General features: G+C 61.3%; 36 protein-coding genes and 2 pseudogenes. 23 read left to right on the top strand and 15 right to left on the bottom strand.

Going from position 1 to position 47,607, the window contains the following annotated elements; translation table 11 throughout:
• Window positions 1–114: 114 nt before the first annotated feature.
• On the bottom strand, window positions 115–1,077 hold the full coding sequence (locus VFE81_RS08135; protein WP_325044110.1) for a GlxA family transcriptional regulator: 963 nt from the start codon (window positions 1,075–1,077) through the stop codon (window positions 115–117).
• Window positions 1,078–1,329: 252 nt separating this feature from the next.
• Between VFE81_RS08135 and VFE81_RS08140 the strand changes: the two genes are divergently transcribed.
• Together VFE81_RS08140 and VFE81_RS08145 are read left to right on the top strand one after the other, a co-directional pair.
• Window positions 1,330–1,968, top strand: a complete 639-nt coding sequence (locus VFE81_RS08140; RefSeq protein ID WP_325044111.1) for an HD domain-containing protein — start codon at window positions 1,330–1,332, stop codon at window positions 1,966–1,968.
• 265 nt (window positions 1,969–2,233) lie between these two features.
• Window positions 2,234–2,527, top strand: a complete 294-nt coding sequence (locus tag VFE81_RS08145; RefSeq protein ID WP_325044112.1) for a hypothetical protein — start codon at window positions 2,234–2,236, stop codon at window positions 2,525–2,527.
• A 54-nt stretch (window positions 2,528–2,581) separates the two neighbouring features.
• On the opposite strand, the gene VFE81_RS08150 is transcribed toward VFE81_RS08145, so the two are convergent.
• Window positions 2,582–4,168: a Na+/H+ antiporter gene (locus VFE81_RS08150; RefSeq protein ID WP_325044113.1), complete on the bottom strand. Its 1,587-nt coding sequence runs from the start codon at window positions 4,166–4,168 to the stop codon at window positions 2,582–2,584.
• 636 nt (window positions 4,169–4,804) lie between these two features.
• Between VFE81_RS08150 and VFE81_RS08155 the strand changes: the two genes are divergently transcribed.
• Complete coding sequence (locus tag VFE81_RS08155; RefSeq protein WP_325044114.1) at window positions 4,805–7,204, top strand: DUF6531 domain-containing protein; 2,400 nt, start codon at window positions 4,805–4,807, stop codon at window positions 7,202–7,204.
• 20 nt (window positions 7,205–7,224) lie between these two features.
• On the top strand, window positions 7,225–7,650 hold the full coding sequence (locus tag VFE81_RS08160; protein ID WP_325044115.1) for a hypothetical protein: 426 nt from the start codon (window positions 7,225–7,227) through the stop codon (window positions 7,648–7,650).
• Between the two features lie 608 nt (window positions 7,651–8,258).
• On the opposite strand, the pseudogene VFE81_RS08165 reads toward VFE81_RS08160, so the two are convergent.
• Window positions 8,259–9,121 (bottom strand): annotated as a pseudogene (locus VFE81_RS08165) (ISAs1 family transposase).
• Window positions 9,122–9,388: 267 nt separating this feature from the next.
• Here VFE81_RS08165 and VFE81_RS08170 point away from each other — a divergent pair.
• From VFE81_RS08170 to VFE81_RS08185, 4 genes are all read left to right on the top strand, one after another.
• Window positions 9,389–11,671: a DUF6531 domain-containing protein gene (locus tag VFE81_RS08170; protein WP_325044116.1), complete on the top strand. Its 2,283-nt coding sequence runs from the start codon at window positions 9,389–9,391 to the stop codon at window positions 11,669–11,671.
• Window positions 11,671–11,946 (top strand): hypothetical protein, encoded by a 276-nt coding sequence (locus tag VFE81_RS08175; protein WP_325044117.1) that lies wholly within the window; start codon window positions 11,671–11,673, stop codon window positions 11,944–11,946. Before VFE81_RS08170 ends, VFE81_RS08175 begins: the two co-directional genes overlap by 1 nt.
• A gap of 453 nt (window positions 11,947–12,399) precedes the next feature.
• Entirely contained in the window at window positions 12,400–13,659 is a 1,260-nt protein-coding gene (locus tag VFE81_RS08180; RefSeq protein WP_325044118.1) for an IS256 family transposase, read from the top strand.
• A gap of 1 nt (window position 13,660) precedes the next feature.
• Complete coding sequence (locus tag VFE81_RS08185) at window positions 13,661–14,344, top strand: glycosyltransferase family A protein (RefSeq protein ID WP_325044119.1); 684 nt, start codon at window positions 13,661–13,663, stop codon at window positions 14,342–14,344.
• A 131-nt stretch (window positions 14,345–14,475) separates the two neighbouring features.
• Here VFE81_RS08185 and VFE81_RS08190 read toward each other — a convergent pair whose 3' ends face one another.
• Complete coding sequence (locus VFE81_RS08190; protein WP_325044120.1) at window positions 14,476–15,201, bottom strand: GntR family transcriptional regulator; 726 nt, start codon at window positions 15,199–15,201, stop codon at window positions 14,476–14,478.
• Between the two features lie 161 nt (window positions 15,202–15,362).
• Here VFE81_RS08190 and VFE81_RS08195 point away from each other — a divergent pair, with 161 nt between their 5' ends.
• The 4 genes from VFE81_RS08195 to VFE81_RS08210 all read left to right on the top strand — a co-directional run bounded on the left by VFE81_RS08195 (window position 15,363) and on the right by VFE81_RS08210 (window position 21,913).
• The gene (locus VFE81_RS08195) at window positions 15,363–16,583 is read left to right on the top strand and encodes a pyridoxal-phosphate-dependent aminotransferase family protein (protein ID WP_325044121.1); all 1,221 of its coding nucleotides are present in this window, start codon (window positions 15,363–15,365) and stop codon (window positions 16,581–16,583) included.
• Window positions 16,584–16,797: 214 nt separating this feature from the next.
• Window positions 16,798–18,081, top strand: a complete 1,284-nt coding sequence (locus VFE81_RS08200) for an MFS transporter (protein ID WP_325044122.1) — start codon at window positions 16,798–16,800, stop codon at window positions 18,079–18,081.
• Window positions 18,082–18,118: 37 nt separating this feature from the next.
• Window positions 18,119–18,868 (top strand): 2-keto-4-pentenoate hydratase, encoded by a 750-nt coding sequence (locus VFE81_RS08205; RefSeq protein WP_325044123.1) that lies wholly within the window; start codon window positions 18,119–18,121, stop codon window positions 18,866–18,868.
• 24 nt (window positions 18,869–18,892) lie between these two features.
• Window positions 18,893–21,913 carry an FAD-binding and (Fe-S)-binding domain-containing protein gene (locus tag VFE81_RS08210; RefSeq protein WP_325044124.1) on the top strand — a complete coding sequence of 1,007 codons (3,021 nt, stop codon included), beginning with the start codon at window positions 18,893–18,895 and terminating at the stop codon, window positions 21,911–21,913.
• A gap of 106 nt (window positions 21,914–22,019) precedes the next feature.
• Here the strand turns inward: VFE81_RS08210 and VFE81_RS08215 are convergent, their stop codons facing one another.
• The gene (locus VFE81_RS08215; RefSeq protein WP_414695563.1) at window positions 22,020–22,958 is read right to left on the bottom strand and encodes an AraC family transcriptional regulator; all 939 of its coding nucleotides are present in this window, start codon (window positions 22,956–22,958) and stop codon (window positions 22,020–22,022) included.
• 143 nt (window positions 22,959–23,101) lie between these two features.
• Between VFE81_RS08215 and VFE81_RS08220 the strand changes: the two genes are divergently transcribed.
• The 5 genes from VFE81_RS08220 to VFE81_RS08240 all read left to right on the top strand — a co-directional run bounded on the left by VFE81_RS08220 (window position 23,102) and on the right by VFE81_RS08240 (window position 28,220).
• A complete protein-coding gene (locus VFE81_RS08220) occupies window positions 23,102–24,001 on the top strand; it encodes a DMT family transporter (protein ID WP_325044126.1) in 900 nt (299 codons plus the stop codon).
• Window positions 24,002–24,743: 742 nt separating this feature from the next.
• Entirely contained in the window at window positions 24,744–25,460 is a 717-nt protein-coding gene (locus VFE81_RS08225) for an ABC transporter permease (protein ID WP_325044127.1), read from the top strand.
• Window positions 25,457–26,353: a glycine betaine ABC transporter substrate-binding protein gene (locus tag VFE81_RS08230; protein WP_325044128.1), complete on the top strand. Its 897-nt coding sequence runs from the start codon at window positions 25,457–25,459 to the stop codon at window positions 26,351–26,353. Before VFE81_RS08225 ends, VFE81_RS08230 begins: the two co-directional genes overlap by 4 nt.
• A 14-nt stretch (window positions 26,354–26,367) precedes the next feature.
• On the top strand, window positions 26,368–27,021 hold the full coding sequence (locus VFE81_RS08235; RefSeq protein WP_325044129.1) for an ABC transporter permease: 654 nt from the start codon (window positions 26,368–26,370) through the stop codon (window positions 27,019–27,021).
• Window positions 27,018–28,220: an ABC transporter ATP-binding protein gene (locus tag VFE81_RS08240; RefSeq protein ID WP_325044130.1), complete on the top strand. Its 1,203-nt coding sequence runs from the start codon at window positions 27,018–27,020 to the stop codon at window positions 28,218–28,220. The genes VFE81_RS08235 and VFE81_RS08240 overlap by 4 nt, the downstream gene beginning before the upstream one ends.
• A 98-nt stretch (window positions 28,221–28,318) precedes the next feature.
• On the opposite strand, the pseudogene VFE81_RS28955 reads toward VFE81_RS08240, so the two are convergent.
• A pseudogene (locus tag VFE81_RS28955) lies at window positions 28,319–29,747 on the bottom strand (MFS transporter).
• Here VFE81_RS28955 and VFE81_RS08255 point away from each other — a divergent pair.
• A complete protein-coding gene (locus VFE81_RS08255; RefSeq protein ID WP_325044133.1) occupies window positions 29,734–30,000 on the top strand; it encodes a LysR substrate-binding domain-containing protein in 267 nt (88 codons plus the stop codon). The pseudogene VFE81_RS28955 and the gene VFE81_RS08255 overlap by 14 nt on opposite strands.
• Before the next feature lie 196 nt (window positions 30,001–30,196).
• On the opposite strand, the gene VFE81_RS08260 is transcribed toward VFE81_RS08255, so the two are convergent.
• Together VFE81_RS08260 and VFE81_RS08265 are read right to left on the bottom strand one after the other, a co-directional pair.
• Window positions 30,197–31,189, bottom strand: a complete 993-nt coding sequence (locus tag VFE81_RS08260) for a LysR family transcriptional regulator (protein WP_325044134.1) — start codon at window positions 31,187–31,189, stop codon at window positions 30,197–30,199.
• Window positions 31,186–32,613 (bottom strand): MFS transporter, encoded by a 1,428-nt coding sequence (locus VFE81_RS08265; RefSeq protein ID WP_325044135.1) that lies wholly within the window; start codon window positions 32,611–32,613, stop codon window positions 31,186–31,188. The genes VFE81_RS08260 and VFE81_RS08265 overlap by 4 nt, the downstream gene beginning before the upstream one ends.
• Window positions 32,614–32,678: 65 nt before the next feature.
• Here VFE81_RS08265 and VFE81_RS08270 point away from each other — a divergent pair, with 65 nt between their 5' ends.
• From VFE81_RS08270 to VFE81_RS08280, 3 genes are all read left to right on the top strand, one after another.
• Window positions 32,679–33,365, top strand: coding sequence for a helix-turn-helix transcriptional regulator (locus VFE81_RS08270; RefSeq protein ID WP_414695564.1), 687 nt, complete (start codon window positions 32,679–32,681; stop codon window positions 33,363–33,365).
• Between the two features lie 193 nt (window positions 33,366–33,558).
• Window positions 33,559–33,816: a hypothetical protein gene (locus VFE81_RS08275; protein WP_325044137.1), complete on the top strand. Its 258-nt coding sequence runs from the start codon at window positions 33,559–33,561 to the stop codon at window positions 33,814–33,816.
• A 117-nt stretch (window positions 33,817–33,933) separates the two neighbouring features.
• Entirely contained in the window at window positions 33,934–34,533 is a 600-nt protein-coding gene (locus VFE81_RS08280) for a LysE family translocator (RefSeq protein WP_325044138.1), read from the top strand.
• Window positions 34,534–34,555: 22 nt separating this feature from the next.
• On the opposite strand, the gene VFE81_RS08285 is transcribed toward VFE81_RS08280, so the two are convergent.
• From VFE81_RS08285 to VFE81_RS08310, 6 genes are all read right to left on the bottom strand, one after another.
• Window positions 34,556–35,779: a winged helix-turn-helix domain-containing protein gene (locus VFE81_RS08285; protein WP_325044139.1), complete on the bottom strand. Its 1,224-nt coding sequence runs from the start codon at window positions 35,777–35,779 to the stop codon at window positions 34,556–34,558.
• A gap of 204 nt (window positions 35,780–35,983) precedes the next feature.
• Window positions 35,984–36,259 carry a hypothetical protein gene (locus tag VFE81_RS08290; protein ID WP_325044140.1) on the bottom strand — a complete coding sequence of 92 codons (276 nt, stop codon included), beginning with the start codon at window positions 36,257–36,259 and terminating at the stop codon, window positions 35,984–35,986.
• 269 nt (window positions 36,260–36,528) lie between these two features.
• Window positions 36,529–38,241: an FAD-dependent oxidoreductase gene (locus VFE81_RS08295; protein ID WP_325044141.1), complete on the bottom strand. Its 1,713-nt coding sequence runs from the start codon at window positions 38,239–38,241 to the stop codon at window positions 36,529–36,531.
• A 92-nt stretch (window positions 38,242–38,333) separates the two neighbouring features.
• Complete coding sequence (locus VFE81_RS08300) at window positions 38,334–39,323, bottom strand: DedA family protein/thiosulfate sulfurtransferase GlpE (protein WP_325044142.1); 990 nt, start codon at window positions 39,321–39,323, stop codon at window positions 38,334–38,336.
• Between the two features lie 338 nt (window positions 39,324–39,661).
• Window positions 39,662–39,913 carry a hypothetical protein gene (locus tag VFE81_RS08305; RefSeq protein ID WP_007178686.1) on the bottom strand — a complete coding sequence of 84 codons (252 nt, stop codon included), beginning with the start codon at window positions 39,911–39,913 and terminating at the stop codon, window positions 39,662–39,664.
• A gap of 489 nt (window positions 39,914–40,402) precedes the next feature.
• On the bottom strand, window positions 40,403–40,648 hold the full coding sequence (locus tag VFE81_RS08310) for a hypothetical protein (protein ID WP_414695565.1): 246 nt from the start codon (window positions 40,646–40,648) through the stop codon (window positions 40,403–40,405).
• Window positions 40,649–40,746: 98 nt separating this feature from the next.
• On the opposite strand from VFE81_RS08310, the gene VFE81_RS08315 reads away from it, so the two are divergent.
• Window positions 40,747–44,280, top strand: coding sequence for an ATP-binding protein (locus VFE81_RS08315; RefSeq protein ID WP_325044143.1), 3,534 nt, complete (start codon window positions 40,747–40,749; stop codon window positions 44,278–44,280).
• 61 nt (window positions 44,281–44,341) lie between these two features.
• On the opposite strand, the gene VFE81_RS08320 is transcribed toward VFE81_RS08315, so the two are convergent.
• On the bottom strand, window positions 44,342–45,742 hold the full coding sequence (locus VFE81_RS08320; RefSeq protein WP_325044144.1) for a GntP family permease: 1,401 nt from the start codon (window positions 45,740–45,742) through the stop codon (window positions 44,342–44,344).
• Window positions 45,743–46,054: 312 nt separating this feature from the next.
• Between VFE81_RS08320 and VFE81_RS08325 the strand changes: the two genes are divergently transcribed.
• Window positions 46,055–47,524 (top strand): sigma-54 interaction domain-containing protein, encoded by a 1,470-nt coding sequence (locus tag VFE81_RS08325; protein ID WP_325044145.1) that lies wholly within the window; start codon window positions 46,055–46,057, stop codon window positions 47,522–47,524.
• Window positions 47,525–47,607: the final 83 nt, after the last annotated feature.

The raw sequence follows: 47,607 nt of genomic DNA on the forward strand, positions 1-47,607 counted from the left end.
CTTCAAGCCACATGCCGGCAGCGTTCTGGATGCCCTCGAGTCGCGGTCGTGCCGAGCGCTCATACCGTCGTCATGCCCGCTTCATTTGCTCTTCATGCCGCCTTCATGTCCCGTTCACGCAGAGCGAAAGCGCTCGCGATATTGCATCGGCGTGACGCCGATCCGTTTCGTGAAGACAATGCGCATCCGGTCGGCCGTGCCGAAACCGCAGTCGTAGGCAATCGTCTTGAGCGCTGCGCCGCTGCTTTCCAGCAACTTGCGCGCCGCATCCACGCGTGCACGTTCGACGAATTCATGCGGCGTCACCTTGGTCTCCTGCACGAACACGCGGGCGAAATTCCGTGCGCTCATTCCCGCGACATCCGCCAGTTGTTTGACCGTGAAGCTCTCGCGAATCCGCTCCATTACGTGCGCCTGCACTTTGGCGACTGGCGAGGTTTCGTCGGCTGACGCGGTCAGGTAGGGGCTGAACTGCGATTGGCCGCCCTGTCGCTGTGCAAACACCACTAATCGCTTGGCGACCGCGAGCGCCGTGTGCGACCCGTGATCCTCGGCGACCAACGCAAGCGACAGATCGATGCCTGCCGTCACGCCCGCTGACGTGACCAGGTTGCCGTCGCGCAGATAGATCCGGTCGAAATCGACATGGGCTTGCGGAAACTGCTCGGCGAGTTGCGCCGCGTGCTGCCAGTGCGTGGTGACATTGCGCGCGTCGAGCAGGCCGGCGTGGCCGAGCGCGAATGCGCCGGTGCAGATCGAGCCAAATCGCTCGCATTGCGCGGCGACTTGCGACAACCACTCCAGCAAACGTGTGTCGGGCGCGACATCGCCGGGTAGCGCCGGGCCGCCTGCTACTAGCGCAAGGTCGAACGGGTGGCGCGCTTTTTCGAAAGTGGCATCGGCGGTCAGCGTCATGCCGTTGGACGCACGCAGCGAACCCGGCTCCGCGCTGAGCAGCGTGACCTCATAGCGATCCTGTGGCGCGATGAACCGATTGGCTTCGGAGAACACATCGACCGGACCGGCGACGTCGAGCGCCTGCACGCCATGAAAGATCGCGATCGCGACGGTAGGCATCGAATGATTTCCTTTGACGATGGACGGAATCCGCACGTCGCGGCAGTCAACGTGGTGCGTTTGGCAGCGTTCGACGGTGCACGGCGATTGCCCGAGACAGCACGCTGACCAATACTGAACTTCATCGGACGCGCTGCTTAATCAGTCAGAAACACGGTAAGAACGCGCATCGCGGACCAGCATACCAAACGCGCTATCGACTCACAAAGACCGCGCGTCCGGTTCATTCACGTCTTTCACGGAGCACTTCACATGACCACGATCGCAGGCATCCAGATTCCCGATAGTATGATGGCGCGCGAAGCGACGCAGCTCGTGCGTGATACCGAAACCGAACTGTTGTATCACCATTCGCGTCGGGTGTTCCTGTTCGGCTCTCTGGCCGGCGCGCGCAAGCAACTCAAATACGATGCAGAACTGCTGTACATCGGCGCGATGTTTCACGACATGGGGCTCGTCGCACCGTATAGCAGCGAGCATGATCGATTCGAAGTGGATGGCGCGAACGCGGCGCGGGATTTTCTGCAACGCCACGGCATCGGAGAAGACGATATCGAACAGGTGTGGAATTCGATCGCGCTGCACACGACGCCTGGGATTCCGCAGTATATGAAGCCGGTGGTCGCTCTGGTCACGGCGGGCGTTGAAATGGACGTGCTCGGCCTCGCTTACGATGAGTTCAGCGAACAGCAACGGCATGAGGTCACGCATGCGCATCCGCGCGGCGCGCATTTCAAGGAAGGCATCATCGATGCATTCGCGCACGGCACGATTCATAAACCGGAGACGACCTTCGGCAATGTAAAAGCGGACGTGCTGGCGCTGAAAGACCCGCATTACCATCGCGAGAATTTTTGCACGATGATTCTTGGGTCGGCGTGGAGGGATTAATTAGTCGACGTGCCGCGGCGAAAATGACAGCGGCATAGTAGAAATATTATCGGCACAATTTTCATCCAGCATGTCATTTCCAGTAAGCGTTCGCGACTAAAGCCATGAAACACCCGGTGGTTCGTGTGCAGCGGCCAGCCCGGGTGTTGCATTCCCAGACCCGTCATGTGCAGCGGATCGACCGCGGCCTGTCTGTCTGAGCGTTTGAACGTCGCCTACGTAGCCGATTTTGAAGCCCGGCTGCTCACTTGAAACTGGAGATGACATGAAATCGATTCGAGCTTTGATGATGTGTAGCCTGTTGCCACTCGCGCTGATCGCGGGTTCAGTACAGGCACAGGGAATAGGGCGCGCCGGCACATATCTGATGCCGCCGAACTACGGCATGATGATGGAGAAGCTGACTCCTGAGCAGCGTACACAGGCTATCGGCATCGAGCAGAAAATGATGCAGATGGACATGGAGTATCAGGACACGATGGCGCAGATGGAGATGAAGCATGCGCATGAAATGATGCAGATGCAAAATCAACTACTGGATATTTTCAAAGGCCATTGAATCTCATCTTGATTCGACCGGTTCGCGTTTCGACTCACGACAAACGCGTGCCGGTCATCCTCTGCCATGCAACGCGGCGATTTCCTGTAAATCGAGATCCCGTTCCAGCTCGGTTAGCAGTTCGTCATGAATCAACCCTGACCGATGCATCCGCAACAATTCGCTGCGGCCGGCCGCCACGGCGGCGAGCACAACGTCGTAGTGTGCGGTTCGAACATCGGCGGGATATTCCGTCACATCCTGGAAGGTTTCAGTCATCCGCGCCCGATAGCTGTATTGCTCCAGCAGGCGCGGATGAATCACCTGGCCCTGCGCGTCGTGCACGAGCGGTTGGATCGCGGCAAACTGCGTCGCTTCGACCCTCGCCCACGCCTGAGGCTCGGTCAAATGCCGCTCGTTGCGCTCCTCTACGCTATCCGGTTTGACCCAACGAATCAGCGCGCCGATCGTGGTCCCCTGGCCGAGCACGGTCACGAGAATCACCGCGAATGACGCGACCAGAATCAGATCGCGCCCTGGCATCGCCTCGGGCAACGAGAGCGCGATCGCCAGCGTCACCACGCCACGCATGCCGGCCCAACTTGTCACCGTCGACGAGCGCCAGTCGAGCGCAATGTTTGCGTGCCGCGTCAGCTTGCACACGAGTCCCTTTAACCATTCGACGGCGAACACCCACACGAAGCGCGACAGCACGACCGCTGCGATCACTGCGCCGACAGCGGGTGCAAACGCGTTCAACGTATCGCCGACGCCGCCCAGCCGCACGATCACGCCGCGCAGCGACAGCCCGATCAGAATGAACACTAGCGCTTCCATCAGGAAGATCAGGACTTGCCAGAAAGCCGTGCCGCGCATGCGCACTGCGGCAGAGAAAACTTCATGCTGATGCCAGCCCAGCACCATCCCGCAACTGACGGTTGCGATGACGCCCGAGACTTCCAGCATGTCACCTGCGATGTAGCTGATCCACGGGGAGAGTGCGGATGCGGTGATGATGAGGTAGGCGTCGTCGAGGGAGCGCAGCAGCTTGACGACCACGAAGCCGATTGCGATGCCCACCGCCACGCCACCCAGGCCGAGCACGGCAAACTGCCCGGCCGCGTGTTGAGCGCTGAACGTGCCAGTCAGCGCGGCCGTGACGGCGAAGCGGACCAGCACGATGCCGGCGGCGTCGTTGAGCAGGCTTTCGCCTTCGAGGAGCACCATCAACCGGCGCGGCAGCGCGACGCGTTCCAGTACGGCCTTCGCGGCGATGGCGTCAGGTGGCGAGACGATCGCGCCCAGCGCGAAGCACGCGCTCCACGGTAAGGCCGGCACGACCCAATGCACAACCAGGCCGACCGCGAGAGTCGTAAAGACGACAGCGCCGATTGCGAGCAGCAGGATGCCGCCGAGATTGCGCTTGAATTCGTCCCACACGGAGAAGTACGCGCCGTCCATGAGGAGCGGCGGCAGGAACACGACCAGGACCAGCTCGGGATCGAGGTTGATGCGAGGCAGTCCAGGCACGAAGGCCATTGCGGCGCCGCCGACCAGAAGCGCCGCGGCCGGTGGGAGTCGCAACCGCCTGGCGAGCAGTTGGAGACCGATCATCGCGGCGAGCGACAGCAGGACGAGTTTGAAGGCCATGACGGAGGACATGCGGAGGCCTCGGCGGGTGGCTAGGGATTACTTTTTATCACAGGGAGGGGATTCTGCCTGCGGCTGAGCCGACGGACGATACACCTATGGCATCAAATACTTGAGTTGACTGCGCGCAGATTGTCCACAGCCTTGTGGACAAAAACTGGGGATAACTTTAGGGAGTCCGCCCGGACGGCTAGTCCGTTTTCAACGGTTCGATTTTCTGAGTTGAAGCTTCCTAATACTGACAAATGGATAGCACTGTAGTCGCACTACACGTCTCTTTTTCGGGACTGTGTGCAACGCGCCCCATCCGTCTTTCTTGTTTTCCCTAGGTTTGGATGTCAGTGTTGAATCACTTTCACGTCCGAATATCCCGCGTCCGGATTGGCTGCGGGCAATTCTTTTCAGTTGCTACTCCGCTTGTTGTCGCCGTGAAATGACGATGACTGACAGAGACATACGTGTTTCCTTACGCATCGTGTGCGAGCTGCTACGGGTTTCGTTTAGGCGGCCACAAGGAAAGTGTAATTTTAGGAATTGTCGGATAGCGGGGGCGGAACCGTCCTTATAGGGTGCTCGGTCTTCAACCAAGTACAACCAATAAGGATGACTATGAAAAATCACAGACTTACCGAGGGAGCAGGAGGCCTGGTGATTCGCCTGCTGACCGCATTCATGCTGCTGGTGGTAGCATTCGGCGCCAACGCGGACGACTACTGTTATTCGCTCTATGCAAAGTCCGGCGCAAAGCCGGGTACTACATCGTGCCGGAATGACGTGTTTGGTAACACGCCCGGGGGTATGGGGAACTATGCGTGTATCAACAACATTTCCCTGATCGATCAGTGGTGCGCGACTCCTGCGACGGACGAACCGGAACAAAGTTGCCCGGTTGCTGATCCCGTGTATCCCGGCAGTGGCGCGGTCACGCTAACGGAGGCTGACTTCGTTAGCGGTGACGACATTCCGATGCAGTTCACACGGACTTACCGATCGAAGCCACTGGGTGTTTCCGCCACTGCGATGGGACCGGTTTGGTTTCATAGTTGGCAACGCAACCTGGGACTGGCGAACGCCAACAGCGGCAGTACCTCGAAGGTGCTTGCGTATCGCGAGAACGGTGAACCTGTCACATTCAACTGGTCAGCCGGCACCTGGCGTACAGCGGGCTTTACCGGCCTGTCACTGTCGCAGAGCGGATCGGGATGGACACTAACCGATCTTCGCACTGAAACCGTCGAAACGTATTCAGCGCAAGGCGTGCTGTTTTCGGAAAGCACCAAGACGGGTTTTGTTCGCACGCTGAACTACGATGGTTCAGGCTTGCTGACCACGATCACGCAGCATGCAGCGGGGACGGATGCGAACAAGAATATTACGCTTCGTCTCGACTACGACGACAAGCACCGTCTGTCACGCCTGAATGATCCGCTCGGGGGGATGACCCAGTATGGGTACGACGCAAACGGCAATCTCGTTTCGGTCACGTGGCCTGATGGATATGCACACCGCTATGTCTACGACGACTCCCGCTTCAAGAACGCGCTGACCGGTGAGATCGATGAGGCGGGTAGCCGGATTGCGACCTGGAGCTACGATTCCCAGGGGCGTGCGATGGCGGTTAGCCATCCTGAATCGTCTCGCAATGCACAGTTCACTTACGGCACAGGGACAACCTCCGTCACCGATAGCAAACGAACGACGACGCTGAATTTCTCTTCGGTCGTCGGGATGCTGCGGCCCACCTCCAGCAGTTCGGCCGACGGGGCCACCGTTCTGGCCTGGGACGCGTCGGGCAATCTGCTGAAAGATACGGGCGCAAGTGGCAATACCGAGTACGCGTACGACGACGCAGGGCGCCCAGTTCGGATAACGGTCAATGGCGTGTCCGGCACGTCGATAACCACGATCCGCTACGCCGACACTACGAGCCTGCATCCGGCGACCATCGCGTCGCCCGGAGTCATCCAGTCGTTCGTATACGACGCGCAGGGCAATGCTACCGGTATGAGCGAAACGCCCACCGCGGATAGCACCGGCGCAAGTGGCTTCGACGCAGCAAAATCCGGCGGCGCAACCCGTGCCTATGGCATGGTCTATGACGTGTTTAACCGACTCACATTCGTTCAGATGCATGAGGGCGGCGCACTGATTGGTCAGTGGGTAGTCACCCACGACGCTAGCGGCAATGTGTTCTCGATCTATCCGACGGATGAGTACGTCGCGAGCGAGATAATTGCGCGCGATGCCAGTCATCGTCCTTTGCGCGGCTTTAACCCGACCGGCGATTTCAACTTGCGCTACGACCGGCGTGGGCGGATTGACCTTTTCACGTTCAATGAATATGCAAGTCCGGCGAACGGTGGCGTCCGACGCGTACTGAAGGTCAGATTCAGTTTCTCACCGGACAGCCAGGTTGTGTCACGGACCGGCACTGTCGCGACGAACGGGAGCATTCTTGACCTGAATGATGGTTCGGATATCGCGATCTCCAGCGATGAGATCGACCAGTGGATCGACAACTATAACTTCGGTGAATCCCCGGTAGGACCGCCCGCTAATCTCCAGGGCGCAAGACAGCTGCTGCGCGCTGGCTCATCCGTCGGCATGGGCACGGTCTGTAGAAGTTGCCATTTTTCGGCCGGCTTGTACGACGGTTTGCTGGTGCGGGGCATCGTATTCGTGTGGCGGCTGGCGCAAAACCCGGCAGTCCGGTACGGCATCGGGCAGGGTGTGCAAAAGGCACGTGATACGATCGAGCGCATCAAGGAGCAATGCAAGCCGGTCGTCAAGGACACGTCGGAAGTTAACTTTGGCAGGAATGACAACCAGATCTACCATACGTTCCGCTACCTCGATGCAAAAGGTATCCCACGTCAGCCGGTCATTAACGCGATTATTAAGGATGTGGCGGAAAACAGTGGTGCAAAGATGGCAGTCGGCGACGGGGAAACGTTCTACATAACCGTCAATGGCGTGCAGATCGGGTACTCGGCTTATCGACAGTCTGCGGACGTTGTTCGCGTTGGCTCGATCCGACCACCACGGTAAATGCGTCCCGAGGAAAATCTATGCAACGATCCTTAAAACCGCAAGAGCGCCAACTCATCGAGTTTCTTATATCCGTCAATGCGTCCTTGTACGAGGCAGATGTACCTCGGTGGATGGATCAGATTCAAAACTGTACGGTTCGAGAAGTCAACGTTCCCTATTGCCTGGCCATCAGTCATGAAGACGAAAGCTATAAAGGCTGGGAAAATTCCCACACGCTCGCGCGTGAACTGATAGCCGTCGATGAGGGGGTGCCGGTGCTTATCTATGCAATCGTCGATGACACTCAGGCAGGTTTGGTCTTGGACTCTTTCAATATCGATCGCCTTGATGGAGAGCCGCTTATCACCTATCCAGACGCAGGTGACGGGTTAATGATTGTCGAGGGGAACAAGAGGGTTGGTGGAGCAGACTTGCGCCATCTGTATGGCGGGTCGCGTTCGTAACTTGCCTTACCATGTGACCAGTCAGCGTAACACCTAGCTGTCGAGCAGACTTCACTTTAAATGGTCGACCGGCGCCCCGCTCCTCGGGAGCGGCAGCGTTGGTTCGGCGCCGGGCGGTTCACGCCAGATAAAAGGTGGTTTCAGCCGTTTGCCAGGCGGGCTGACGAATGCATCGACTCGGCAGAATGTATTTGCATCAGTGGCTTGGTACTGTTGTGGGCGTGTTATCCACAGGCTTGCGAACAAAAACTGGGGATAAGTTTGTGGCTGCCGTTTGGACGCCTAGCCAGTGAGGTTTGGCCCGCTTTTTCTCGGATCTGATTTTTTGAAATCGTACTTTGTACCGCGATTAGTCGCATAGCACTTTCTTGTGAAACCCCTCTCCCTTTCGGGCGGCGTGCTACGCGGCTCGTCTCTTCCGTTCCAGTCGGTCCTGGTTTAGGTGCCAGCGTCCAATCATTTTCACGTACGAATATCCAGCGTCCGATATTCTTGTTTTTTCGCCGCAACGCGATGAAGACTGACTGGCTCTCGCGTAATTCCCTACGGATTGCGGATGAGGTTTGAAGGCAACGTTTGTATGGGAATCCAGGGCGATTGCATGAAGCTCATAGGCCCAGCAGGCCAGCGCGATATTGATCGTTGGCGCAGGCCTTGAGGCGGCGGATCTTCAGCCCCGCTTTGATGTTTGTATCGCGCCTGAGCAGATTCAAGGCGATACGGCGCAGGATTGCGAAGTTCTGCGCAGCATTCTCGACCTTCACACGGCACTGGTCTTCGCCAAAGGCCATGTCGAGCACTAGTGCATGTTGTTCTCAATGCGCCAGTGCGAGCGTATGGCATGGGCGATCCTGTTCGCGTTGGCGCGCAAGTGCCTGCGGGTTGTCCTTGACTGCCAGCACGTAGTCAGGTTGCGACTGGATGACCTTGTCCGCGATGCGCTGCTGGCAGCCCATCGCATCGATCGTCACGATCGCGCCCTTGAGCAGCAGTGCGTCAAGCAACTCCGGAATCGCCGTGATCTCGTTGCTTTTGTTTGCCGTGCGCACCTGCCCCGGCACCACGCCCAGGCCACTGCCGTAGGCCGACACCAGGTGCAGCGCCCGCTGGTCGCCGCGCTGGGAGCCGCGCACCGTCTTGCCGTCGAGCGCCACCACCTGTCGACCAGCACCGGGCACAGGTGCGCAGTCCCGCGCATGAAGCAGGCTTCAAACTGTTGCGCATCGAGCGCGGCAAACACGCGCCCAAACGTGTCGTGCGACGCAATGCCGTTGACCAGCGGCAGGTAGCGCCGCAGCCAGTCCAGCTTCGCTTCGGCCCATGTCTGGATCGCCACCCGGCTGTCGGCGCCCGACAGAATTGCACACAGGGCCACCACCAGCATCTCCGTCAGATCATGAGCCGGCGTGCGGCTGCGCGGATCGCGCAAATCGCCAAACGCCTCTTCAATACTCAGCACATCTTCCCGCATCGCTTTGCCCCGGCCGCAAAAGCCAGAGTAAACGCGCCCTCAACCGGGCTTACAACCGTCCCGCCACCATCTGTAACGTTTCATGCAATTGCTCTGGATTTTAGTTCAAGGAGACCGTAATTTTAGGAATTGTCGGATTTTCCGTTCATTGAGTTCCTTATAGGGTGCTCGTATCTCAAACAAGTACAACCAATAGGGATGTAAATGAAGGACTACAGATTTAGCGGAGGGACAGCGGTCATTGCGTCCCGGGTACTGGCTGCATTCATGCTGCTCATAGTCGCGTTCGGAGCAAGCGCGGACGACTGCTTCACGCTTTACTCAAAATCCGGCGCAACGCCTGGTTCAAAGACCTGCAAGATTGACGTGACTAGCAATACCCCAGGCGGGATGGGCAATTACGCCTGTATCAATAACCTCGCTCTGATCGAGCAGTGGTGCAACGGAACCGACAATCCGTCTGATGACTCCTGCCCGGTGGCAGACCCAGTGTTTCCAGCAAACGGCAACGTGACGGTTTCCGAAGTTGACTTTGCGAGTGGTGACACGTCTCCACTTGTCTTTAGTCGTACATATCTTTCGAGGCCATACGATAAAGCGCAGACTGCGATGGGCGGCTACTGGGTCAACAACTGGCAGCGAAGGCTTGATCTGTCGGCGGTTAATGCGGGCACGCCGAAAATCGCTGCTTATCGGGGTAACGGGCAACCTCTGACATTCAAGTGGATTGGCGGAGCGTGGGCCGTGCCAGGAACCGCTGGTCTTTCGCTGACGAAAGCTGGCGACGGATACTTCTACCTGAAGGACGACCTGCTTGGTACGACGGAAGCCTACTCGGATACCACTGGCAAATTCTATTCCGAAACAACCCGCACGGGTGTGATCCGCAAGGTTACATATGACGGCAGGCAACGACTGTCAATTGTCGCCTGGTGGCCAGCCGATAACGTAATACAGGCAACAGCGACATCAATTAGGTTGGAATACGACAATAACGACCGTGTCGTTACCCTGGTGGATCCTTTGGGAATGCCCACGGACTATGCTTACGACGGGAAGGGCAATCTTGCTTCGGTAACTGCACCATATGGGCACGTTCGTCAGTATCTGTACGAGGACGCCCGCTTTCCAAACGCATTGACTGGTGTAAAGGACGAGTCCGGCTCGCGGGTTGCAACGTGGACCTACGATTCCAGCGGACGTGCAATCTCGGTTACCCATCCGGACACCACGCGGAACGTGTCGCTCAGCTACCTTTCGGGCACGACGACGCTCAGCGACATGTCCGGCATCAGCACGTATTCGTTTGATGTCGGAGATACGTTGCGTCCCCGCTCAATTGCAACGCCAGGCGGCACGGTATCGAGGACGTGGGATGCGGCAGGGAATCTTAAGCAGAGGCAGACGCCCGATGGCGGTATCCAGTACACCTGGGACAGCGCCAACCGGCCAACGAAGGCAACTGCGACAGTTTCCGGGAATAGAACGGTAACGACGATTGAGTACACCGATGCCAGTTCGTTGCGTCCGCACCTCGTCGCAACGCCGGGCAAGATCCGCGCGTTTGTCTACGACGCGCAAGGCAACGCCACTGGCTACGCAGAAGTGCAAACGACCGACCTGACAGGCGAACAGGGGATGCAAGCGGTCGGGACGGGCAGCAAGATGACGGTCGGCGCGAGTTACGATGGAGCGGGTCGTCTCCTGTCAGCCACAGTCATCCAGGACGGCCAGAAGCTTGAGGACTGGACCTATACCTACGACGCAAACGGCAACATCGCAACGACGAAGGACGCGGTCTCGGGATGGACGATGCGAACGCTTGAGCGTAACGCCGCGAACCGTGCAACGCAGATAGCGGGTAACAGCGGTCAGGCAAGCATCGCTTACGATGAGCGTGGTCGCGTAAAGTCCTTTCAGTATAACGAACCGGCAAGTTCTGTAAATGGTGGACTCGCACGCGTACTGGCAGTCGACTATCAGTATGCTGCGAATGGCACGGCCTCGTCGCATTCAGCGAAGGTCTCAACTAACGGCGCGTGGTGGCAGCCGATCAGTGACGCTGAGCTAGGTGTGTGGCTGACCAACTGGGAGTTGGGCAACGACCCGGTTGCGCCGCCGCCTATGCTCACGGGAATCAGCGATGATGCCGGAGCCTTCGTTCCAGAAATGTGCGTCGAATGTTATATGGCGTGGAAAGCCAAGTTGACGGGAACGCTTTACAGTAATGAACTGAGCGATACACTTCCGACGTGGGGCGAGACTACGGAGTTGATGCTGAGCGATCAGTCGCAAGTTCCGTATCCCTCTCTCGTGCCGGACTTGACCAGCTCTGCGAAGAGGTCAATGCTCTATAGCGCTCTTTTCAATACCGGTAGTGGGGGGATCGTTAAATGCGGTGGCAGGGAATCTCGCGAGGCTAAATGTTATTCTCAGCTCGAGAACGACAGGGATATGTGCCGTCTGTTAGCTGGGCCGAGGGGCAAGCGAAACTGGGCGCTATGTTTAGAGAACGCATTTGACAGATATCAACAGTGCAGGGGGTATTGATGGTTAAGCATCTGCCGTATTCTGTAGTTCTGACCTATACCGAAGATCCGCAGCAGTTGATCATGCAAGCTGTGGATTCAGCTAGGTTGGCTCCACTTTTGGCTGGAAGTATGGAGGTGCCATTCTTTCTGGATGAAGACGAGTTCAAGTTTGACGACGAATTGGCGCGACAGCTTGGAGTTGCAGTGCTCAATGTGATCGCAGCAGGCCGACCAGGCATCAAACAATGTTTGGCCCTTACGCAGCATCCAATCGACAGGCCATCAGAAGAGTGACAATTAGAGGTCGAGTGCCATCTGACCGACGTTTGGTCATGGCACCGAGGGGACAGAAGCGGCACCGCTTATACTCGAAGGCGAAGTGCAACTGTCCCCGATCGCGGGGTCATCGGCTTGTTCTTAGCGATGCGACACGTGGCGTGGTCGTCAGGACGGCTTACCTGATGACGGTGGTTGCGTGAATGCTTGATGGCGCTTCGGACGGCCGGTAATTGAGATAGTCTTGAGTGAGCTGCCGATATATATAATCCGCAGCTCCCACCTATGCCACGAAGAATCCTCATGCGAGTCGCCGTCATTAGCGCTTACTACAAAGAGCCGCGTCACGTCTTACGAAGATGTCACGAAAGCGTCCTTGCGCAGCGAGGTGAGGTGACCCACTTTATGGTCGCCGATGGGCCTGTCATAAATTTTGTGTTCAAGGCATAACATGTAGCTGAAGGAGCATGTATGCCACGCAAACCGAAGACGACCAATGAAGCGCAGGCGGCGTTGCCGTCGATTCCCAAGGAACTGATCGACCAGTTCGTGAAGGGGCCGATGACGGCCGAAGCGGTGCACGCCGCGTCAGCCGCGTTCAAGAAGGCACTGATCGAGCGGGCACTGGGCGCCGAACTCGGACATCATCTGGGCTATCCGGCCGGCGCGGTGCGGCCCGAGGACGCGACCAACCAGCGCAACGGCAAGAGTGGCAAGACGGTGCTGACCGACGACGGTCCGCTGCGACTGGAGATTCCACGCGACCGCGACGGCAGCTTTGCGCCGATCCTGATTCCGAAGCACGAACGGCGCTTTACGGGATTTGACGACAAGATCATCGCCATGTACGCGCGCGGCATGACCGTACGCGAGATACAGGGGTTTCTGGCCGAGCAGTACGGCACCGAGGTGTCGCCGGAGTTCATCAGCTCGGTGACCGATGCCGTGATGGACGAGGTGACGGCCTGGCAGGCGCGTCCACTTGAGCCGATGTACCCGGTGGTGTTCTTCGACGCGTTGCGTGTGAAGATCCGCGAGGAAGGGCTGGTGCGCAACAAGGCGATCTATCTGGCGCTGGGCATCCGGCCGGACGGCACACGCGATATCCTGGGACTGTGGATCGAGAACACGGAAGGCGCGAAGTTCTGGATGAAGGTGTTCAGCGACCTGAAGGTGCGTGGCGTGCAGGACATCCTGATCGCGGTCACCGATGGGCTGAAGGGTATGCCTGAAGCGTTGGGTGCGGTGTTTCCGGCCACCACCCTGCAGACATGCATCGTGCACCTGATCCGCAACTCGCTGGACTATGCGAGCTGGAAGGACCGGCGGGGCCTGGCGGCCGCCATCAAACCGATCTATACGGCAGCGGGTGCCGAGGCTGCGCAAGCCGAACTGGAGGCGTTCGAACAGGGCGAATGGGGCCAGAAATTCCCGACCGTGGTAGCTGCCTGGCGTCGGGCGTGGGATCGCGTGATTCCCTTCTTTGCGTTTCCGCCAGCGGTGCGCAAAGTGATTTACACCACAAATGCCATTGAAAGCGTGAACGCCCAGCTACGCAAGATCGTCAAGACGCGTGGACACTTCCCGACTGACGAGGCCGCGACCAAACTGCTGTGGCTGGCCTTACGCAATATCACCGCTGACTGGAGCCGGGCGGCTCACGACTGGAAGGCCGCGATGAACCAGTTCGCGATCCTCTACGAGGATCGCTTCACCAGGATTCATTTGTAAAATGGAACTGACGGTCTGCCCGAGGGCAGACTTTTATCTGCCTTGCACACAAAAATTCAGACACTCCCTCGCCGATGGATTTCCCGCCCCCGAAGTTGATAGCTGGACGGGTGTGGTTCACATCAAGATTCCCAATCACGCCGACTACGGGGATACTCCTCGCGGTGTAGGTGCCGCTTGCGCGGCCGCCAATGGATTTGATGCGATCTGTTTTCTTGACGCCGACAACTGGTATGAGCCAAACCATGTTGAAACGATGCGCATGATCGTCGAGAAAACGGGAGTGCAGGCAGTCACGGCGGCTCGAAAGATTTTCACTGCCCACGGCCGTATGCTCGGCGTCTGCAAAGAATCCAACGGCGTCGATTTCAGCGACACCAATTGTTATTTTCTTACGCGCCGCGCCTTTTCCGCATGCGCAGCGTGGCTATTCAAGGACGCGCGAGAAAGCATCAGCGGCGACAGGGTATTCTGGAACGCCGTGCAAACCGGAGGCTACACGCGTATCCACTCGACCGTGCCAACCGTGAACTACGTGAGCACCCTCGCATTTCACTACGAGATGTTCGGAGAAATTCCGCCCGACGACTCAAAGATGATCTTGAAATTTGCCGGCCGCCAGCATTTTCAGATGATTAGTTATGCGCAATTCAAGGCAATGGGCGGAGTGCCGCCAGCAGAATGACTGCTGTCTTACAAGCGCGGAGTGCGCCACGACACGGATTCCAGATGCGCCGCCGTCTACTCCACGCCAAGGCGCCCGTTTCATGACTGGCGGTTGGAAGGGGCCCATGCCGCACTCAAGGCAACGTTCTCTTAAACCTTCAACACCGCCCCCGCCACCTCCTCTCGCGACTGCACCTGCAAAACCGCATCCCTCTTATCCAGCAAATGCTGCCGCAAAATAGCACTCAACTTCTTCCCATCCCGCGCCTCAAGCGCCTTCAACATCTCATCGTGATCGTGAATCGCACTATCCCACTTCGGGATCTGAAAATTCGACCGAAACCGCAACGCCTGCAAGCGCCGGTTCACAGCCACATAAGTCTGCCGCAGTGCTGAATTCCTCGCCGCTTCATTGATCTTGTCGTGAATCGCCTGGTTACGACTGTAGTACCCAGCCAGATCATTCTGCGTCCGGCAAGCCAGCATCGCGTAATGCAACGCCTTGATCTCGGCAAGCTCGGCAGCCGTCATCCGCTCCGCCGCCAGTTCACCGGAAAAAGCCTCAAGACCACTCATCAATTCAAAGGTCTCACGCAACTCGGCTTCCGACATCTTCGACACCGACGCGCCGCGGTTCGGCGAAATCTCGATCAGCCCTTCGGCGGCCAGCACCTTCAGCGCCTCCCGCAACGGTGTGCGCGAAATTCCAAGTGTCTCGCACAACTCGCGCTCGTTCAGTTTCTTGCCCGGCTCCAACACCCCTTCGACGATAAAGCCGCGAATGTGCTCCACCACCGTGTCGTGCAAGCGCTGACGCTCGACCTTCGGCATCAGCGGGGAAGCGGCCACACTCGCATCGAAATCCGAATTTTGCATACAAAAACCCTCAACATCGTATTAGTGCGATTTTATCGGAAGCGCAAAGAATAGGTAAGAGCGCGGGTAAACACCGGTGTCAGCAAGTAATTTTCATCTTGGGATCGTGGCAGATCGTCTGATATAGTTTTTTGCATGCAAAATTCAATCGGAGGAGCCCAATGCTCAAGCTAGACTTTCACCCCGCTGGCCGTCACTTCCTGCAGATCCCGGGTCCGAGCCCGGTGCCCGATCGCATTCTCCGGGCGATGAGCTACCCAACCATCGACCACCGCGGCCCCGAGTTCGGCGAACTCGGCTTGAAAGTGCTCGAAGGCATCAAGAAAATCTTCAAGACGCAGCAACCGGTGGTGATCTATCCGGCCTCCGGCACCGGCGCCTGGGAAGCGGCGCTGTCGAACACGCTGAGCCCCGGCGACAACGTGCTGATGTTCGAAACCGGCCACTTCGCGACGTTGTGGAAAAAGATGGCGGAAAGCCTTGGGCTGAAGCCTGAGTTCCTTGGCCTGCCCGGCATCGAGGGCTGGCGGCGCGGGGTTCAGCCGCAAATGATCGAGGAGCGCTTGCGTGCCGACACGCAGCACGCGATCAAGGCGGTATGCGTCGTACACAACGAGACTTCGACGGGCGTCACCTCGGATATCGCCGCCGTGCGCCGCGCGATCGACGCCGCCGGACACCCGGCGCTGTTGCTGGTCGACACGATCTCGGGCCTCGCCTGCGCTGACTATCGTCACGACGAATGGGGCGTCGACGTCACCGTGTCGGGCTCGCAGAAGGGTTTGATGCTTCCGCCGGGTATTAGCTTCAACGCAATCTCGCCGAAGGCGTTCGCCGCCAGCAAGCAGGCCAAACTGCCGCGCAGCTTCTGGGACTGGACCGACATCGTCGAGATGAACAAGACCGGCTACTGGCCGTACACGCCGAACACGAACCTGCTGTACGGGCTTAATGAGGCGCTGGAGATGATTCTCGGCGAAGGGCTCGACAATGTGTTCGCCCGTCACGAGCGTCTTGCCGAAGCCACCCGCCGTGCGGTCCGCGCGTGGGGTCTGGAGATCCAGTGCGCGGATCCGGCTGTGTATAGCCCGGTGCTGACCGGCGTGATGATGCCCGAGGGTATCGACGCCGACGTGGTCCGCAAGGTCATCTACGAACGCTTCGACATGTCGCTCGGCACCGGCCTCGGCAAGATGAAGGGCCGCATGTTCCGCATCGGCCACCTCGGCGACTGCAACGACCTGATGCTGCTGGCAACCCTCGCCGGTTGCGAAATGGGGCTGCGGCTCGCGGGCGTGCCGCTCAAGGAAAGTGGTCTGCCTGCCGCTATGGAGTGGTTGAGCCAGCCGACACAAGCCTCAGGGATGAAAGCGGCGGCTTGAGCGCTTTAGCGCGTCGGTTGTCTGATACCTCGGCGTAACGACGCGCCACAGCGCATCTCGCAGCAAGGGAAGGCGGGGAGCACTTCCCTCAAGAGGCCGCGCATAGAACGCGGCTCATGAACAACATGCGATGTTCCCGCGGCATATGTCGCCGGGCGACGACGCAGCGCGCCATTCCAGGCGTGCCGTCGACAGACTGCAATGGAGAGAGACGATGAAGCGGTTTCGTTTGAGCAGTGCGACCAGTATCGTTCTAGTGATGCTATGCATCATGTACTTCATCACTTACCTCGACCGCGTCAATGTCAGTACCGCGGCCGCCGGATTCGGCAAGGAGTTCGGACTCTCGCATACGGAAGTGGGCCTGGTGTTTTCGGCCTTCGCTTATCCGTATCTGATTTTTCAGATCATCGGTGGCTGGGTCAGTGATCGCTTCGGTGCGAAACGCACGCTGATTTTCTGTGGCGCGATCTGGGGCGTGGCGACGTTGCTGACCGGTCTCGCCGGTGGCCTGGTTTCGTTGCTGGCCGCGCGCGTGCTGCTTGGCTTCGGCGAAGGCGCCACGTTTCCTGCCGCCACCTCCGCGATGGCGCGCTGGGTCGCGAAAGAAAAGCGCGGCTTCGCGCAGGGCATCACCCACGCGGCATCGCGTATCGGTAACGCGATCGCTCCTGGTTTGATCGTGCTGGTGATGGCGACCTGGGGTTGGCGCGAGTCGTTCTATATCTGCGGTGTGTTCAGCTTGCTGTGGGTTGCAGTGTGGGCGTTCACGTTCACCGAACATCCGAAAGATCATCCGCGTATCACGACCGAGGAACTCGACGTCTTGCCCGCACCGAAGACGAAAGTGGCCGGTGTGCCGTGGGGAAAACTGTTTCGCCGTATGTGGCCGGTCACGATCGTGTACTTCTGCTACGGCTGGACCTTGTGGCTGTTCCTTAGCTGGATTCCGCAGTACTTCCTGCACAGCTATCACCTGCAACTTCAAAAGTCGGCGATCTTCGCATCGGTCGTGTTCTTTGCCGGTGTGATCGGCGACACGCTCGGCGGTATCGTCACCGACTGGATCTTCACGCGTACCCGCAGCCTGAAGCGTGCGCGAAGCTGGATGGTGTCGGTGTGCATGTTCTTTTGCCTGCTGTCGCTGATTCCGCTGATGTTCACGCACGACTTGTATCTGTCAATGGCATGTCTCGCATCAGGCTTCTTCTTCGCTGAAATGACGATCGGCCCGATGTGGGCGATCCCGATGGATATCGCGCCGGAATACTCGGGCACCGCGAGCGGCATGATGAACACTGGCTCGGCATTGGCCGCGATCATCTCGCCGGTGGTCGGCGGATTTCTGATCGACTACTTCGGCAGCTGGGAATTACCGTTCGTCGGCAGCATGCTGTTGATGGCGATCGGCGTGGTGCTCGCGTTCCGCATGCAGCCGGAAAGCAAATTCGAGCTCGACGCGGCCGACAAAGCGCACGTTACGACCGTGGGTGTGTAAGCCAGATGCACCGCTCCCTCCCTTCGCCTTCAAAGAAATGACTACACCACTGAGTCAACGTCTCGCCGACGCACGCCGCGATCACCTGACGCTCGATGCGTTGCCGCCAGAACAAACGCCCGCGGATGGCGCCGCTGCCTACGCGATCCAGCACGACATCCTGCGCATCCTGGACGCGCCGATCGGCGGCTGGAAGATTGGCGCGAAGTCCGACAGCGGCCCGATCCAGGGTGCACCGTTGCCTGCGGGCGATTTGCACGCCGACGGCGCACGGTTGCCGCGCCAAGTCTTCGCGCCGCTGGGGCTCGAACTGGAGATCGCATTCCGTTTCGGCCGCCGCTTCGAGCCTTCCACGACACCCTATAGCGAAGCCGACGTGCTGGCGGGCATCGGCTCGATCGGCGCGACCATCGAAATCGTGGCGAGCCGTTATGCAGAATGGCCCAAAGTCGACAAGCTCGCCCAACTCGCGGATTTGCAGAATCACGGTGCGCTGATCGTCGGCGAATTTACGCCGTATCGCGAGGATTTTCCGTTTGTGGCGCCATCGTTGCAATTCAGTTTTGAGGGCCAGGACGAGGTCAGGGCAAAACCCGCCAATCCGGCGGGTGATCCGCGACGCCTGCTGACATGGCTCGTCAATCACGCCACGTCGCGCGGCATTGCTGTCACACCGGAGATGGTCGTCACCACCGGTTCGTACACCGGAATGTTTTTTCCGCAGAAGGCGGGCACGGCGAGCGGGTGCATTGAAGGGCTCGCGCCAATCAGCCTGACGCTGTACTAGCCCGTTTTCTTATAGGCCGACGACATGTCGAACCCCACTTCTGCTTTACTCGTTAAGCCGATCCATCTTGTTCCGTCCGCCGCGCGCCTGACGACACCACTCGCGCAGCATCTGCGCAAGTCGTTGCGCGGCGACGTGCTGTTCGATGCGGCGAGCCGCGGCCGTTACTCCACCGATGCGTCGATCTATCAGATCACGCCGATCGGCGTGGTGGTGCCGCGCGATCAGGACGACCTGCGGATCGCACTGGACATTGCACGAAGCGAGAAGGTACCGTTGCTCGCGCGCGGCGCGGGCACGAGCCAGTGCGGCCAGACCGTCGGCGAGGCGCTGGTGATCGACACCAGCAAGTGGTTGAACAACATCGTCGCGTTCGATGCCGATGCGCGCACGGTGACGGTCGAACCGGGTGTTGTGCTGGACCATCTGAACGCATGGTTGAAGCCGCACGGCCTGTGGTTTCCGGTCGATGTCTCGACGGCGGCGCAATGCACGATCGGCGGAATGGCCGGCAACAACTCGTGCGGCTCGCGTTCGATCGAATACGGCAACATGGTGCACAACGTCGACGCGATTGACGCGATTCTCGCCGACGGCAGCGAAGCGCGTTTCGCCTCATTGCGCGAGGCGCCGCAAGGCGCGCGCCTGCAGCAGATAGTGGAAGGCGTGAAGCAGATTGCCCAACGTGAGCGCGATGAAATCGTGGCGCGCGTGCCGAAAGTCTTGCGTCGTGTTGCGGGCTACAACATCGACATGTTCGATTGCCAGAACCCGCGCGCCTATACCGACGACGGTATCGCGAATCTCGCGCATCTGCTGGTCGGTTCGGAAGGCACGCTTGCGTTCAGCCGGCAGCTGACGCTGAAGCTCGCACGACTGCCCACGCATAAGATGCTTGGCGTGGTCAACTTCCCGACCTTCTGGCAGTCGATGGCGCTCACGCAGCACATCGTCAAGCTGAAGCCGGTGGCCGTCGAACTGGTCGATCGCACCATGATCGATCTGGCAATGAGCAATCCCGCCTTCCGGCCGGTGATCGAGAAGGCGCTGGTCGGCGAGCCGCAAGCGATCCTGCTGGTGGAATTCGCGGGCGATGACCGTGACCAGCAACTTGCTTCGCTCAAACAACTCACTGAGTTGATGGCCGATCTGGGCTTGCCTGATTCGGTCGTCGAGATGCCTGCCGCGAACGAGCAGAAGGCGCTGTGGGAAGTCCGCAAAGCCGGGCTGAACATCATGATGAGCATGAAGGGCGACGGCAAGCCGGTCTCCTTCATCGAAGATTGCGCGGTGCCGCTCGAACATCTGGCGGAATACACGAGCCGCCTGACTGAAGTGTTCCATCGCAACGGCACCGAAGGCACCTGGTACGCGCATGCGAGTGTCGGCACGCTGCACGTACGGCCGATTCTCGATATGCGACGTGACGGCGCGGTGAAAATGCGCGCCATCGCCGAAGAAGCGGCGGCATTGGTGCGCGAATACAAGGGCGCGTATTCCGGCGAACACGGCGATGGTTTGTGCCGGGGCGAATGGGTCGCGTGGCAATACGGGCCACGTTTGAATCAGGCGTTCACCGAAATCAAGGCACTGTTCGATCCGGATAACCGCTTCAATCCCGACAAGATCGTGCGTCCGCCGAAGATGGACGACGCGCGCAATTTCCGCTTTGCGCCGGGCTACGAAGCGCGTCCCATCGAGACCGCGCTCGACTGGTCCGCATGGAACGTCGAACGCGATCCGCTGACGGGGCAGGAGACGAAGCCGGGCAGCGGCAACGATCTGTCGGGCGGTCTCGCGAAGGCCGTCGAGATGTGCAACAACAATGGCCATTGCCGCAAGTTTGACGCGGGCACCATGTGTCCGAGTTATCGCGTGACGAAGGATGAGCAACATGTGACGCGGGGACGCGCCAACACGTTGCGTCTGGCAATCTCCGGCCAACTCGGCGAAGCAGGACTCGCCAGCGACGACGTCAAGGACACGCTCGACCTGTGCGTCTCGTGCAAGGGCTGCAAGCGCGATTGCCCGACGGGCGTCGACATGGCGAAGTTCAAGATCGAGGCGCGGGCGGCGCGCGTCAAGCGCCATGGGCTGCGTCTGCGTGACAGGCTGGTGGCCTTTATGCCACGCTATGCGGCAACGGCGAGCCGTGTGCCGGGCTTGATGGCACTGGCGGACAACGTGCCGGTGTTGTCGGCGTGGTTCAAGCGTTCAGTGGGTTTCGCGCCCGAACGCGCGTTGCCGCGTTTCAAGAAATCGTTTCTGTCTAATGCCGTGACGGCCCGGCCGGCTCAAGGCGGCGCGCTGAAAGAGGTGCTGTTGTTCGTCGATACGTTCAACAACAGCATGGAACCTGAAAACGCGCGCGCCGCGCAGCAGGTGCTGGAGGCTGCCGGGTATACGGTCCACTTCAATACGCGTCAGGGCGAGCGCCCGGTGTGTTGCGGCCGGACCTTCCTCGCGGCCGGATTGGTCGATGAAGCGAAGCAGGAGGCGCGGCGTATGCTCGATCTGTTCGAGCCGTTTGTGGAGCGTGGTGTACCGATCGTCGGGTTGGAGCCGTCGTGTTTGCTGTCGTTGCGCGACGAGTTTTTGCACTATGGCTTCGGCGAGGAAGCACAGCGGCTTTCGAAGCAGGCGTTTCTGTTCGAAGAGTTTCTGGTGCGCGAGGAAAAGGCCGGGCGTTTGCAGCTTGCGTTGAAGCCATTGGCAAAGGAGCAGGCGCTCGTTCACGGGCACTGCCATCAAAAGGCCTTCGACGCGTTCACGCCGGTGCAAACCGTACTGAACTGGATTCCTGGTTTGAAGGTGTCGACGGTGGAATCGTCGTGCTGTGGGATGGCGGGGAGCTTCGGCTACGAAGCCGAGCATTACGCCACGTCGCAGGCGATGGCGGAACTGTCATTGCTGCCCGCGGTGCGCAAGATTGACGGCAATACCGTGATGGTCGCGGACGGCACGAGTTGCCGGCATCAGATTTATGACGGCACGGGCATCGACGCGATCCATGTGGCGCGCGTGCTGGCGATGGCTTTGCAGTGAGAACTGTCGGGTTGACCAGTGCAGGTCAGCCTAGGGCAGGGCAGCGCGGCTAGGGCAAGAGATGGGGTTCAGGCCGAGGGCAGCTTGGCTCAGGGCGCTCAACCACTTATGCAGCGCTGACCACCTGCCGATACGCCGCAGGCGCCACGCCGGCGCTTTCACGAAAACGATGGCTGAAATGGCTGGCGTTCGCATAGCCGCATTGTTCCGCGACTTGGGCGAGCGACAGTCTCGTGGTGCGCAGCAGCGTGCGTGCGCGTTCGAGTCGTTGCTGCGCGATCCATGCAGCGGGCGGTAGTCCGAACGACGTGCGGAACATGCGCGCCAGATGAAATTCCGACAACGCCGCTACGCCGGCAAGCTCGCCGAGCGTGAGCGTTTGCGCCAGATGGCTCTCGATGTAGTCGCGCAAGCGCCGCCGCGTCGCGACCGACAACCCGCCCTTGAACGATACATCCGTGCGGCGCACGCCTTGTGCGCGCAGCAGCAGACTCAACACCTGATGCGCGGTTTCATTGGTCCGCAGCAGGCCGTCGGGGCCTTGCCAATCTTCATTGGCAAGCGATTGGCACAGGCTCGCGATGCGGGCGTCTTCGAAATAGGTGCGATCGGCAAGCGTCAGTTCGCGCGGCTCGCGATCGAGTTCCTGCACGGCGCGCTGCGTGAAGTGTTCGGGCAGGAAGTAAAGATGCATGAAATGCATGTGGCCGCGCACCCACCAGCGTGATTCATGCTCGCCGGGCAGCGCACAGAGCCGCGACGGCGCGCCGTAGCGCCCGGGCATCTTCTGCCGCTCGGTGCGATAGCCGCCATTCAGATAGCACGACAGCGTGTGATGGCCGGGCCGATCGTAGACCGTCTCGGCCTCCTCGGTGTCGCGGGTCCAGACGGCAATGGCGAGCCGGTCGCCGAGCCACGCGAACCGTTCGAGATTCGCGTTGGCGCTGCGCAGCGTGTGACAGACCGACTGAAGGCCGAACGGCGTTTCGGTGGATTCGATCACGGGGGCGGGCGGTCTGGCGTTCACGGAACGAGCGGGATGCATCCGATGGCAGGGGTAAGCCTCAGTATACGGCGAGTGGTCGCCGGCGGCGCGCCCGTCCGAAAAAGTGCGCAATCCTGGACAAGTGTGGCGGCGGCCGCGGCAGCATAGTTGAGCTTCCGCTTTTTGCTGCTACGGGCTTCGTCATGAATCTTTCGCTCTATGCCGTCACCGTCCTGATCTGGGGCACCACGTGGATCGCGATCAAATGGCAATTGGGTGCGGTGCCGCCGCCTGTGTCGATTGCGTGGCGATTCTGGATCGCGGCGCTGATACTGTTCGCGCTGCTGCGCATCATGCGCCGGCCGATCTGGCCGCCGCGCGCCGCATGGCGCTTCCTGGTCGCGCAAGGCCTTGCGCTCTTCTGTCTCAACTTTCTGTGCTTCTACTATGCCGAGCAGGTGGTGCCGAGTGGCCTCGTAGCCGTGGTGTTTTCAACCGCGCCGCTGCTGAATTCGATTAACGGCCGGCTCTTCATGGGGCGGCCATTGCAGCCGTCGGCGATTGCAGGTGCGGCGTTGGGGCTCGTCGGCATCGTGTGCCTGTTCGTCCAGCAGATGGCAGGACACCTGGGCGACCACACGGTGTGGTTGGGACTCGCTATCGCGTTCCTTGGCACCTTGTGCTTTTCGGCTGGCAATCTGCTGTCGAGCCGGATGCAATCGATGGGCTTGCACCCGTTCGCCACCAATAGCTGGGCGATGCTGATCGGCGCCGGCATCTTGACGGTCGGCAGCGCGCTGGCCGGCTTTTCTTTCTCCATCGAGCCGGACGCGCGTTATCTCGGCGCGCTCGCTTATCTGGCCGTGTTTGGCTCGGTGATTGGTTTTACTGCATACCTGATGCTGGTCGGACGCATTGGACCGGAGCGAGCCGCGTATTGCACCGTGCTGTTTCCGATTGTGGCGCTGGCCGCGTCGACGGTATTCGAAGGCTACCGATGGTCCGCGTTGGCGGTGGTCGGGCTCCTGCTGGTGGTGGCGGGGAATCTGGTGGCGTTCGATCTCACGCGGCGACTCTTTGTGTGGCGGGTGAAGGCTTCCTGAGGGCGCGGCGATACCCTAAGCCGCCGCCCACTCCGGCCGCTTTCCCAGGCTGTCGAACAGTTCGAGTATCGTCGCCTTGACCTTCTGCACGGCATTGGGCTTTCTTTGCTTATCTTTCCTTGCGGCCGGCGGCAAAGAAAGTAAGTGCCGCCCCGCACAGAGGCAACGCGAATAGACCGCTAACAAAACAAGAAAAAGCACAGTCCTGGAAACACCGACAAAGCACCTCGCGAACACAGCCAGAACAACAGATAAAACAGGCAAAGCCCCCAACCGCATGCGCCCAAACAGCCGCCCCAAAAACCTATGGATTAACCACATGGGTAGACGAACCCACCCAACGCCCGTATAATCGCAGCATCCTAACCGTGAAATCCCAGCTACATAGCCCAAGTTGGAAGGAGTTGATTGCAGATTAGCAGCAAACTGCATCCAGCCCACCGCAGGTAAAAATCCCAAGGGGCCCCAAACCCCTTTAGAAAACGGACAAGCGCGCCTGGCGCAGCTATCCACATCATCGATGGATCTGGCACCAGCCGGTTGCTAACAACAAACTGGCAAGCCACCGAAGGCGAAAGCAAAACCACCGCCCTCGCGCCGAGGAAAAAAGCAAACTCCCCGGCACCACTCGGTTCAATTCGCGGCACTAGCCGCGTCCCGAACTTCCCATTCGCAGCGTCATCACGACGCCTGTGCGGCGTGGCTATTTCCGCGCGTCGCTCGAACCAGGAGGCGCATCTTCATGATTCAACGTCCTGCCAGACTGATCGGCAGTCTTGTCGCTATCGGCATTGTCGTCGCGTTGCTGTGTCGCGCGATCGACCCCAGCGCACTGCATCAGTACGCGCCCGATCTCGTCTACTACACGAAACGGCACCTGCTGCTGGTCGGCTACTCGATGGCCCTCGCACTACTTGTCGGCATCCCCTGCGGCGTGCTGCTCAGCCGCCCGTCGTTCGCGCGTCATGCCGAACGCTTCATGCAAATCTTCAACATCGGCAACACGATCCCATCGTTGGCAGTGCTGGCGATTGCGCTCGGCATCTTCGGCATCGGCGATATACCTGCGCTGGTCGCGCTGTTTCTTGCATCGTTGCTGCCGATCACCCGTAACACTTACGAAGGCATGAAAAGCGTATCGCCCGCCTTGCGTGAAGCCGCCCGCGGTCTCGGCATGACTGGCTGGCAATCGCTTGTGCGCGTCGAGTTGCCCAACGCGATGCCGATCATCATCGGCGGCGTGCGTACGGCGCTCGCGATCAACGTGGGCAGCGCACCGCTCGCGTATCTGATCGGCGCAGACAGCCTCGGCACGCTGATCTTCCCGGGCATCTATCTGGACAATCAGCAGCAGCTTTTGCTCGGCGCGGCGGCCACCGCGATTCTCGCGCTGGTGCTCGACGGCATCGTCTCAGCCGGCAGCCGCTACCTGCTCGCACGACGCGGGGTGACGGCATGATGAATCTGTTCAAACGCAGTCGCTGGATCGCAGCCGGCGCGCTGCTCTTCACGAGCCTCCATGCAAGCGCGGCGACTTTGGTGCTCGGTGGCAAGAACTTCACCGAGCAATACGTTCTGACCGAAATCACCTCGCAGTACCTGCGCTCGAAGGGCTACACGATCGATGTCCGCACCGGTCTTGGCAGCACGCTGCTGCGCAGTGCGCAGGAGAACGGCCAGGTCGATATCACGTGGGAATACACCGGCACCGCCGCGATCGTCTACAACAAGATCACCGAGAAGCTCGATCCGAAGACGATGTACGAGCGCGTGAAAGCACTCGATGCAAAACGTGGCCTCGTCTGGCTCGACTGCTCGCCGCTGAATAACACGTACGCGCTCGGTTTGCCGCAGCAGGTGGCGCAGCAAACGGGCATCCGCACGATCTCGCAACTCGCCGCGAAAATCGCCGCCGAGCCGAAGAAGAAGCACGTGTTCGCGATGGATGCGGAGTTCGCCAATCGTCCGGACGGCCTGAAGCCGCTCGAAGCTGCCTACGGCATGCAGTTCAGCCGCGCGGAAACGCGTCAGATGGATCCGGGTCTCGTCTACACCGCATTGCATAACAACCAGGTGTCGATCGGTCTGATCTACACGACGGACGGTCGCGTGAAGGGCTTCGACATCGTGCCACTCGAAGACGACCGCCACTATTTCCCCGCGTATAACGCCACGCCGGTGGTCCGCAAACCGGTCCTCGACCAGAACCCGCAGCTCGCCACGCAGTTGAACGCGCTATCCGACGCGCTGAACAACGACGCGATGCTGGAGATGAACAAGCAGGTCGACATCGACGGCAAGCCCGTGCGTGAAGTCGCGGCGGAATTCCTGCGCATGCACAAGCTGCCCTGAGCGGAGACCTTTATATGACTGTATTCGACTATCTATCCGCCAACTGGCCAGAATTGCTACAACTCACCGCGCAACACGTCTGGCTGGTGGGCATTGCTGTGGGCTGCGCGATTATCGTCGGCGTGCCCCTGGGTATCCTGATCAATCGACATGAGTGGCTCGCCGCGCCGCTGCTGAGCGTCGCAACCGTGGTGCTGACCTTGCCGTCGATCGCGCTGTTCGGCTTGATGATTCCCGTGTTCTCACACTTTGGCCAGGGCATCGGTGCGGTACCGGCGATCACCGCGGTGTTCCTCTACTCGTTGCTGCCGATCATGCGCAACACCTATCTTGCGTTGCGCAACGTGGACGCCGGCATCAAGGAAGCTGGTATCGGCATCGGCATGACGGACTGGCAGCGGCTGCGGCTCGTCGATTTGCCGCTCGCGGTGCCGGTGATTCTCGGCGGCGTCCGCACGGCGGTGGTGATGAACATCGGCGTGATGACGATCGCCGCGGTGATCGGCGCAGGCGGCCTCGGCACGCTGATCATCCGCGCGATCGGCCAAAGCAACATGATGAAACTACTGGTGGGCGCGGTACTCGTGAGCGTGCTCGCGATCGTCGCCGACTTGCTGCTGCAAGCGCTGCAACGCTTGCTGACACCGAAGGGAGTACAAAAGACATGATCGAACTCGACAAACTGACCAAGACGTTTACGCAGAAAGACGGCCAGCAGGTGCGCGCCGTCGACTCGGTGAGCCTCACCGTCGGCGAAGGAGAAATCTGCGTGTTTCTCGGACCGTCGGGCTGCGGCAAGACCACTACACTGAAGATGATCAACCGTCTTATCGCGCCGACCTCAGGTCGCGTGCTGATCAACGGCGAGGACACCTCGGGCCTGAACGAAGTGGAACTGCGTCGTCACATTGGCTACGTAATCCAGCAGATCGGCCTGTTCCCGAATATGACGATCGAAGAAAACATCACGGTCGTGCCGCGTCTGCTTGGCTGGGACAAGAAGCGCTGCCGCGAACGCGCGACGGAATTGATGTCGATGGTCGCGCTCGATCCGAAGCAGTATCTGAAGCGTTATCCGCGCGAGTTATCAGGCGGGCAGCAGCAGCGGATCGGCGTGATTCGCGCGTTGGCGGCAGATCCGCCGGTGCTGCTGATGGACGAACCGTTCGGCGCGGTCGACCCGATCAATCGCGAGTCGATTCAGAACGAGTTCTTCCAGATGCAGCGTCAGTTGAACAAGACGGTGATCATGGTGAGTCACGACATCGACGAAGCGATCAAGCTCGGCGATCGTGTTGCCGTGTTCCGCCGCGGGCAACTGGTGCAATACGATCATCCGGATACGCTGCTCGCGCATCCGCGTGATGAGTTTGTCGGCGCGTTTGTGGGCCAGGACAGCACGTTGAAGCGCCTGCTGCTGGTCAAGGCCGGTGACGCCGCGACGCAGCCAGAAACCGCACGTGCCGATACGCCGGCCACGCGCGCGTTCCAGATGATGGACGACAGCGATAGCCGCTACCTGACCATCGTCGACGACAACCAGCAGGCGCTCGGTTACGTGACGCGCCGTGCGGCGCGCGCGGGGCAGGGCGTGTGTGGTGAGCATCTGAGCGAGTTCAAGGCGACGGTGAGCGCCGACGAGCATCTGCGCATCGTGCTGTCGAAGATGTATCAGTTCAACTCGTCGTGGATGCCGGTACTGGATGGCGACGGCCGCTACATCGGCGAAGTCACGCAGGATTCGATCGCCGACTATCTGAGTTCGGGCCGTTCGCGCCGGCAGACCGGTCAGGCGGCGATCGTGTCGCCCGCTGTGGCTGCGGCGGAAGCGGCGGCTGCTCAAGCTGCGGCGTCAGAATACACTTGAGGCCCGGAACGGCCGCAGGTTGACCGGGCGGCGCGTGCTCCAGGTACGACCGCAAGCAATGGCGCGGCAGCACCCGGCCGCGCCGGACGAGCAAAAACTCAAGCCGCACGCCGGCCTTCGCTCCATGCCGGAGCGAAGGCCGCGAACGCAGCCAGGACCGCTGCGCTCGCATACGTGACCAGGCCCATTCCGACAACGCACCACAACGCCGTCGACACATGCGGCGCCAAAATCGTCGCCGCACCCGCCATCGCGACACCGACAAGCCCTCCCGCCTGCCGCAACGCATTCAGCAAACCCGAGGCCACGCCGGCCAGCTCTCCGGGCACCTGTTCCAGCACCGTCGAAATCATCGGCGGCACCGACAAGGCCGTACCGCCGCCGAACATCACCATTGCCGCATACGTGACGACCCACGGCGCGCGCCATTCCAGACTCATGGCCATCGCCGGTACCGCAATCGCGGCCAGTACGAGTCCCGTTGTCATGAACTGCGTCGCTGTGAAGCGTCCATGCAGCTTGCCGGCTAGCACGTTGCCGAGCGACAGGCTGCCGGCGAGCGGCAACAGCGTCAGACCGATCTGCCGCGCGTTGAAACCGAATTCGCCGTGCAGATACAGGCTCAACCCGAACAACAATCCGAAGTAGCCGACGTAGACGAGCGTGCCCATCGCATTCATCGTGACGAACATACGGTTTCTAAACCACTCGACCGGCCATCGGATGATGCGCGCGGCGCTCGACGGCAACGAGCGTCAGCGTTGCCAGCACGGCGAGCAGTGCCGCGCCCCACACCTCGCGGGCAGCGATCCCGCGCGACGGCAATTCGATCGCGGCATAACAGAGCGCCCCGAGCGCGACGATGCTCGCCAATTGCCCACTCCAGTCGAAACGGCGGCCGACGCTGCGCGTCGAATGACGCACGACGACCCATGCGCCCGCGAACGCAAGCAGCCCGGTCGGCACGTTGATCAGAAACGCGCTGAGCCAGCCGAAGCCTTGTACGAGGAGGCCACCGAGCACCGGCCCGATCGCCGCCGCCACGGAGGCAATCCCGGCCCACGCCGCGATGGCGCGGCCGCGTTCGACAGGGTCGTCGAAGGTGCTGCGCACGATGGCGAGCGACGCCGGCAGGAACAGCGCCGCGCCGCTGCCCTGCACGAAACGCGCAACAACCAGCGCGTCGACGTTCGGCGCCAGTCCGCAAGCCGCGGAGGCGGCGACGAACAACGCAAGTCCCCACAGATACACCGCCTTCGCACCGAAGCGGTCGGAGGCGACGCCGCCCGCGAGGATCAACGCAGCGAAGCTCAGCGTGTACGCGTCGACGATCCACGCGAGACCGCCCACGGACGCGCCCAGGCTGGTGTGCATCGCCGGCAGGGCGACGTTGACGATGGTGATGTCGAGCACGGCCATGAACATGCCGCTCGCCACCAACGCTAACGTCAGGCGCGGACGTTCGGCCTGCCGCGCCGTGTCGGCAAGCGCGGCGGGCAGCGGTTGTTCAGCGGTGCATTCGGTCATCGCAGAGGTCGGTATTTACGCGTCGCGCGAATATGTTGCCGCACGCGGCGAGCCGCGCGAAGGCGAGGCATTCGACGGTCACGATCTGGTGATGTATCAACAGCCGGTCTTGCCGTCGATGTGGGCGGCTTTGTGCGGCGAGCCGACTTCGCGCGGGCGTCTCGTGTTCCAGACGCAATCCACGGCGATGCTGTTCGAAGCGGCCCTGGCCGGCTTCGGTATCGCCGAGCTGCCGTGTTTTCGCGCCGATTAAGAACCGGAACTGGTGCGCGTCATGCCGCATCGAGCGGAGCCATTCGATGTCTGGGCGGTCGCGCATGCCGATCTGTACAAGACCGCGCGGATGCAGGTACTGATTGCGGCGGTAGCGGAGGAATTCGCACAGGCGCGTTGAGACGCGCTAGTGCACGTCAATTCGTATTCGCATATCGATGCACTCGTCGATGCACTTAGGGCGACGCCGTATTGAGTCCGTGCGTCCCCTGCGCATCGAGCACCGGCCACGCTGGCGGGGTGGCCAGCGGTAGCGCGGCCTTAACCATTCCCGGAGTGTTTTCGAATACCTCGGCGAGCCAGTCGACAAAAGCTCGCACGCGCGGTGAAATCTGCCGGCTTTTTACATACGTCACAGAGATGGCGATGGGTGTCGGCTTGCACTTCGGCAGGACCTCGACCAACTGTCCGGATGCAAGATACGGCGCAGCGGCGGCGCGCCCAGGCTGAATCAGTCCCAGCCCTTCGAGCCCGCACGCGAGATACGTGTGTTCGTCGTTCACCTGAATGAAGCCGTCCACTTTCACCTTGCTCGCCCGCGCCGCCACGCTGAAGTCGAAGTCCACGCGCCGGCCGGTTTGCGTCGACAGCCAGTTGATCGCGACGTGATCCGAGAGATCGTCCAGGTGACGCGGCTCGCCGAATCGCGCGAGATACGCGGGGCTCGCGCAGGTGACGCGTTCGAGCAACCCGAGGCGGCGTACCAGCAGCCGGGAGTCGGGCAACTCGCCCAACTCAATGCTGCAATCCACGCTCTCGCCGACCAGATCGAGCGTGCGATGACTCACGCCGAGCGCCAGTTCGACATGCGGATGCAGCGCGCGAAACGAGGCCAGGGCGGGCACCACGATCGACGCGGCGATCATGCCGGGCATCGCGACGCGCAAGCGGCCACGCAGATTCTCCGAGCTGTTGAACAGGCCCGACTCGACTTCTTCGATTGCGGCGAGAATCTGCGCACAGCGTTCGTAGTAGGCGGCGCCTTCAGCGGTTAGCGTGACCTTGCGCGTTGTGCGTACCAGCAACTGCACGCCGAGCAGGGACTCGAGCGCTTGCACGGTGGTCGTCGCGGTGGCGCGCGGAATGTCGAGCGACTCGGCGGCGCGCGTGAAGCTGCTGGCATCGACGATCCGCACAAAGATCCGCATGGCTTGTACTCGGTCTATCACAATGCTTCTCCAGTGAGACGCGGCGCGTAGCGAGTCAGCCCCGCAGCGAGCAGCGGCGCGAGCGCGAACGTCGCGAACAGCCAGAGCGCGGTGTGTTGCGCACCGGGCAGCGGGGCGAGGGTCGTCAGACCGGCGCCGTTCGCGACGAGGCCCGCGAGCGCCGAGCCGAACGCCATCGCGAACAGTTGAATGGTGGTGATCGAAAGTGACGCGAGGTTTTCTTCGCCCGGCCGCGCGGCGGTAAAGACACGCGTGAGCAGATGCGGCCAGCCGATCCCGACACCCAGCCCAACGCTCGTGAGCGCCGCGCACAATGCGACCGTGCCCGGCAAGCCATCGAACAAACCTGCTATCGGCATCAGCCACGCGAGCGCTGCGAGTCCGAATGCCGCGAGTACCGGACCGGCGCGGCTCAAACGCTGCGCGGCGGTGGCGGAGCGGCCGGCGCTGAACATCGAGCCGACCGACCAGCCCGCCGCCATCAATGCGGTCAGATAACCGGCGGCCAGCGGCGAGCGTCCATGGATCGTCTGCAAGAAATACGGTACAAAGATTTCACTGGTCACGCCGATACCGAGCAGGCTCATGCAAGCGTAGATGCTGCCGATCCGCGTGCGAATCGAGAACGAGCCGCTCGGCAACAAGCGCGTGCGGGCGTCGCTATGTTCGAGTCTTGCGAGCAGCCATACGAAGCCGAGGCCGGCGATCACGCCGAGCGCGTTCCAGCGCATATCTTCGGTTAATGCGGCGAGCGAGATCACCAATACCGAAGCCCCGAGCAAGCTGACCTTGAGCAACGGGATCGGCTGAGCGGCTTCACCGTGGGCGCGTTTGTCATCCACCTCGCGATGCACGATCAGGGCGAGCAGTAGCACGACCGGCAGCAACACCCAGAACGCGAGCCGCCAATCGCCGAGCTGCGCGAAGATTCCACCGACCGCGGGCCCGCATAGCGTCGCCACGCCCCACATGCCCGACACGAGCCCCATCGCACGCGGCCACAGACGCTCTTCGAACACCACGCGAATCAGCGCGTAACTGAGGGCGAGCAGAATGCCGCCGCCGAGACCTTGCAGCGTGCGGCCGACGAGCATCCACTGCATTGACGGTGCACTCGCGCACACGACGGTGCCGAGCGCGAACACTGCCAGCGCGCTGAAGTACGCGGAGCGCGCGCCGAGCATCGCGAGCAGGCGCACCGACAACACCGAGCCGAGAATCGATGCGACTACGAACAGCGTCGTGTTCCACGCGTACAGTTCGAGCCCGCCGATGTCATGCACCACCGACGGCAGGATCGTCGTCGCCACATATACGTTGGTGGCATGCAGCGCGACACCGCCTGCGAGGCCCAATGCTCGCCAGCCGTTACTGCCGCTGAGCAGATCGCTCCAGGCCGGCACATCCGATTGCAGATTTTTCATATCATGGACAGCCGCGCGAGGCTGGCTTATTATGCAAGTATTGGCTTGGATAATAATGTGCCTCGATGAGATATGCAAATGAAAGCTTGGAAAATTCACCTGTGATCGCGCCAGCCGTGTCGGCTGCTGCGCCGGTGGATCGCATCCTGAATCTGTTGAAAACGCAGGGACCTTTGTCGACGGCGTCGATCGCGGGCGAACTCGGCATCACGGTCGAAGCCGCGCGGCAGCAGATCCAGAAGCTGCTGACAGGCGGTTTGATCGAAGGACACCAGGCGTCGCAGGCAGGGCCCGGGAGGCCGAGTCAAAGCTGGGGTTTGACGGAAGCAGGCAACGCACGCTTTCCAGATATGCATCCGCAACTGACCGTGCAATTGCTCGGCTCGATCCGCCATCTATTCGGCGAAGAGGGGCTCGACAAATTGATCGGTCAGCGTGCGATAGAAACGCGTGCGAACTATCTCGCAGTGCTCAAGCCGATCAAGGGTCTCAAGGCACGGCTCACGAGACTCGCGGAGCTTCGCAGCGCCGAAGGCTATATGGCCGAGTTGCAGAAAGACGGGCGCGACTGGCTGCTGCTCGAGAACCACTGTCCGATCTGCGCGGCGGCGCGCACCTGCCAGGGTTTTTGCCGCACGGAGTTGCAACTGTTCGCGGAGATCGTCGGCGAGGAAGGCTCGATTGAGCGCGAGGAGCATGTGCTTGCCGGCGCGCGACGATGTGCTTATCGCGTGAGGCTTAAGAGCAAATAACGGTGCATTGCCGCGTAGGGTTATGCACTCCGACGTGCGCGCGAAAATCCTGATGTATCGATGGTCGCCTTAACGTAGATCAGGGCGGATCGCGCTGGGTCCGATCACGAATAGACGCCAGCGCACGATCGGTATATAACAACGTGAAAGGATGGTTTTGTTCACGGGTGTATCAACGGAGAGAAGTTTCATCATGACGCAAGACGTAACGCCTAAGCCGCCCACGGGCGACCGGCCCGACCTGGAACACCTCGATGCAGCGCTCAGTCACGTGGACCAGCAGGTCTCCTCCGGCAGCATTGCTTCGGGTGCCGCAAAGGGCATTCTGTATAGTCTGATCGAAACCCTCGGCGCGTTCGTCGGCGATCCCGATCTGCCTGAGCACGCACGTTCGGGTTATGAGGGATTGCTGGAAGCCGCTCGCGAATTGCGCGCGAAGCTCGACCACTGAAGGCAGTGGCGCGCCGCCTGCGGGTGGCATGGTTACGCATCGTAATCGCCGCCGCATTTCGGCGGCGCGGTGCTCTGTGATAAAAAGGCGCATTGTTTCCAACATTGCGCCTTTTTTATGCTTTCCTCGTCTGCTCTCGCGTTGCTGGCTGTCGGCATCATCGTGGTGTTGATTACGCCGGGTCCGACCAATACGCTGCTCGCGGCGGCCGGTTTGCGTCAAGGCGTGCGGCTTTCTTTGCCGCTGATCGCCGCTGAACTGGCCGGCTATCTCGTGTCGATTTCAGTGTGGGGACATTTTCTCGCGCAAGCCGCGCATGCGTTGCCGTGGTTGCCGTCGCTGTTGCGCGTGGCGGCCGGCGTGTACATCGCGTATCTCGCTGTCGATATGTGGCGCGCGGCGGTAGCCCTGCCCGATTCGACGCAGCGGGCGAGCGGCATGCGCACGCTATTCGTCGCGACGCTGCTCAACCCGAAAGGCTTGTTGTTCGCCGGTACGATCTTTCCTTCCATCGCGTTCACGCATGGGCCCGCCTATGCGATGGCGATGCTGATATTCGCCTGCCTGCTGGTGCCGATCGCGCTTGCGTGGATCGCGTTCGGCGCGGCGCTTGGCAGCGGCAAACTCACCTGGCTGAATCCGGTGAAGATGCAGCGCGGCGCGTCAATTGTGCTGGGTGTGTTTTCCTTGTCGCTTGCATGGGCGGCGTTGCATTAAGAGCGCGTCTTGTGCCGCGCGTTTACGCTTCCAGACTGCTGTCCACGCTCATCGCCTCAAGCCATTCCGGCGGCGCGGACGTGATATCCAGTTGCGGTGTGCCGTGCCAGTCCGCACAGCGTTGCAACGCGCGGCGCAGATCGCCCGCAAGCCTCGCACTGAGTCGCACGCCGGGTTCGATGTGCAGCGATTTGAGTTCGAACACGCCGTTGGTCCGATGCGCTTTCGCATCCACGCGGCCGACCAGGCGTCCCCGGCTCAAAAGCGGCAACACGAAGTAGCCGTATTTGCGCTTCGCCGCGGGTGTGTAGCATTCGATCGCATAGTCGAAGTCGAAGAGCGCGGCGGCGCGCTTGCGGTCCCACACCACCGGATCGAACGGCGACAGCACCGTGGTGACGGTTGAAGCGAGCTTGCCGGTTGCCGCGTCGTCGATCATCGGCGCGAATTCATGATGGACGAAGGTGTCCTGCTTCCAGCCTTCCACTTGCACCGGGATCAGCTCGCCCCGATCGGCGAGCGCGCGCAGTTCGTCGCGATAGGAACGGCGCGGCAGCCGGTAGTAATCGGCGACCCAATCGGCGCGCACAACGCCGAGCGCGCGGCAGGTACGGCGCAACGCTTCCTCGGTGACGGATTCCCGCGGCGGCAGGTCGCGCGCGTCGTCCCAGTCCGGTAACACGCGTTCGGTCAGATCGTAGACGCGATGAAAATTGCGCCGCTCGGCCACCATCAATTGCCCGATTGCGAACAACACTTCCAGATGGCGCTTCTCCGGCTTCCAGTCCCACCAGCCGTTGCCCTTGCCCGCTTCGCGGGCGAAGTCCGCTGAACGCACGGGACCCGTCGCACGGATATGGGCGAGCAGTTTGTCGATGTCCTTGCGATACTTCTTGTGCCACTCAGCCGCGTATTTCCAGCCCATGCCGCTCGGGTCGAGCATGCGGTGGCGCAGCAAGCCGTAGTCTTCGGTCGGTACGAAACAGGCTTCATGCGACCAGTATTCGAACAGCTTGCCTTCGGCGAGATGCTCGTCGAGCCATTGCTGCGGATACGCGCCGAGCCTGCTGAACAGCACGAGATAGGGACTGCGCGCGACGACGTGGATTGTGTCGATCTGCAATTGCGCCATGCGGCGGATCGCGTCGAGCACGTCGGCTTTGACAGCCTTGCGGCGCGGCGGCGTCAACAAACCTTGCGCGGCCAGATGCAAGGTGCGCGCGGCGGATAGCGGAAGGGTCTTCACGCGGGCGTCGGTCACGGGCTTTGATCAATGAGTGACTGCGAAGGGAGCGGACGCGAGATCCGGCCTGGATCAGCAGTCGCTACTGTAGCGTGAATACGGCAGACGAATCGGCCTGCGGGGCGACGCTAGTGCAGGCGAAAAGGAATGGCATAAAGAGGCGCTACCCAAAGCGGAACCCGGCGCGCGGCACGTCGTGAACCGACGTTACCGGCCGTGCCCATGATGGCGATCCCAGCCGCGGTGGCGGCCATGATCACGGTGCCCACGATACCCGCGGTAGTAATCGCCGCGATAGCCATAGCCATACGCCGGTTGCGGTGCATAAACGACCGGCGGCGGCGCATACATCACGGGCGGCGGGGCATATATGGGGCCGGGTGTATTGACGAACACGCCGACGTCCACCCGGGCCAGGGCGGCGGTTGATGCGCAGGCGGCGGCAATGCCGAAGGCGGCGAAAACGATCGCGCGTTGGATCATGCTTGTCTCCTGTGTCGACCAGAGTTAGCGCTTTAGCGCTTACTCTGGTCCCATGCAAAGCTGTCGACCAGAGTTAGCGCTTTAGCGCTTACTCTGGTCCCATGCAAAATTGCGGTCGAAAGAGCTTGCCATTCGCTGTCGAATGGCTGACGGCAATATTACGAGACAGAAAGCAAGACAGGTGCAACCAGTTGCAGGCGTGTGTAACAGCAGATTACCCGCCAGCGCCATTCCGGCGCCGGCGGGCCGTTTCAGGCGTTTCAGCCGCGTCAGGCGCCCAAAGCCACGGCTTCGCCAGCCGATACCGCCAGCAGTTGATGGATCTGCGCGACCACCGCCGCACCCTCTCCGACCGCCGCCGCGACGCGTTTCGTCGACCCGGCGCGCGCGTCGCCGATCGCATACACGCCTTCGACAGTCGTACGGAGATCGCAGATGGATGCGCCGTCCACGCTGATGCCGGTCAGCACGAAGCCTTTGTCGTCCAGCTCCACGCCGCAGGTGCGCAGCCAGTCGGTATTCGGATCCGCACCGGTGAACAGGAACAGATGCCGCGTATCGAAGCTTTGGGTGCCGTCCGGCAGCGGCTTCTTCAACGAGACCGACGCCAGCCCGATTTCGTCCGCCTCGAGCCGGCCGACCTCCGAATGCGGATGCACGAACACATTTGGCAGCGAACGGATGCGGTCGATCAGATAGCGCGACATGGTCGCTTCAAAGCCGCTTCGGCGGATCAACACGTGAACCTTGGCCGCGTGCGTCGCCAGATAGACGATCGCCTGGCCCGCCGAATTGCCGCCGCCCACCAGCACGATCTCCTGGCGCTTGCACAGCTTCGCCTCGACCGGCGACGCCCAGTAATAGACGCCGCGCCCGTCGAAGCGGTCGAGCCCTTCGAGCGCGGGGCGCCGATAGACCGCACCGCTTGCGATCACAATCGCGCGGGAGGTGATCTGGCCGCCGCACTTGAGCTCCAGCCGATACGGCGACTCCGCGCAATGCAGCGCCTTCACATGGACCGGAATCGCGACGTGCGCGCCGAATTTCTGCGCCTGCACGAACGCGCGGCCCGCCAGCGCCTGACCGGAGATGCCGGTCGGAAAGCCGAGATAGTTTTCGATCCGCGAACTGGCGCCCGCCTGGCCGCCCGGCGCGCGGCTGTCGAGCACGATGACCGAGAGTCCTTCGGACGCCGCGTACACGGCCGTGGCGAGGCCGGCCGGCCCCGCGCCGACGATCGCGACGTCATACACATGCGAATCGTCGAGATCGGGCAGCAAGCCGAGACAGGTGGCGAGTTCCGGCATGCTCGGATGACGCAGCACCGAGCCGTCCGGGCAGATCACCAGCGGCATGTCTTCTTTCTGCGCGGCGAACTGCTCGATCAGACGCAGCGCGTCTTCGTCGCGTTCGTCGATGACCGAGTGAGGATGGCCGTTGCGCGACAGGAAGCCCTGCAACATCACGAGCCGCGCGTCGCTGCTGTTGCCGATCAGGATCGGACCGCCCGCGCCCTTTTCGATCAGCGAGACGCGCCGCAGAATCAGCGCGCGCATGATGCGCTCGCCCAGTTCGGCCTCGGCGACAATCAATGCGCGCAGCATGGCTGGCGGAATCAGTAACGCGTCGACCGGGCTCACGGCCATGCCGTTGACCAGAGCAGGCCTTCCGGACAACTGGCCGACTTCGGCGAGGAAATGCCCCGCGCCATGCTCTGCAATCACGACTTCGCGCCCGATGCCATCGCGCTGATAAACCTTCACGCGCCCATTCAACATCACGAACATGCCTGGGCCGGTGTGGCCGGTCTCGAACAGCAGCTCACCAGCTTCCCAGTGGCCCACCTCGCCGAACCGGCGCAGACGATCGATCTCTGCACACGTGAGTTCGGGGAACATCTGATGCATGCGCGTTGCGAGCGACGAAAACGGCGCGTCGGCGACGACGGCTTGTTGCCCTTCTGTTTCTTGAGTCGACAGCATTGAACCGCTCCTTCTGTGTTCATCCTGATTGATCGACACGGGGGCGAAGCGGCGCGGGCGCGCGAGGGCGCCGATATGAATGCGCTGCTGCGCTACACGGCCTTCGGCGCGATATCGTCGACCGCCACCGCGGGCGGCGGCATGGGCAGTGCGTCCACTGTCTTGCCCGAGTCGCGCCAGGCTTCCATGCCGCCGCGCAACGGCAGCACGTCAGCGAAGCCGGCTTCGTTCATCTGCTTGGCCATCCATGCCGCGGATATTTCATTTGGGCATGAACAGTAGATCACCACCTTCTGATCGTGCGGGTACGTCGCGACGATCTCGTCGAGTTGCCGCTCGTCGGCGAATTGCGAGCCCGGAATCACGAACGGGTCGAGCGCGCGCTTTTCCTGCGAGCGGATATCGAACAGTACCGGCGTCTTGCCGGCTGCCACCAGCGCCGCCAGCTCCTCAACTTCGATCCGCTGGGTCGCAAGCTTGGAAATCAGTTGGCGCCGGCGAATCCAGCGATAGGCTGCATACAGCAGGAGCAGTGCGATGACCACCAGCGCGGCCGTGCGCCCGAGGCGTCCGGCCATGGCGAACAGCATGTCGATCTGCCGGGCGAACAGCGCGCCGATGATCAAACCCGTACCCGACCACAAGGCGGCGCCGACGCCGTCGTAAGTGAGGAACGTACGATAGCGTGTGCCCATCGCGCCGGCCATTGGAATCGACACGATCGACAGGCCCGGCACGAACTTCGCCACCGCCAGCACGCGCACACCCCAGCGGCCGAAAAAGCGTTCGGTCTTTTTTACACAGGTATCGCGTGACAGCGAAAGACGGCAGATCGTTTTCAGCGTATTGCCGCCGTACAGACGGCCGGCGAGATACCAGGCGCTGTCGCCGATCAGGGTGGCGAATATCGACAATACAAGGACCGGCATCAGTTGCGTGCCCACTGACCCGGGATGCATGGCCGCCATCGCTCCAAACAGCACGAGCGACGGCATCGCCGGCACCGGCAGCCCGAGCGAGGCGGCCAGCACGTTGGCGAAAACGAGCGCCGGTCCATATTGCTCGACGAGATCATGTAGCATCGGCTTACATCCGCAGCCCTTTCGAGCACGGCGCAGGTAGGGAAAGCAAGGGAGGATGTAAGGATTATGGACGCATTTTCAAGACGTGCAAATGTCCGGAAAAGCGGCCCATTATTCGCGTGTTAAAAGCGCGGCTGTGGCTTGCCTGGCGGGTTAACGGCGCGGAATAGAAGCGTGAATGGAATAAAGCGAAATGGGTTGAAGCGTTCGTGGCAAGTGAGTGGCGAATCGTGCCCTACGGACGTCCGTAGGACTTTCTGCGGGTCGCAAATCAGAGTTGGCGGTGCAGAAGCGGCACACGGTATTCGCGCTTGAACGCGATACCGTGCGCGGCGGCTTTACTGACGGTGATTGTGCTGTTCGCCCGGCAACTCCGCGCCATGCGCGCGAATTGCCGCAATCAGTTCGGCAGGCGTGATTTCGTAGCGCACTTCGCGGTGAATGCCTGGCTTGCGCTCATCGACCTCGATCAGAAGAATGCCTTTGCCGTCTTCTGTCGATTCGAGGCGCAGCGAGCGGAGTTCGCGCGCCGTTGCGTCGTCGTATTCGGTGAGGAGGGCCATTGACCCGGAGGACCCGGTAGTGCGCATCGAGGTTGTCCTTGTTCCGTTGTTGATCGAACCATTGTACGGGCGTACTGCCAGGTTGGCGCGCCGTCTGTCGTGACGCGCTCACACCCAGGGAATCTGCCCGCCCACCTATCTGCTTGCCGGGGCGCCGCGCTGCGCTGTATTGGCCAATAGCTGGCGAGGCCCACCGGCCAGCGCGCGCCTTGGCGCCCGACTGTGACAACCAGTTTAACGCGACTCCCCGCAACGACGGACGCATTTTTCATGCGCCGTGGCGGTGCAATCCTTCTCCCCGGCTGTCATGGTGCTGACGCGCGCGTCGGTTAGAGCCGGACGCAACGCGAGAAACAATGGGCAAAAAATAGCCCGTCCTTGAAAGGACGGGCTGCTAAACGCCGTTGTTACTTGGGTCAGCCTGCCCTTGCAACCAATTGGGCGCTGACGCTTCCATCCTGATGCGCCAATTCCAGGCTGTCGAGGTGGGAGTAACGCCGATCTATCAGATCAATGTCAATTCTTCCTGCTCGACCTTGTGCGCGATTCCGCGCGGACTATCACGCCGCGATGCAATTTGAACGCGCGCGATTCGCCGGTGCGGATTCGCGCGTACAACGCTTCGGCAGCGCGCGGCATGTCCGGATGGCGGATCAGGTTATGTGGCTGGCCAATCAGTTCGTCGCGTGTAAAGCCCGAGACGGCGATGAAGGCCGAGTAGCCGTGAAAACTGGTGCCGGATGCGTTTCGCGGTGCCTTCAAAAGCGTTACACTGCGCCCGTATAAGGCCTGCAGACGCATCTCGTCGCCTCGACACCGCAGCGGTCTGCCTGCATGAATCACGCTACTCACGCGAGCCGATGCAGAAGATCCTCGACCGTACTCAGGAGTCACTGGCGCACGCATTCGCTTCGCTCGCGCATAGCGCGAAGCGTCAACAACGGGTGTACCTGGCCGCGATCGGTTCGCTGATGCTGATCGTAGTGGTTTTCGCGTTGTTGCTGGCCGTCCTTGCCGCGACCAAACAACTCGACTACCGGCGTACCTTCGCCTCGCAGAACGCCACTGATATCTCGCTGCTCCTGCACCGGGAGGAGTCGTTTCTGCGGCGTGCCGAGTTTACGCTCGACTACTATCACGACACCGGCAACGTGCTGCGCGTGCCCGTTGGCGTCGAGGAATCGATCCTGCTAACCGGCACTGCGCGCGGCACTGTAGACAGAGTCGACGCGCAATTCGACCTGCTGGTTGGCGAAGCAACGCGCACCGCGTGGGGGCCGGATTTCAGCGTCAACCTATGGCGTGTCTATGAAGCGGCCCAGTCCATACTGGTGACGCAGCAGTCATTCGAGTTGCGGCAGCGCGCCATGCTGCTCGGTCTGAACGAAGACTATGCGGCAATCCTGCCGTCCCTGGACCAACCGGTCGCGCACCTCTCTGTCGACGCCGACACGGCGAACACACCGCCGTTGCAACCGGCGATCGTAAGCACACTGCGCGAGACCATCGAGCACGAACTGCTAGCGCAAACCGGCAAACGCGTGCCGGGCAAGGGCGAGCGTATCTGGCTCGGTCCGTATCGCGACCCGCTGCAAGGCGTTCCGGTGATCTCAGCGGTGAGTGCCTACTATGCGGGCGATACGCCGACCACGCTGATCGTGGCGAGCATCCCTCTCGAAGCGCTTTCCACGCGTCTCGCGCGGCCCACCGGCGAGGGAACGATGCTGCTCATGACGCCGGAGCGCCGCGTGATCGTGTCGTCGCCGCCCGTCGACGCGCAAACCGGGAAAATACTGCAAGACCTCGTCGCTCATACGCCGACTGACGCTTACCGCTACACGCGCGACGGCATGATTCTGAGCGAGCCGTTGATGGCTGGGTTCGGCTCGCTGGTCGGCTATATCTCGTGGCGCGCGTTGATCGCCGCGCTCGGCTGGCAGTTGGCGGCGCTCGCCGGCCTCACGCTGCTGATCCTGCTGGCGATCGCGCTAATGGCCCGTTTCTGGGGGCTGCGCCTGTTGCGCAGCACCTTCGCGGAGACTTCACGCGCGCTGGAAAGCGAAACCATCAATCACATCCTGGTCAGCGCGACGCCGATCGGTTTGTGCATCGTCCGGCAAAGCGATTATTCGATCCTGACCGCCAACGCGCTGGCCGACGAGTTGCTGCATATCGAACAGGGCGGCAATCACCTGCCGCTGCACATTGTCGGTGAGTTCCGCGCTCAGGCGCCGGATAAGCCTTCCGTCACGGCCTTTGCGAAGATCGCCGCTTTTGTTGCGCCGGCACAGCCTGCGCCGTCGCAGGCACGACCGCCGTCGCAACCAGGATCACAGCCGGATGAAAGCGACGCGGCGCACATGCAGTTTCTGCAGTTTACCTACGCACCCGTGCGTTACGCCGACGAGGACGTGCTGTTCTGCGCGATCCTCGACGTGACCGCGCAGCATGCGCTCGAACAGCAACTGCGTCTCGCCCAGCAGACTTCGGAGACCATGATGCGGGCGCGTTCGAATTTCTTCGCATCGATGAGTCACGAAATCCGTACGCCGTTGAACGCACTGCTCGGCAACCTCGAACTGTTCGCGCGCACCCCGGGGCTCGAAGCTCACGCGCCACGGCTCGCCACTTTGGGCGTTGCGGCCGATGCGCTGCGCCGCATTGTCAACGACATTCTCGATTTTTCGAAGATCGATGCCGGCGAAATGAAGCTCGTGACCGAATCGTTCCGGCCGATCGACGACTTCGAAAATATCGCGCTCTCCTACGCACCGATGACGGCGGATCGCGCGATCCGCTTTTATTCGCATCTGTCGCCGACGCTCGACCAGGCCCTGCATGGCGACCGCACGCGCATTGCGCAGATCGTCAGCAACCTGCTGAACAACGCGTTCAAATTCACCTCGTGCGGCAAGATCACGCTGAACGGGGAGGTGCAGGACGATCTGCAGGGCCGGCCGGTTCTGACCTTCCGGGTCTGCGACTCAGGGATCGGCATGGACCAGGCGCTGGTCGCGCGCATTTTCAATCCGTTCGAACAGGGCGAGGCAAGCACCTCGTGCCGCTATGGCGGCACCGGACTCGGTCTGTCGATCTGCGCGCGGCTGTGCGAACTGATGGGCGGGCATATTTCGGTCGAAAGCGTGCTTGGCGTGGGAAGCGCGTTTAGCGTCTCGATACCGCTTGCTTCTCCGCCCGAAGAATTGCGCGCGCCGGCTGTCGAACCGGTGCGTCGTGGCAATACGCTGGTGCTGTGTCAGGAGCGCGAGTCGGGGCAGATGCTCGAGCGCTGGTTTCATCGCGCGGGTTGGGCGGCGCACACGGTGACGTCGATGCGCAGCGCAGAAGCGTGGTTGCGAGTGAACCGGCCGGATGTGATGGTGGTGACCGGCGAATACAGCCTTGACGCCATCGCGGCGTTGCGCGCGGTGCAGCCTGTCGGCGTGGTGTGGATCACGCGTACCGGACCGCACCGTCCGGCTGCGTGTGGCGACGGTGTGCTCGAAGCCAGTGAATTCAGCCGCACGGCGATTCTGTCGGCGCTCGACATGTCGACAAAGGACGCGGACGGTGCAGGCAGTGTTGCGGCGCTGCCCGGCGACTCCGCCGTGGCACCGCAGCCGACGATCGATCCTGCGCTGCACGGATTGACGGTTCTGGTCGCGGAAGACAACCCGTTGATCCAGACCTTGATCGTCGAGCAACTCGACGCGCTCGGTTGTCTGCCGACGGTCGCCGGCGACGGGCGGCAAGCGCTGGCTGCATTCGAACAGGGACACTTCGAGGTCGTGCTGACCGATATCCACATGCCTGTCATGGATGGATATGCGTTGCTGGCAGCGTTGCGCAAAGCGCATGCGGACTTGCCGGTGCTGGCGTTTAGCGCGGTCACTGACAATCAGCAGCAGGAAGGCTGGCGCGAGCGCGGCTTTACCGGCTATGTCGCGAAACCGGCGTCGCTGGGTGAGTTGGAGACGGCATTGCTGGCGGTGACGTCGGCGGGGCGACAGCCGGCAGCGTCAGCGTCAGGTGAGGCAACGACGGCTCCGGCAACCTCGGCTGCTGCCAGCGCAGCCACTGATCCGGCCGCTACGCTTGGGGCGGACGACAAGGCGCGTTATACGGTGATGCTCAAGGAGCACTTGCAAAACGATCTGCCGAGGCTGCTGGCGATTGTCGAGCGGGAAGACCGGGAGGCATTAGGCGGCTGGGCGCATAGCGCTGGCGGCGCGTTTCTCGTCGTGCAGGAGCGGCAATTCGCGCAGCAATGCCGTGAGTTGCAGCGGCTATGTGAGAACAGCGAGAGTTGGACGACCGAGATGGACGAACGCGCGATCTCGTTGCACGAGGCGGTATGCGATCACTTCGGGCTCGATGAAGAGTCGATGCATTGATGGGCGCGCCGATGTTTTGGCGCGCCCAGCCCTGAATTAACCGTCCTTCAAAGCAGCGGCGTTAAACCAGTCCCGTCGCGTAATAAACCGCGATCACAAAGAAGACGGCCAGTGTCTTGATCACCGTCACCGCGAAGATATCGCGGTACGACTGGCGGTGCGTCAGTCCCGTCACCGCCAGCAGCGTGATCACCGCGCCGTTATGCGGCAGCGTGTCCATCCCGCCGCTCGCCATCGCGACGACACGGTGCAGCACTTCCATCGGAATATGCGCGGCTTCCGCACCCTTGATGAACGTGTCGGACATGGCCGCGAGCGCGATACTCATCCCGCCCGACGCCGAACCTGTGATACCGGCAAGCGAGCTCACCGAAACCGCGGCATTGACGAGCGGGTTCGGGATGCTCTTCAACGCATCGCTGACCACCAGGAAACCCGGCAAAGCAGCGATCACGCCGCCAAAGCCATACTCCGACGCCGTATTCAACGAAGCCAGCAGTGCGCCCGCCACCGCAGCCTTGGTGCCGACCGCGAAGCGTTCGCGCACGCGGCCGAACGCCGTCACCACGACCATCACGATACCGAGCAGCAGCGCGCCCTCAACCGCCCAGATCGCGACGACGCTTTTGATCGTCGTCGTGACCGGCGCATGGATGCCCGGCAGGATGTCAGGTGCGATGGTGTACGAAGCGCCGTACCAATTCGGAATCCAGCGGGTCAGCAGGAAATTCGCCACGCCGACCAGCACCAGCGGTGCGACCGCGAGCAGCGGATGCGGCAGTTGCTTCGACTCGACGCGCTCCGGCTCGTTGACGAGATCGGTGCCGTAGCCTTCGCCGGTCGCCATTGCGGCACGGCGGCGCCATTCCAGATACGTGAGGCCAACCACGATGATGAACAGCGAGCCGATTACGCCAAGCGTGGGCGCGGCCCAGGACGTCGTCTTGAAGAAGGTGGTGGGGATGATGTTCTGGATCTGCGGCGTGCCCGGCAACGAATCCATCGTGAACGAGAACGCGCCGAGCGCGATCGCGCCAGGCATCAGACGTTTCGGAATATTGCTCTGGCGGTACAACTCGGCCGCGAACGGATATACCGCGAACACCACCACGAACAGCGATACGCCGCCATAGGTGAGCAATGCACACACCGCGACGATCACTGCATTGGCGCGTGAGCGGCCAATGTAGCGGATCGCCGCGGCCACGATCGACTCCGAAAAGCCGGACAGTTCGATGACCTTGCCGAACACCGCGCCCAGCAGAAACACCGGGAAGTAGAGCTTCACGAAGCCGACCATCTTCTCCATGAAGATGCCGGAGAACACTGGCGCGACGGCGCCCGGATCGGTCAGCAGCACCGCGCCGAGGGCGGCGATCGGCGCGAACAGAATGACGCTGTAGCCGCGATACGCGGCAAACATCAGAAACGCCAGTGCGGCGAGGACGATAACAAAGGACATTGAGTCTCCGAAGCTTGGTTGTTCTACGTGTACGCCGTTCCGATGAATGCAACGGCCCGGCGCCCGCAAATGCAGATTCCATGCCACGCGCGCCCCAGCAGCCTGGCTATTGATTTCACAGGCAGAGTTCGAAACGTGGCGCGGCCGATTGTACCCAAACGTCTCTAAAACGGGACGTAAATCCTCTGAACATAGGGTGTGTTGAGGTTAAACCCTTATGTGGAAAGCTTCTCGCCGATCCCGTTGATGAGATAAGCTTGTCTACGAAATGAGACAAGCATAAATAAAACGATAGCCGGAGACAGCGACACCATGATGAACGACTGGGCGGGCCTGCCTGCCACCTACGGCGACGTACTCCGCCGGGCTATGGATTCGCTCTTCCGCACGTTCGAAAACTTCAGCGAGGGCACGTTCATCGTCGACGCCGAAGCGCGCGTCGTCTGGATCAACAAGCGCTACGCGGCGCGCTTCGGTTTTTCGGACCCGGAGCAGGCGATTGGCCGGGATTGCGAGGCGGTGATTCCCAACAGCCTGATGCGCGAGGTCGTGAACACCGGCAAACCGATTCTGCTCGACATCCTCGAAACGGACCGCGAGCCGCTTGTCGTGACGCGGCTGCCGCTGAAAGACGATGCGGGCGAAACGGTCGGCGCGGTAGGTTTCGCGTTGTTCGATGAGCTGAAGGCGCTCACGCCGCTTTTTTCTCACTACTCGCGCGTGCAGGAGGAGCTGATCGCGACGCGTCAGTCGCTCGCGCAGGCAAGACGGGCGAAGTACACCTTCAGCAGTTTTGTCGGCACGAGCGCGGCGAGTCTCGAAGTGAAGCGCCAGGCGCGCCGCGCCGCGCAACTCGAGTCGCCGGTGTTGTTGCTCGGCGAAACCGGCACGGGCAAGGAATTGCTGGCGCATGCCATTCACGGCGGGTCGGCGCGGGCGAATCAGCCGCTCGTGACCGTCAATGTCGCGGCGATTCCGGACACCTTGCTCGAAGTCGAATTCTTCGGCGCCGCGCCCGGCGCCTATACCGGTGCGGACCGGAAGGGCCGTGTCGGCAAATTCGAACTCGCGAACGGCGGCACGCTGTTTCTCGACGAAATCGGCGACATGCCGCTACCTTTGCAGGGCAAGCTGTTACGCGTGCTGCAGGACAAGGAGTTCGAGCCGCTTGGTTCGAACCGGATCGTGCGCGCGGACGTGCGGATCATCGCCGCGACCTCGGCCGATTTGCCGGCGTTGGTCGCGGCAGGACGTTTCCGCGCGGACCTGTTCTATCGGCTGAACGTGTTGACGATCCAGGCGCCGGCGCTTCGCGAGCGTTCGTCCGATATCGAAGCGCTTGCTTACGCCATGCTCGAGGACCTGTCGACGCAAGCGCGCGGCGCCAGTCACTTCGAATTGCAGGACGATGCATTGCGGCTGCTGTGTTCGTATGCGTGGCCCGGCAATGTGCGCGAGCTGCGCAATACGCTGGAGCGGGCGGTGATGCTCTCGGACAGCGAGCGGATCGATGCACGTGCGCTGGCGCCGTTCATCGGTCCGGCACATGGCGGCCATCGTCCACACGTATCCAGCACAACCTCTGAAGCGCACGCTTCAGACGCGGCTGCAGAGGCGCCCGAAGCAACGTCGTGGAGCGATGCCATGGCGGCGTTCGAAAAGCGCTACCTGGGCGACGCCTTGCGCGCCAACGGCGGTCGCGTGATCGAGACGGCACTGCAGATCGGCATGGGCCGTGCCACGCTCTACAAGAAGATCGCGGCATACGGTATCGAAGTGTGACAAAGTTCGGCGTCATCGAGTGACGCAGCGTAATTGCCGCATGGCACAATCGCGTGATCGAAAAACAAGATGTGATCGGGGTT

This window comes from Paraburkholderia sp., assembly GCF_035656215.1.
Classification (GTDB): Bacteria; Pseudomonadota; Gammaproteobacteria; order Burkholderiales; family Burkholderiaceae; genus Paraburkholderia.

What these genes read in the sequence shown, in the direction of transcription:
- VFE81_RS08135 (WP_325044110.1), bottom strand. Translation starts at nt 1,077, where the DNA reads ATGCCTACCGTCGCGATCGCGATCTTTCATGGCGTGCAGGCGCTCGAC.
- VFE81_RS08140 (WP_325044111.1), top strand. Translation starts at nt 1,330, where the DNA reads ATGACCACGATCGCAGGCATCCAGATTCCCGATAGTATGATGGCGCGC.
- VFE81_RS08145 (WP_325044112.1), top strand. Translation starts at nt 2,234, where the DNA reads ATGAAATCGATTCGAGCTTTGATGATGTGTAGCCTGTTGCCACTCGCG.
- VFE81_RS08150 (WP_325044113.1), bottom strand. Translation starts at nt 4,168, where the DNA reads ATGTCCTCCGTCATGGCCTTCAAACTCGTCCTGCTGTCGCTCGCCGCG.
- VFE81_RS08160 (WP_325044115.1), top strand. Translation starts at nt 7,225, where the DNA reads ATGCAACGATCCTTAAAACCGCAAGAGCGCCAACTCATCGAGTTTCTT.
- VFE81_RS08170 (WP_325044116.1), top strand. Translation starts at nt 9,389, where the DNA reads ATGCTGCTCATAGTCGCGTTCGGAGCAAGCGCGGACGACTGCTTCACG.
- VFE81_RS08175 (WP_325044117.1), top strand. Translation starts at nt 11,671, where the DNA reads ATGGTTAAGCATCTGCCGTATTCTGTAGTTCTGACCTATACCGAAGAT.
- VFE81_RS08180 (WP_325044118.1), top strand. Translation starts at nt 12,400, where the DNA reads ATGCCACGCAAACCGAAGACGACCAATGAAGCGCAGGCGGCGTTGCCG.
- VFE81_RS08185 (WP_325044119.1), top strand. Translation starts at nt 13,661, where the DNA reads ATGGAACTGACGGTCTGCCCGAGGGCAGACTTTTATCTGCCTTGCACA.
- VFE81_RS08190 (WP_325044120.1), bottom strand. Translation starts at nt 15,201, where the DNA reads ATGCAAAATTCGGATTTCGATGCGAGTGTGGCCGCTTCCCCGCTGATG.
- VFE81_RS08195 (WP_325044121.1), top strand. Translation starts at nt 15,363, where the DNA reads ATGCTCAAGCTAGACTTTCACCCCGCTGGCCGTCACTTCCTGCAGATC.
- VFE81_RS08200 (WP_325044122.1), top strand. Translation starts at nt 16,798, where the DNA reads ATGAAGCGGTTTCGTTTGAGCAGTGCGACCAGTATCGTTCTAGTGATG.
- VFE81_RS08205 (WP_325044123.1), top strand. Translation starts at nt 18,119, where the DNA reads ATGACTACACCACTGAGTCAACGTCTCGCCGACGCACGCCGCGATCAC.
- VFE81_RS08210 (WP_325044124.1), top strand. Translation starts at nt 18,893, where the DNA reads ATGTCGAACCCCACTTCTGCTTTACTCGTTAAGCCGATCCATCTTGTT.
- VFE81_RS08215 (WP_414695563.1), bottom strand. Translation starts at nt 22,958, where the DNA reads ATGCATCCCGCTCGTTCCGTGAACGCCAGACCGCCCGCCCCCGTGATC.
- VFE81_RS08220 (WP_325044126.1), top strand. Translation starts at nt 23,102, where the DNA reads ATGAATCTTTCGCTCTATGCCGTCACCGTCCTGATCTGGGGCACCACG.
- VFE81_RS08225 (WP_325044127.1), top strand. Translation starts at nt 24,744, where the DNA reads ATGATTCAACGTCCTGCCAGACTGATCGGCAGTCTTGTCGCTATCGGC.
- VFE81_RS08230 (WP_325044128.1), top strand. Translation starts at nt 25,457, where the DNA reads ATGATGAATCTGTTCAAACGCAGTCGCTGGATCGCAGCCGGCGCGCTG.
- VFE81_RS08235 (WP_325044129.1), top strand. Translation starts at nt 26,368, where the DNA reads ATGACTGTATTCGACTATCTATCCGCCAACTGGCCAGAATTGCTACAA.
- VFE81_RS08240 (WP_325044130.1), top strand. Translation starts at nt 27,018, where the DNA reads ATGATCGAACTCGACAAACTGACCAAGACGTTTACGCAGAAAGACGGC.
- VFE81_RS08265 (WP_325044135.1), bottom strand. Translation starts at nt 32,613, where the DNA reads ATGAAAAATCTGCAATCGGATGTGCCGGCCTGGAGCGATCTGCTCAGC.
- VFE81_RS08270 (WP_414695564.1), top strand. Translation starts at nt 32,679, where the DNA reads ATGAGATATGCAAATGAAAGCTTGGAAAATTCACCTGTGATCGCGCCA.
- VFE81_RS08275 (WP_325044137.1), top strand. Translation starts at nt 33,559, where the DNA reads ATGACGCAAGACGTAACGCCTAAGCCGCCCACGGGCGACCGGCCCGAC.
- VFE81_RS08280 (WP_325044138.1), top strand. Translation starts at nt 33,934, where the DNA reads ATGCTTTCCTCGTCTGCTCTCGCGTTGCTGGCTGTCGGCATCATCGTG.
- VFE81_RS08290 (WP_325044140.1), bottom strand. Translation starts at nt 36,259, where the DNA reads ATGATCCAACGCGCGATCGTTTTCGCCGCCTTCGGCATTGCCGCCGCC.
- VFE81_RS08295 (WP_325044141.1), bottom strand. Translation starts at nt 38,241, where the DNA reads ATGCTGTCGACTCAAGAAACAGAAGGGCAACAAGCCGTCGTCGCCGAC.
- VFE81_RS08300 (WP_325044142.1), bottom strand. Translation starts at nt 39,323, where the DNA reads ATGCTACATGATCTCGTCGAGCAATATGGACCGGCGCTCGTTTTCGCC.
- VFE81_RS08305 (WP_007178686.1), bottom strand. Translation starts at nt 39,913, where the DNA reads ATGCGCACTACCGGGTCCTCCGGGTCAATGGCCCTCCTCACCGAATAC.
- VFE81_RS08315 (WP_325044143.1), top strand. Translation starts at nt 40,747, where the DNA reads ATGCAGAAGATCCTCGACCGTACTCAGGAGTCACTGGCGCACGCATTC.
- VFE81_RS08320 (WP_325044144.1), bottom strand. Translation starts at nt 45,742, where the DNA reads ATGTCCTTTGTTATCGTCCTCGCCGCACTGGCGTTTCTGATGTTTGCC.
- VFE81_RS08325 (WP_325044145.1), top strand. Translation starts at nt 46,055, where the DNA reads ATGATGAACGACTGGGCGGGCCTGCCTGCCACCTACGGCGACGTACTC.